The organism is Neobacillus novalis NBRC 102450 (genome assembly GCF_001591805.1).
GTDB classification, from domain to species: Bacteria; Bacillota; Bacilli; order Bacillales; family Cytobacillaceae; genus Neobacillus; species Neobacillus novalis.
Genome location: NZ_BCVP01000007.1, coordinates 115,343 through 173,013 on the forward strand (window position 1 = coordinate 115,343; position 57,671 = coordinate 173,013).

55 protein-coding genes, 1 other RNA gene and 1 other annotated feature (2 of these 57 running past the window's edge) are annotated in these 57,671 nt (G+C 40.5%); of the genes, 15 read left to right on the top strand and 41 right to left on the bottom strand.

The window, feature by feature from the left end:
- Nucleotides 1-65: the 3' end of a sporulation integral membrane protein YtvI gene (ytvI, locus tag BANVL01_RS05135; RefSeq protein ID WP_066090752.1), read on the top strand. 1,051 nt of this gene lie to the left of the window's left edge; the window shows 65 of its 1,116 coding nt (coding positions 1,052-1,116); the start codon falls outside the window, past its left edge; its stop codon occupies nt 63-65.
- Nucleotides 66-110: 45 nt separating this feature from the next.
- Here ytvI and pyk read toward each other — a convergent pair whose 3' ends face one another.
- The 7 genes from pyk to dnaE form a co-directional block, all read right to left on the bottom strand.
- Entirely contained in the window at nt 111-1,874 is a 1,764-nt protein-coding gene (gene pyk / locus BANVL01_RS05140; protein ID WP_066090757.1) for a pyruvate kinase, read from the bottom strand.
- Between the two features lie 32 nt (nt 1,875-1,906).
- Entirely contained in the window at nt 1,907-2,866 is a 960-nt protein-coding gene (gene pfkA, locus BANVL01_RS05145) for a 6-phosphofructokinase (protein ID WP_066090760.1), read from the bottom strand.
- A gap of 304 nt (nt 2,867-3,170) precedes the next feature.
- Nucleotides 3,171-4,148 carry an acetyl-CoA carboxylase carboxyl transferase subunit alpha gene (gene accA / locus BANVL01_RS05150; protein WP_066090763.1) on the bottom strand — a complete coding sequence of 326 codons (978 nt, stop codon included), beginning with the start codon at nt 4,146-4,148 and terminating at the stop codon, nt 3,171-3,173.
- On the bottom strand, nt 4,142-5,020 hold the full coding sequence (accD, locus tag BANVL01_RS05155; RefSeq protein WP_066090766.1) for an acetyl-CoA carboxylase, carboxyltransferase subunit beta: 879 nt from the start codon (nt 5,018-5,020) through the stop codon (nt 4,142-4,144). Before accD ends, accA begins: the two co-directional genes overlap by 7 nt.
- 186 nt (nt 5,021-5,206) lie before the next feature.
- The gene (locus tag BANVL01_RS05160) at nt 5,207-5,833 is read right to left on the bottom strand and encodes a FadR/GntR family transcriptional regulator (RefSeq protein ID WP_425311838.1); all 627 of its coding nucleotides are present in this window, start codon (nt 5,831-5,833) and stop codon (nt 5,207-5,209) included.
- A gap of 8 nt (nt 5,834-5,841) precedes the next feature.
- Entirely contained in the window at nt 5,842-7,080 is a 1,239-nt protein-coding gene (ystJ, locus tag BANVL01_RS05165) for an NADP-dependent malic enzyme (RefSeq protein ID WP_066090769.1), read from the bottom strand.
- Between the two features lie 126 nt (nt 7,081-7,206).
- Nucleotides 7,207-10,572 (bottom strand): DNA polymerase III subunit alpha, encoded by a 3,366-nt coding sequence (gene dnaE, locus BANVL01_RS05170; RefSeq protein ID WP_066090772.1) that lies wholly within the window; start codon nt 10,570-10,572, stop codon nt 7,207-7,209.
- A gap of 156 nt (nt 10,573-10,728) precedes the next feature.
- On the opposite strand from dnaE, the gene ytrH reads away from it, so the two are divergent.
- Both ytrH and ytrI read left to right on the top strand, forming a co-directional pair.
- Nucleotides 10,729-11,067, top strand: coding sequence for a sporulation membrane protein YtrH (gene ytrH / locus BANVL01_RS05175; protein ID WP_024028593.1), 339 nt, complete (start codon nt 10,729-10,731; stop codon nt 11,065-11,067).
- Complete coding sequence (ytrI, locus tag BANVL01_RS05180; protein ID WP_066090774.1) at nt 11,064-11,564, top strand: sporulation membrane protein YtrI; 501 nt, start codon at nt 11,064-11,066, stop codon at nt 11,562-11,564. The genes ytrH and ytrI overlap by 4 nt, the downstream gene beginning before the upstream one ends.
- Nucleotides 11,565-11,591: 27 nt before the next feature.
- Here ytrI and BANVL01_RS05185 read toward each other — a convergent pair whose 3' ends face one another.
- The gene (locus tag BANVL01_RS05185; protein ID WP_066090778.1) at nt 11,592-12,536 is read right to left on the bottom strand and encodes a DHH family phosphoesterase; all 945 of its coding nucleotides are present in this window, start codon (nt 12,534-12,536) and stop codon (nt 11,592-11,594) included.
- Between the two features lie 88 nt (nt 12,537-12,624).
- On the opposite strand from BANVL01_RS05185, the gene BANVL01_RS05190 reads away from it, so the two are divergent.
- Complete coding sequence (locus BANVL01_RS05190; protein WP_066090781.1) at nt 12,625-12,936, top strand: YtpI family protein; 312 nt, start codon at nt 12,625-12,627, stop codon at nt 12,934-12,936.
- A gap of 42 nt (nt 12,937-12,978) precedes the next feature.
- Here BANVL01_RS05190 and BANVL01_RS05195 read toward each other — a convergent pair whose 3' ends face one another.
- From BANVL01_RS05195 to BANVL01_RS05205, 3 genes are all read right to left on the bottom strand, one after another.
- Nucleotides 12,979-14,298 (bottom strand): CBS domain-containing protein, encoded by a 1,320-nt coding sequence (locus BANVL01_RS05195; RefSeq protein ID WP_066090784.1) that lies wholly within the window; start codon nt 14,296-14,298, stop codon nt 12,979-12,981.
- Nucleotides 14,299-14,425: 127 nt separating this feature from the next.
- Nucleotides 14,426-14,659: a hypothetical protein gene (locus tag BANVL01_RS05200; protein WP_066090787.1), complete on the bottom strand. Its 234-nt coding sequence runs from the start codon at nt 14,657-14,659 to the stop codon at nt 14,426-14,428.
- Nucleotides 14,660-14,746: 87 nt separating this feature from the next.
- Nucleotides 14,747-15,427: a metal-dependent hydrolase gene (locus BANVL01_RS05205; RefSeq protein ID WP_066090790.1), complete on the bottom strand. Its 681-nt coding sequence runs from the start codon at nt 15,425-15,427 to the stop codon at nt 14,747-14,749.
- Between the two features lie 179 nt (nt 15,428-15,606).
- Here BANVL01_RS05205 and BANVL01_RS05210 point away from each other — a divergent pair, with 179 nt between their 5' ends.
- The gene (locus BANVL01_RS05210) at nt 15,607-16,704 is read left to right on the top strand and encodes a M24 family metallopeptidase (RefSeq protein WP_066090793.1); all 1,098 of its coding nucleotides are present in this window, start codon (nt 15,607-15,609) and stop codon (nt 16,702-16,704) included.
- A 56-nt stretch (nt 16,705-16,760) separates the two neighbouring features.
- A non-coding RNA gene (ssrS, locus tag BANVL01_RS05215) (6S RNA) lies at nt 16,761-16,956 on the top strand.
- Between the two features lie 47 nt (nt 16,957-17,003).
- Here ssrS and ald read toward each other — a convergent pair.
- Nucleotides 17,004-18,122, bottom strand: a complete 1,119-nt coding sequence (gene ald, locus BANVL01_RS05220; RefSeq protein ID WP_066090796.1) for an alanine dehydrogenase — start codon at nt 18,120-18,122, stop codon at nt 17,004-17,006.
- A gap of 270 nt (nt 18,123-18,392) precedes the next feature.
- Nucleotides 18,393-18,551: a hypothetical protein gene (locus BANVL01_RS27660; protein WP_169803133.1), complete on the bottom strand. Its 159-nt coding sequence runs from the start codon at nt 18,549-18,551 to the stop codon at nt 18,393-18,395.
- Nucleotides 18,552-18,654: 103 nt separating this feature from the next.
- Between BANVL01_RS27660 and BANVL01_RS05225 the strand changes: the two genes are divergently transcribed.
- Complete coding sequence (locus tag BANVL01_RS05225) at nt 18,655-19,104, top strand: universal stress protein (protein WP_066090799.1); 450 nt, start codon at nt 18,655-18,657, stop codon at nt 19,102-19,104.
- A 121-nt stretch (nt 19,105-19,225) separates the two neighbouring features.
- Nucleotides 19,226-19,540, top strand: coding sequence for a hypothetical protein (locus BANVL01_RS05230; protein WP_066090802.1), 315 nt, complete (start codon nt 19,226-19,228; stop codon nt 19,538-19,540).
- Nucleotides 19,541-19,570: 30 nt separating this feature from the next.
- On the opposite strand, the gene BANVL01_RS05235 is transcribed toward BANVL01_RS05230, so the two are convergent.
- The 9 genes from BANVL01_RS05235 to sppA all read right to left on the bottom strand — a co-directional run bounded on the left by BANVL01_RS05235 (nt 19,571) and on the right by sppA (nt 27,247).
- The gene (locus tag BANVL01_RS05235) at nt 19,571-20,083 is read right to left on the bottom strand and encodes a MogA/MoaB family molybdenum cofactor biosynthesis protein (protein ID WP_066090804.1); all 513 of its coding nucleotides are present in this window, start codon (nt 20,081-20,083) and stop codon (nt 19,571-19,573) included.
- A gap of 2 nt (nt 20,084-20,085) precedes the next feature.
- On the bottom strand, nt 20,086-20,922 hold the full coding sequence (locus BANVL01_RS05240) for an EcsC family protein (protein WP_066090808.1): 837 nt from the start codon (nt 20,920-20,922) through the stop codon (nt 20,086-20,088).
- A gap of 102 nt (nt 20,923-21,024) precedes the next feature.
- Entirely contained in the window at nt 21,025-22,218 is a 1,194-nt protein-coding gene (locus BANVL01_RS05245; protein WP_066090811.1) for an acetate kinase, read from the bottom strand.
- Between the two features lie 229 nt (nt 22,219-22,447).
- Nucleotides 22,448-23,431 (bottom strand): class I SAM-dependent methyltransferase, encoded by a 984-nt coding sequence (locus BANVL01_RS05250; RefSeq protein WP_066090814.1) that lies wholly within the window; start codon nt 23,429-23,431, stop codon nt 22,448-22,450.
- A gap of 89 nt (nt 23,432-23,520) precedes the next feature.
- A complete protein-coding gene (tpx, locus tag BANVL01_RS05255; protein ID WP_066090817.1) occupies nt 23,521-24,021 on the bottom strand; it encodes a thiol peroxidase in 501 nt (166 codons plus the stop codon).
- Between the two features lie 160 nt (nt 24,022-24,181).
- Entirely contained in the window at nt 24,182-24,688 is a 507-nt protein-coding gene (gene ytfJ / locus BANVL01_RS05260; protein ID WP_066090820.1) for a GerW family sporulation protein, read from the bottom strand.
- Between the two features lie 17 nt (nt 24,689-24,705).
- A complete protein-coding gene (locus BANVL01_RS05265) occupies nt 24,706-25,410 on the bottom strand; it encodes a DUF2953 domain-containing protein (protein WP_342342325.1) in 705 nt (234 codons plus the stop codon).
- A gap of 263 nt (nt 25,411-25,673) precedes the next feature.
- Entirely contained in the window at nt 25,674-26,222 is a 549-nt protein-coding gene (locus BANVL01_RS05270) for an RDD family protein (protein WP_066090823.1), read from the bottom strand.
- Between the two features lie 14 nt (nt 26,223-26,236).
- Entirely contained in the window at nt 26,237-27,247 is a 1,011-nt protein-coding gene (gene sppA / locus BANVL01_RS05275; RefSeq protein WP_066090827.1) for a signal peptide peptidase SppA, read from the bottom strand.
- Nucleotides 27,248-27,409: 162 nt separating this feature from the next.
- Here sppA and BANVL01_RS05280 point away from each other — a divergent pair, with 162 nt between their 5' ends.
- Nucleotides 27,410-28,213, top strand: a complete 804-nt coding sequence (locus BANVL01_RS05280) for an NAD kinase (protein ID WP_066090829.1) — start codon at nt 27,410-27,412, stop codon at nt 28,211-28,213.
- Between the two features lie 42 nt (nt 28,214-28,255).
- On the opposite strand, the gene rarD is transcribed toward BANVL01_RS05280, so the two are convergent.
- The 8 genes from rarD to refZ all read right to left on the bottom strand — a co-directional run bounded on the left by rarD (nt 28,256) and on the right by refZ (nt 38,022).
- Entirely contained in the window at nt 28,256-29,188 is a 933-nt protein-coding gene (gene rarD, locus BANVL01_RS05285) for an EamA family transporter RarD (protein ID WP_066090832.1), read from the bottom strand.
- A gap of 89 nt (nt 29,189-29,277) precedes the next feature.
- Nucleotides 29,278-30,876 (bottom strand): amidohydrolase, encoded by a 1,599-nt coding sequence (locus BANVL01_RS05290; protein WP_066090835.1) that lies wholly within the window; start codon nt 30,874-30,876, stop codon nt 29,278-29,280.
- A 67-nt stretch (nt 30,877-30,943) separates the two neighbouring features.
- On the bottom strand, nt 30,944-32,530 hold the full coding sequence (gene mbcS, locus BANVL01_RS05295) for an acyl-CoA synthetase MbcS (RefSeq protein ID WP_066090838.1): 1,587 nt from the start codon (nt 32,528-32,530) through the stop codon (nt 30,944-30,946).
- 188 nt (nt 32,531-32,718) lie between these two features.
- Entirely contained in the window at nt 32,719-32,919 is a 201-nt protein-coding gene (locus BANVL01_RS05300) for an alpha/beta-type small acid-soluble spore protein (protein ID WP_066090841.1), read from the bottom strand.
- Between the two features lie 100 nt (nt 32,920-33,019).
- Nucleotides 33,020-34,225 (bottom strand): tRNA uracil 4-sulfurtransferase ThiI, encoded by a 1,206-nt coding sequence (gene thiI, locus BANVL01_RS05305; protein ID WP_066090843.1) that lies wholly within the window; start codon nt 34,223-34,225, stop codon nt 33,020-33,022.
- A complete protein-coding gene (locus tag BANVL01_RS05310) occupies nt 34,226-35,368 on the bottom strand; it encodes a cysteine desulfurase family protein (RefSeq protein WP_066090846.1) in 1,143 nt (380 codons plus the stop codon).
- 112 nt (nt 35,369-35,480) lie between these two features.
- Nucleotides 35,481-37,169, bottom strand: coding sequence for a septation ring formation regulator EzrA (gene ezrA / locus BANVL01_RS05315; RefSeq protein ID WP_342342326.1), 1,689 nt, complete (start codon nt 37,167-37,169; stop codon nt 35,481-35,483).
- A 220-nt stretch (nt 37,170-37,389) separates the two neighbouring features.
- On the bottom strand, nt 37,390-38,022 hold the full coding sequence (gene refZ, locus BANVL01_RS05320; RefSeq protein ID WP_066090853.1) for a forespore capture DNA-binding protein RefZ: 633 nt from the start codon (nt 38,020-38,022) through the stop codon (nt 37,390-37,392).
- A 155-nt stretch (nt 38,023-38,177) separates the two neighbouring features.
- Here refZ and msrC point away from each other — a divergent pair, with 155 nt between their 5' ends.
- Nucleotides 38,178-38,660: a free L-methionine (R)-S-oxide reductase MsrC gene (gene msrC, locus BANVL01_RS05325; RefSeq protein ID WP_066090856.1), complete on the top strand. Its 483-nt coding sequence runs from the start codon at nt 38,178-38,180 to the stop codon at nt 38,658-38,660.
- A gap of 29 nt (nt 38,661-38,689) precedes the next feature.
- Here msrC and megL read toward each other — a convergent pair whose 3' ends face one another.
- Nucleotides 38,690-39,874, bottom strand: coding sequence for a methionine gamma-lyase (gene megL / locus BANVL01_RS05330; protein WP_066090858.1), 1,185 nt, complete (start codon nt 39,872-39,874; stop codon nt 38,690-38,692).
- Nucleotides 39,875-39,966: 92 nt separating this feature from the next.
- Nucleotides 39,967-41,361 (bottom strand): sensor domain-containing diguanylate cyclase, encoded by a 1,395-nt coding sequence (locus BANVL01_RS05335; protein WP_235845487.1) that lies wholly within the window; start codon nt 41,359-41,361, stop codon nt 39,967-39,969.
- Nucleotides 41,362-41,763: 402 nt separating this feature from the next.
- Between BANVL01_RS05335 and rpsD the strand changes: the two genes are divergently transcribed.
- Nucleotides 41,764-42,366 (top strand): 30S ribosomal protein S4, encoded by a 603-nt coding sequence (rpsD, locus tag BANVL01_RS05340; protein ID WP_066090865.1) that lies wholly within the window; start codon nt 41,764-41,766, stop codon nt 42,364-42,366.
- Nucleotides 42,367-42,464: 98 nt separating this feature from the next.
- Here rpsD and tyrS read toward each other — a convergent pair whose 3' ends face one another.
- The gene (gene tyrS / locus BANVL01_RS05345) at nt 42,465-43,718 is read right to left on the bottom strand and encodes a tyrosine--tRNA ligase (RefSeq protein WP_066090868.1); all 1,254 of its coding nucleotides are present in this window, start codon (nt 43,716-43,718) and stop codon (nt 42,465-42,467) included.
- Between the two features lie 43 nt (nt 43,719-43,761).
- Nucleotides 43,762-43,982, bottom strand: a binding site (T-box leader).
- Between the two features lie 137 nt (nt 43,983-44,119).
- Here tyrS and BANVL01_RS05350 point away from each other — a divergent pair.
- Nucleotides 44,120-46,912: a transglycosylase domain-containing protein gene (locus tag BANVL01_RS05350; protein ID WP_066090871.1), complete on the top strand. Its 2,793-nt coding sequence runs from the start codon at nt 44,120-44,122 to the stop codon at nt 46,910-46,912.
- A 61-nt stretch (nt 46,913-46,973) separates the two neighbouring features.
- Here the strand turns inward: BANVL01_RS05350 and acsA are convergent, their stop codons facing one another.
- The gene (gene acsA, locus BANVL01_RS05355) at nt 46,974-48,692 is read right to left on the bottom strand and encodes an acetate--CoA ligase (RefSeq protein WP_066090872.1); all 1,719 of its coding nucleotides are present in this window, start codon (nt 48,690-48,692) and stop codon (nt 46,974-46,976) included.
- A gap of 184 nt (nt 48,693-48,876) precedes the next feature.
- Here acsA and BANVL01_RS05360 point away from each other — a divergent pair, with 184 nt between their 5' ends.
- The 3 genes from BANVL01_RS05360 to BANVL01_RS05370 all read left to right on the top strand — a co-directional run bounded on the left by BANVL01_RS05360 (nt 48,877) and on the right by BANVL01_RS05370 (nt 51,508).
- A complete protein-coding gene (locus BANVL01_RS05360) occupies nt 48,877-49,509 on the top strand; it encodes a GNAT family N-acetyltransferase (RefSeq protein ID WP_066090877.1) in 633 nt (210 codons plus the stop codon).
- A gap of 182 nt (nt 49,510-49,691) precedes the next feature.
- Nucleotides 49,692-50,339 (top strand): acetoin utilization AcuB family protein, encoded by a 648-nt coding sequence (locus BANVL01_RS05365; protein WP_066090882.1) that lies wholly within the window; start codon nt 49,692-49,694, stop codon nt 50,337-50,339.
- Entirely contained in the window at nt 50,336-51,508 is a 1,173-nt protein-coding gene (locus BANVL01_RS05370) for an acetoin utilization protein AcuC (RefSeq protein ID WP_066090885.1), read from the top strand. Before BANVL01_RS05365 ends, BANVL01_RS05370 begins: the two co-directional genes overlap by 4 nt.
- Before the next feature lie 75 nt (nt 51,509-51,583).
- Here the strand turns inward: BANVL01_RS05370 and ccpA are convergent, their stop codons facing one another.
- The 7 genes from ccpA to BANVL01_RS05405 all read right to left on the bottom strand — a co-directional run.
- Nucleotides 51,584-52,582: a catabolite control protein A gene (ccpA, locus tag BANVL01_RS05375; RefSeq protein ID WP_066090889.1), complete on the bottom strand. Its 999-nt coding sequence runs from the start codon at nt 52,580-52,582 to the stop codon at nt 51,584-51,586.
- 229 nt (nt 52,583-52,811) lie between these two features.
- Nucleotides 52,812-53,888: a bifunctional 3-deoxy-7-phosphoheptulonate synthase/chorismate mutase gene (locus BANVL01_RS05380; RefSeq protein ID WP_066090892.1), complete on the bottom strand. Its 1,077-nt coding sequence runs from the start codon at nt 53,886-53,888 to the stop codon at nt 52,812-52,814.
- Nucleotides 53,889-54,176: 288 nt separating this feature from the next.
- Entirely contained in the window at nt 54,177-54,509 is a 333-nt protein-coding gene (gene ytxJ / locus BANVL01_RS05385; protein ID WP_066090895.1) for a bacillithiol system redox-active protein YtxJ, read from the bottom strand.
- Nucleotides 54,510-54,596: 87 nt separating this feature from the next.
- Nucleotides 54,597-55,091 carry a YtxH domain-containing protein gene (locus BANVL01_RS05390; RefSeq protein WP_066090898.1) on the bottom strand — a complete coding sequence of 165 codons (495 nt, stop codon included), beginning with the start codon at nt 55,089-55,091 and terminating at the stop codon, nt 54,597-54,599.
- Nucleotides 55,092-55,114: 23 nt separating this feature from the next.
- Entirely contained in the window at nt 55,115-55,576 is a 462-nt protein-coding gene (locus BANVL01_RS05395) for a DUF948 domain-containing protein (RefSeq protein ID WP_066096822.1), read from the bottom strand.
- A 190-nt stretch (nt 55,577-55,766) separates the two neighbouring features.
- Nucleotides 55,767-57,065, bottom strand: coding sequence for a UDP-N-acetylmuramate--L-alanine ligase (gene murC / locus BANVL01_RS05400; RefSeq protein ID WP_066090901.1), 1,299 nt, complete (start codon nt 57,063-57,065; stop codon nt 55,767-55,769).
- A gap of 246 nt (nt 57,066-57,311) precedes the next feature.
- Nucleotides 57,312-57,671, bottom strand: the end of a protein-coding gene (locus BANVL01_RS05405; protein ID WP_082804871.1) for a DNA translocase FtsK. The gene runs 2,064 nt beyond the window's last position; the window shows 360 of its 2,424 coding nt (coding positions 2,065-2,424); its start codon lies beyond the right edge, outside the window; the stop codon is at nt 57,312-57,314.

The following is a 57,671-nucleotide window of genomic DNA, read 5'->3' on the forward strand; positions in this document are numbered from 1 at the left end:
GTACCCTGTATCGCGCCAATGTTTTTCATGATATTTGGGGATTTATTAAGGGGAAAGAGTCATAAATAAAACGTCAGCTTCCAGGTCGGGAGCTGACGTTTTTTTAATGCTTATAAAACACTAGCGTGGCCGTTATAAATAACACCTCTAGCAGAATCAACGGTAATTTCTTGGCCATCTTTGAACAAATCCAATGCGTGATCTACGCCGACAATCACAGGGATGCCAAGATTCAACCCAACAACAGCGGCATGGCTGGTGAGCCCGCCTTCTTGGGTAATGAGGGCAGCACATTTTTCAATCGCTGGAACCATGTCACGGTCTGAACCGATTGTCACAAGAATCGAACCCGGCTTTACCTTTTCTAAGGCCTCTTCTGCATTATGAGCAAGGACCACCTTACCAAAAGCGGATTTGCGGCCAATTCCCTGCGCCTTGGCGATTGTTTCTCCGACTACATGGATCTTCATCAGATTTGTTGTTCCAGCTTCACCAACTGGAACCCCTGCAGTGATAACAACTAAATCGCCACGCTTTACGATGCCGCTATTTAAGCTCTCCTCGACGGCAATATCAAGCATTTCATCTGTAGTCGTGCAGATTCTGCCAAGCTGTGGATAGACTCCCCAGACAAGCTGTAAACGGCGGCAAACGGGTTCATTTGCTGTTACAGCAACAATCGCCGACTTCGGACGGTACCTCGAAATCATCCTGGCAGTATGACCGCTTTCCGTTGGGGTAATGATTGACTTTACATCTAAGTTTAAAGCGGTATGGGCAACAGACTGGCCAATCGCATCTGTTAGGTTGTGTTCGGCGTCTTTGCTCCGGCTTGATAAAATTTCCTTGTGTTCTAATGCCTGCTCGGCTCTCGAAGCAATATTGTTCATTGTTTGAACTGCTTCTACTGGGTAAAGGCCCGCAGCCGTTTCACCAGAAAGCATGATTGCATCTGTCCCATCAAAAATGGCATTGGCTACATCGCTCGCTTCCGCACGTGTTGGTCTTGGGTTGCGCTGCATCGAATCAAGCATTTGGGTAGCAGTTATGACCGGTTTTCCAAGGGCATTACATTTCTTAATCAGCATTTTTTGAACAAGCGGAACCTCTTCAGCTGGGATTTCAACTCCAAGATCGCCACGGGCAACCATCAGGCCATCAGAGACTTCTAAAATTTCATCAATGTTATCTACGCCTTCTTGGTTTTCAATCTTAGGAATAATATGGATATATACTGCCTTGTTTTCTTCCAGCAGTTGACGGATTTCTAAAACGTCTTTTGCCCGGCGGACGAATGATGCCGCAATAAAATCAACGCCTTGTTCAATTCCAAAGAGAATATCCTGTGTATCCTTTTCTGTAATCCCCGGCAGATTAACGGACACACCCGGAACATTTACACCCTTTTTATTTTTCAAGGTACCGCTGTTTAGAATTTTCGTATAAATTTCATTTGCTGCTTTATTTATTTCTATTACTTCAAGACCGATTAATCCATCGTCTAAAAGAATTTTAGTGCCTACATGTACATCTTCAATTAATCCAGGGTATGTAACGGAAAACTTTTCGACTGTTCCTTCGACTTCTGTCATTGAAACAATCACATTTCCGCCCGCCTTTAGCTCAATTGCACCGTTTTGCATATTGTTTGTCCGAATTTCCGGACCTTTTGTATCCAGTAGGATGGCAACCGTTTTTCCCGTAATTCTTGACGCTTCGCGGATATTTTCGATTCGAGCACCATGCTCTTTAAAATCACCATGTGAAAAATTTAAGCGGGCAACGTTCATACCTGCATTAATCAATTGAGTTAATTTTTCTACACTTTCACTAGCAGGACCAATTGTACAAACGATTTTCGTTTTTCGTAACATTTAAAAGCCTCCTATTTGGTTAAAACAAATAATTAAATAGATAATTCTTTTGATAGTTTGAAGAGGTCAAGATCCAAGGTATGTTTTTTGTTTAGAGCGTCACTAATGTCGTAATCAGCAAGCTGATTCTTTTCTATTCCTACTGCACGGCCGCCCTTTCCTTCAATTAAAAGCTCGACTGCTCTTGCACCTAATCTGCTGGCAAGCACTCTGTCTGCCGCAGTCGGGGAACCGCCCCGCTGGATATGGCCTAATACCGATACTCTTGTTTCAAAGCTGGTTGCTTCTTCAAGCTGACGGGCAAATTCATACCCGCTGCATACACCTTCAGCAACAATAATGATACTATGCTTTTTCCCGCGTTCCTGACCGCTGCGCAGCCTTTCCGCCACTTCATTGATATCATAGTTCTCTTCAGGAATTAAAATTGTTTCTGCCCCGCCGGCTAGTCCAGCCCATAGAGCAATGTCACCAGCGTTCCGACCCATTACTTCGATGACAAAGGTTCTTTCATGGGAGGTAGCTGTATCACGAATTTTATCGATAGCATCGATGACCGTATTTAAGGCAGTGTCAAATCCAATTGTCCGTTCTGTGCCTGGAATATCATTATCAATTGTCCCCGGTACACCTACGCACGGGAATCCTTGCTCTGATAATGCTTTAGCTCCTCGGTAGGAACCATCCCCGCCGATAACAACAAGTCCCTCGATTCCATGGGCCCTTAGCTGCTCAATACCTTTTTGCTGCCCATCTTTTGTTTTAAATTCTATGCACCGCGCCGATTGAAGCATCGTTCCTCCCCTGTGAATGATATCACCAACAGAACCAAGTTCAAGCTTCTTAATATTTCCGGAAATTAATCCTGAATACCCTCCATAAATGCCATACACATCCACATTATGAAATATTGCTTTCCGGACAACTGCCCGAATCGCCGGATTCATTCCCGGGGCATCGCCGCCGCTTGTAAGTACCCCTATTTTTTTCATGTGTATCACCTCAATCATGAATTAAGAAAACATATATATATATAATATCATTAAATTAGAAAAGATACTGTTTTCACACCTACTTCTATTATTCACATAAAAGCTTCTAATATTTATAAAATAACATGAAGAATTGCCCTTAACAACCGATTCATATTAGTAATTACTAAAGACGGAATAGTTAGTGAACTGAAAACGTTTTATCCCCTTTTGAAAGCGTCGTCATCATCTATTCAATGAAATTTATGTGAACATTCATGAACTGCACATATTTAAAAATCGTGCCCATGTGAGCACGATTTTTTTAATTAACGCTAATATAATCATTCATTAAGCTATATTCGCCAATTGTCCTAAATCGATTATACCGATCGGCAATTAATTCCTCTTCAGAAAGGGTAAGCAGCTGTTGTAGTGAGGTTTTCAGTAACTTTTCGATTTCTTCAGCCTGCTGCTTCACATCTTTATGGGCTCCACCCTTGATTTCGGGAATAATCTCATCGATAACACCTAATTCTTTTAGGTCAGGTGCCGTAATCTTCATCGTTTCAGCCGCGTTTTTGGCGAGGGCCGCATCTTTCCACAAAATAGCCGCTGCTCCTTCAGGAGAAATTACTGAATAGGTTGAGTTTTCAAGCATGTAGATCCGATTGCCAACACCAAGGGCCAGCGCACCACCGCTGCCGCCTTCGCCAATAACAATACAAATAACCGGCACCCTGAGGCCTGCCATTTCAAATAGGTTGCGGGCAATCGCTTCACTCTGACCGCGTTCTTCCGCGGCCTTACCTGGATAGGCTCCTTTTGTATCGATAAAACAAATGATTGGGCGCTTAAATTTATCCGCCTGTTTCATTAAACGGAGTGCTTTTCGGTAGCCCTCGGGATGCGGCATTCCAAAATTTCTACGAATATTTTCTTTCGTATCTTTTCCTCTTTGATGGCCAATAACGGTAACAGGAAGCCCCTTAAACCTGGCTATTCCGCCAACAATGGCTGCATCATCTGCGAAAGTTCGGTCGCCATGGCATTCAAAGAATCCATCAAATAAATAGGAAATATAGTCCAATGTTGTCGGCCGGCCTGGATGCCTAGCTATTTGCACTCGATCCCACGGTTTAATATTGGAGTATATATCCGCCTCTAGCTTTTCAAGCCGCGCCTCTAATTTGGCAATTTCAGAACTTAAATCGACATCTGTTGTTTCAGTGAACTCTTTTATTTCGTTGATTTTCTTTCTTAACTCTACAATTGGGCGTTCGAATTCCAATTCTCCTACCATTCGAGTTCACCTCCTGGTTGATGAATTTCTAAAATGTTTGTGATTTTTTCAACTAATTCAAGTCGTGAAATGATTGCGTCTAACTGACCATGCTTTAATAGAAACTCAGCCGTTTGAAAGTCTGCAGGCAATTCTTCACGAATGGATTGTTCAATTACTCTGCGGCCGGCAAAGCCGATTAATGCTTCTGGCTCAGCAAAGTTGAAATCGCCCAACGACGCGAAGCTGGCAGAAACACCGCCTGTTGTCGGGTAGGTCATCATAGAAATTATCAAGCCGCCATTTTCACTGAACCTCTTTAAGGCAACACTTGTCTTTGCCATTTGCATTAAACTCAAGGCACCTTCCTGCATCCTTGCACCGCCGGAGGCAGTAAAGATCATAAACGGTATAGAAAGCTCATCGGCTTTTTCTATCGCTAGCGTTATTTTTTCACCGACTACAGAACCCATGCTTCCCATTCGGAACGAAGCATCCATGATCGCCAGGACAATTTTATTACCATTGACGGTTCCAATGCCTGTAACCACTGCTTCATTTAATTTGCTTTTTTGGCGATCCTTTTCAAGCTTTTCAAGGTAATCTGGGAAATTTAATGGATTTTTAGATATCATATTTTCATTGATCTCTTCAAAGCTGTTTTCATCAAGAAAACTGTCAATCCGCTCTCTTGAATTCATTTGAAAATGATGTCCGCAATGTAAACAAACCTTAAAGTTTTTCGCCAATTCCTTCGTATACATGATTTTTTTACATGAAGGGCATTTAGTCATAATTCCTTCAGGCACGTCATTTTTAGCAGTTTCTGTAGGAATTGTTGCATATTTTTTCTTTTTTTGATTTGGTTTCACAAAAAGATCTTTTAGTGCCAAAATGTATCCTCCTTTGTAACACTCCTGCCTAACAAGCAGGTTTTTCCTGATAATTCTATTCAGAAGTCTTTCTATCCTTTATTAACTCTATACTCCATTAGTGGTCAGACCACTAGATAATTAAAAATACCCTTACCCAAGGGCTTGTTTAACTTCCACTATAAAATAAAATAAATTCAAAATCTGTTAGTATTTGTCGATAAAAAAAGACAAATTTCGGAGAGCACAATAAGCAGAAAGTGTTTTTTCCTCATCCTTTTCTGCTAATGCATCTATTAATAATTGATAGTTCTCGCGGTTGTACTCAATGGGAATAGTGTCCAGTGAATAGTAATAATCCTTCAAAATCAGCCAAATTCTAGCGAATAGGTGATTATCTGCCATCTCGATAATCCGAATAAAAAACTCATCATCATTAAAGCTGTCTACTGTCCTTACCCATTCTTGCAAATTTGCTATGCTTCTACTGTCCATTCGTTGTAGACTTAAGCGCAGGCAATCCATCTCAATAATATTTTTTGTTTCAAATACATCCTGCTTTGCTTTTTCATCCTGCAAAATAAAGCTGCTGAGGAGCTGCACCAGCTGATTGCCGCGAAAGTCTCTGATAAACGTTCCTTCGCCGCGCCGTGTTTCAATTAAACCGAGCAATTCCAATGCCCTTAATGCTTCGCGAACGGAAGAGCGCCCGAAATTCAGGCGCTCAGACAATTCCCGTTCTGATGGAATTTTATCTCCGGACTTTAGATCATCTATGGTTATCATTTCTCGTAATTGCTTTACAATCTCTAAGTATACTTTTGTATTCGTCACTTACTTTATCACTCACTTTTACCAATAATAGCGAGCCTTTGCGTTTTTTCTTTAATATCTTCCGGATCCACTTTGATGCGGGCTACCCCTGTTTCCATCGCAGCCTTTGCTACTGCTGCAGCCACATTTGGGGCTACTCTAGGGTCAAAAGGTGCTGGAATGACATAGTCAGCATTTAACTCATCTTCACTGATTAAGCCGGCAATAGCTTCCACTGCTGCTACCTTCATTTTTTCATTTATATGTGTTGCGCGAACATCAAGCGCTCCACGGAAAATCCCAGGAAACGCCAGGACATTGTTTACTTGATTTGGAAAATCAGACCGGCCAGTTCCAACTACTTTGGCTCCGGCTGCTTTTGCTTCATCCGGCATAATCTCAGGGTCTGGATTAGCCATCGCAAAAATAATCGAATCCGGGTTCATCGATGCTACCATTTCTTTCGTTAGAGCGCCAGCTACTGAAACCCCGATAAATACATCCGCGCCTTTAATAACATCCGCGAGACTTCCTGTCAGGTTATCCCGATTAGTAAATTTGGCTACTTCTGCTTTTACCGCATTCATCCCTTGTGGGCGTCCTTCGTAAATGGCACCTTTCGTATCACACATAATGATGTCTCTGACACCATAGCTATATAACAACTTAATAATCGCGATCCCGGCTGCACCAGCACCGCTTGCTATCACTTTAATTTCGGTCATTTTTTTGTCTATAATTTTAAGGGCATTGACAAGGCCTGCCACGGTAACAATGGCTGTACCATGCTGGTCATCATGAAAGATCGGAATATTCGCTTCCTTCTTCAATCGTTCCTCAATCACGAAACAATTAGGAGCAGCGATATCTTCCAGATTCACACCGCCAAATGTAGGCTCAAGCAACTTTACGGTTTCAACAATTTTATCCACATCTGTCGTGTTTAAGCAAATGGGAAATGCATCAACGCCGGCAAAGCTTTTAAATAGAACAGCTTTTCCTTCCATAACAGGAAGTGCTGCTTCGGGTCCAATATTCCCAAGTCCGAGAACGGCCGTCCCATCGGATACCACCGCAACCATGTTTCCTTTCATGGTATAGTCATAAACCGTTTCTGGCTTTTCATAAATATCTTTACATGGCTCTGCCACACCTGGTGAATAGGCCAAACTTAAATCATGAGCGTTCCGGACAGGAACTTTTGATTTCGACTCTAACTTTCCTTTATTAACTCGATGCATATGTAATGCTTCTTCACGTAAAGTCAAGATATGTCACCCCTTTGATTTATACAAAAAGAATCGGGACATCCCGCTAAATAACAAGCCAACATTGGTGGTCAGACCACACTTGTCTCTTTATCACTATAACATATCTTCGAAAGTTGTAAAGAATTAATCTTTCAGGACAACATTTTTTGAACCGAGTATTTTTTTTAATTGCTGCAGTAATTCGGAGGTTGGATTTACGTTATTCTCCTTACCTAGCCTTACTGTTTTTCGGGTTGATTCGTAATGCAAAATAACGCCTGCTTCACCCTTATTTCCTTTAAGAAGCTGATTTATTTTTTGTAATGATTGCTCATCCTGTATATTCTCGACAATTTTCAAATATAATACTGACTGCTTTACTAATTTTGTTTGAATCCATTGTTCTAACCCAGAAACATGCTGAATGATAAATTGCGGTTCCCCTTCGCGTTCTTCAATTTTTCCTTCCAGCAGCACAAAATTCCCCTGTCTTAAAAGCTGTTGATGCCTTTTATAGACCGTCGGGAACGCGACTGCTTCCATTTCACCAGTGGCATCACTTACAGTTAAAAAGGCCATTGAATCACCCTTTTTGGTGCGAATAGCTTTCAAGGATGAAAGATAGACACCTGCAGAAGCCCTTTTTACCCCATTTTTCAAATCGAATAAAACGTCTGCACCGCAAACTTTAAGCTCTTTTGCAAAAATAGAAATGGGATGATCAGATAGATAGAAGCCAAGTGCCTCTTTTTCAAATGTCAGCTTATGCTCCTGACTTATGGGATCGACTTGAACATACTTCGGCTTGGGAACAAATTCATCATCGAATAAATCAATTTGACTGGCATCGTCAGGCTTAAAAATTTGAGCGTGCTCAATCGCTACATCTAAACTGGCTAGCAAGACGGCTCGGTCTTCACCGAACTCATCAAAACATCCAGAATGGACAAGGAACTCCAGTGTTTTCCGGTTAATCGCTTTAGAAGAAACCCTAATACAGAAATCAAAAAGGTTCGCAAATTTTTTCTTTTTCCTTGCTTGAAAGATTTCCTTCAATGCTTGGGCACCAACACTTTTGATGGCAGCAAGACTGTAGCGGATGGCTCCTGTTTGATCTACATGAAATGAAAAACCGCTATAGTTGATAGATGGAGGCAGGACGGTAATTTCCTTTTGCTTTGTTTCCATGATATACTGAGCAATTTTTGTTTCATTTCCAATTGCTGCGGTAAGCAGACCTGCCATAAAAAAAGTTGGATAATTAGCTTTTAAAAAGGCAAGCTGGTAGGCAATCATGCTGTAAGCCACTGCGTGACTGCGATTAAAGCCATAATTTGCAAAGCGGACAATTAAATCATAAATCTCATTGGCAAGAGATTGGTTATAACCCTTTTTTAGTGCTCCTTGAACAAAATGATGTCGCTCTTTATCAAGTACCTCTTTTTGCTTCTTCCCGACTGCCCTTCTCAAAAGATCGGCTTCACCAAGTGAGAATCCTGCCATTACCGAAGCAATCTGCATGATTTGTTCTTGGTAGACAATAACACCGTAGGTATTCTCTAAGATTGGTTGCAAATCTGGGTGTGGGTATTCGACTGCTTGACGGCCATGCTTTCGATCAATAAAGAGCGGGATACTTTCCATTGGCCCGGGCCGGTACAACGCATTGACGGCTACAATATCCTCAAAGCGTGAAGGTTTTAATCTGGTTAACACCTTCCGTATCCCTTCCGATTCCAGCTGAAATATCCCTGTCGTTTCGCCCCTTGCTAATAGTTCAAACGTCTTGGTATCTTCTAATGGGATTTGCCCGATGTCTATATTTCTCCTTGTATGACGATGTATGGACGATAGGATTGTTTCAATTAGAGAAAGATTTCGTAAGCCAAGGAAGTCCATTTTGAGGAGACCAATTTCTTCAAGATGCTCCATTGAATATTGAGTTAAATAAACTTGGTTAGACCCGCGTTGAATCGGAATTAACTCAATGAGCTGTTTGTCGCTAATGACAACACCTGCAGCATGTGTAGATGTGTGGCGCGGCAGACCCTCGAGCTTTAAGGCTGTTTCAAATAGCCGTTTGTATTGCTCGGTTTCATTAATCAGCCTGCGAAGCCCTTCAGATTCTTCAAATGCCTGTTGCAGGTTTATTCCTAAACGTGATGGAATAAGCCTTGACAATTGCTCCAGTTCCTTTGAATTCAGGCCGAATACCCGGCCGACATCACGTAATGCCGCTTTGGCCGCCAGCGTTCCAAACGTGACTATTTGCGCAACGTGGAGCTCGCCGTATTTCTTAGCTACATATTCAATCACTTCATCTCTACGATGGTCCGGAAAGTCAATATCGATATCAGGCATCGAAATCCGCTCAGGATTCAAAAACCGTTCGAATAACAAGGTATGCTTGATTGGGTCAACATCAGTGATGTACAAAACATAAGCAACAAGCGACCCCGCTGCCGAACCCCTGCCAGGTCCGGTCAATATTCCATTTTCACGGGCATATCGCATAAAATCCCAGACAATTAAAAAGTAATTGCTAAACTTCATTCGTTTGATTACTGCTAGTTCATAGGATAATCGTTCAAAATATTCTTGGCTTGGCGAGGAAAAGCGCTCGCTCAATCCTTTTCGGCATAATCTCTCCAAATATTCCTCAGCATCCAGGCCATTTTCTGTCGGGAAAGCAGGCAAATAGGTTTTATTGAGTTCTATATTGACATTGCATCTTTTAGCGATATGGATTGTGTTTTCCAATGCTTCAGGAAACTCGGAAAGGCAGTCGATCATTTCACTGGCTGTTTTCAGATAGTATTGATCGCTTTGCAATCTTTCTCTATGGTCATCCTGTAATTTCTCACCATTTTTAATAGCTGACAAACACTCCTGAGCAAACATGTCTTCTTTTTCTAAATAATAGACCTGATTGGCGGCCGCTAACGGGACATTCATGTCTTTTGAAAGCAATTGGAGCTGTTTCCTTAGTTCCGTCTCCTGTTCCAGTTGGTGATTTTGGATTGCAAGAAAAAAATTCCCGGCGCCGAAAACGGCTTCAAGCTTTTTTATTAACTCTCTGGCAAATTCCTCTTTCCCATTCAACAAGGACTGTTCAATTTCTCCCTCCATTCCAGGAGTAAGCGCAATCAGCCCCTTAGCATAATGCTTTAGCCATTTTAGCGGAATCCCATTATCGGCTTTCGTTTGTACCGTACTGGAGATTTTCAATAGGTTCTTATAACCTGTATTATTTTCAGCAAGTAAGACCAGTGGATAGGACTCATTCTCTTTACTATCACTTTCCATATCCACGGTTAACCCAATGATTGGTTTAATGTTATTTTTTTTACACAATTTATAAAACTCAATTGTCCCGTACATGACATTTCGGTCAGTTAATGCAAGCTCCATAAAGCCTTTCTTCTTGGCATTTTCAATTAGATGAGGGACTGAGGCCGTACTTGTAAGCAGACTATACGCACTATAAACATGCAGGTGAATAAAAGACATCCTCTTCACACCCTTAATTACTTGATCTTACTCTTTATTATAGAACTTTTATGCGAAAAAAGAAAATATGTTCTCATTTATTCATCATATTCTTAACGGTTTGTCCATATATTTGATAGAAAGGTCATGTGATTATCTGTAAGGGCGGTTGAAGGGATGAAAGAAATTGGTTTTTTTCCTGCTTTTATCGAAAGCTATTTTATTGCCTTAGGGGTTCTGCTGGGCGGGTCATTAATTGGCGGAATTGCCGCTTTCTTAACTGGTCAACCTCCGCTTACAACCGTTTATCGCCTGTCTTCTTCACTTAGAATTTGGGCAATAATAGCGGCAATCGGCGGGACATTTGATACAGTATATTCGTTTGAAAAAGGCTTTTTGGATGCGGGCACAAAGGATCTGTTTAAACAATTATTATTAATTCTTTCTGCCTTAGGCGGCGCCCAGACAGGTGCACTCATTATTAATTGGCTTACCCAGGAGTATATATCATCATGAGAATTCCGCCATTATATCGCAGACCAGCATGGCAGCGCTTTTTTGCCGGGATGGCTATTGGTGGTGCCATAAGCTGGTGCATCTTTTTATATATTTACGGTGTCTGGCAGGAAGAGAATACGGAATTGCTTCGTAAACAACAGCAGGAAATCGTGGATTTAAACAATGAGAAAAAGATTTGGCAGGAAGAATATAAGGAGATGAACAAACGGAATATTGAGCAGCTTACGGTTCAGAAAATCAATATAAAGATACTCAATGCAGAAAAATATAAGCTGGATTCCTTAAGTGTTTTAGAGACAGAGGACTCGGTTAGAGATGATATCGACATGATGCTGGCAAAGGATTTGGAAACGGTCTACAAATCGAAGGATCTACTGAAAAAAATCATTGAAAACAAACCTATCAAAATTAATGATAAACGATATAAACTTAAAGTGAATGAATTGGTTATTTTTACAAACCTAACGATACAGCTTGAAATACAATTTGAATAAACGGCCCAATTTCTGGGCCGTTCTTTATTATTGTAAATAGTTTTCACATACCTCGTCTAGTTCTTTTAAGACGTCCTCCACTTCGTTCCACGAATAGATTGATGCACCCGAGGCAAGTGGATGTCCGCCCCCCTTGAACTTTCTCGCTACCCCATTGATCACCGGTCCCTTTGAACGGAGCCGCACCCGTATTTGGTCGCCTTCCTCAATGAAAAAGACCCAGGCTTTAATCCCTTTTACATTTCCTAATGTTCCGACAAGCAGGGAGGCCTCTGCCGGCTTTGCCCCGTATTCCGCTAATAACTCTTTTGTCAGTCTAACAGAAGCAACACCGTTTTTCTGGAGCTCAAATGTTTGGAGAATATACCCGTTTAACTTAATGATATGGGCATCCAATTCATACATCCTGTCAAATAGTTCAGTCCGCGAGAAATGATAGTGGATTAATTCCCCCGCATAGGCAAAGGTTTTTTCTGTCGTACTTGGAAAAAGGAATCTGCCTGTATCACCGACAATCCCTGCGTATAACAGTCTTGCCGCCTCATCATTCATTTTCAGCCTTGATTCTCTTCCGGCTAAATAAAATTCATAAATCATCTCACTGCATGAGCTGGCATTTGTGTCGACCCATAATAAATCACCATAAGGATCTTCGTTTGGATGATGATCAATTTTGATCAGCTTATCTCCCAATGAATAGCGGTCATCACAAATCCTTTCGGCATTTGCCGTATCACACACAATTACCAAGGCACCTTTATAGACTTCATCCTCAATAACATCAAGCCTCCGCAGAAAATCTAGCGTTGGTTCTTCCTGGCCAACAGCGTAAACCTTTTTCTCCGGATAAGATGTTTGTAAAATTGCCGCCAATCCGCCTTGTGAACCATAGGCATCAGGGTCAGGTCGGACGTGGCGATGGATAATAATCGTTTCATATTGTTCAATTGCTGCTATTATTTTCTCAATCATAGGGTCTCCTTCTTAGAACCAAATGTGGCATTTTTTTAATAGAACAGGTACAATTATAGAAGATTTTCGAAACTTGGAGGAACAGATCATGTTTGTATTCGTTGTCTTAATTGTACTATTATTTGCTTTCTATTTATTTTATAAAACAAAATACTTCAGAAGCAACCGTCATGTCGAAAAGAAATGGCTTTCAGCAAAAGCAAATATTGCCCTTGGGCTATTTGTATTATTATTTGGTATCAATCATCTGCTATTCATCTCCGAATCGACGGTGACTTATCTTGTTGCCGCCATATTTATTATTTATGGCGCCATATTCAGCTGGATTGGCTTCAAAAAATATAAACATTACCTTCCATTTGCCATCGAGGAAGCAAAGACCCTCGATGCCCAAAAATAAAAGTTGAGCCGCTTCTCAGGCTGGGAAGCGGCTTTCACATTGTTAACTTCTGTCAATTAACTGACACATCATCATCGCTTTTCCAACCAAGACCCCTTCATTGAACACTTCTACATCTACCTTGCCAAATTTCCGTCCTACTTCAAGTATTTTTGGATAAACTTCTAACCTACTCTCCATTTGAACCGGTTTAATAAAGTAAATGGTCATGTTTTCGACAACGAGGTCACCTTTTTTATAGCTTCTTAGTACCCGGTTGGCAGCGTCTGAGACAATGGTCGTAAAGACACCATACGAAATAGTTCCGAGGTGGTTGGTCATTTGCGGCGTCACTTCGCAGGAGTAGACTTCATCCCCTTTTGCCCTTCCCTGCATTAATACCATTTGATTGGTTACGATGTCATCAATCGTTTCCCCAACCTGCGGCTGCCGTTGGTTCATTTGCAGTGCCTTTAAGACATCCTGCCTGCTGATAATCCCTTCTAAACGGTTGGAGTCATCGGCAACGGGAAGCACTTCAATCCCTTCCCAGACCATCGTATGGGCGGTCGAAGCGACACTTGTCTTGCCATTAACCGTCATCGGATGTTTTGTCATAATCTTGTCGATGGAGGCTTCTAAATCCTGACCTAAAATATCCTTACTTGTCACCATTCCTTGAATCTTCATGTTTTGGTCGACAACAGGATAACGGCTGTGTGTTGTTTCTTGGTTAAATTCATGCCATTTTGCCACCTTATCAGACGTTTTTAAATAATACGTGTCTGCAAGTGGTGTTAAAATATCTTCTACTAAAATAATTTCCTTTTTGATTAATTGGTCATAAATGGCCCGGTTAATCATCGTAGCGACCGTAAAGGTATCATAGCTTGTAGAAATAACCGGCAATTCCATTTTATCTGCCAGTTTTTTCACGTGTTCCTCAGAATCAAAGCCTCCGGTTATTAACACCGCAGCCCCTGCTTTTAACGCCAGCTCATGTGCCTGCGTCCTGTTTCCGACAATTAACAGGTTCCCAGCTTCAGTGTAACGCATCATTGCCTCAAGTTTCATTGCCCCGATGACAAATTTATTTAGGGTTTTATGCAAGCCAGTTCTGCCGCCTAATACTTGACCGTCCACGATGTTTACTATTTCGGCAAAAGTAAGCTTTTCAATATTTTCTTTCTTCTTCCGTTCAATTCGAATCGTGCCAACTCTTTCAATCGTGCTGACATACCCCTTATTTTCCGCTTCCTTAATCGCCCGGTAAGCTGTCCCTTCACTTACGGACATCGCCTTGGCAATTTGCCTGACTGATATCTTTTCTCCAATCGGGAGTCCATCAATGTATTGTAATATTTGTTCATGCTTAGTAGCCAAGCCTTCACCCTCTATTTTCAAATTCCAATTTATCCAGTCAGTCCTTAACCAGATTTGTCTAAATTTAATTATAGAGTTTAAAAGGCCTTGATTCAATGCGGTTTCTTACAAAGTCACCTTATTCCCATTAATATGCGCGGGATTTCTTTTTTTTCAGCTGTGATTGCTGTCTTTGTCCTTGTCTTTTCGGGCTATAAAGCAGACCAGTAAGATTTCCAGCGATCACCATCAATGCAAACGCAAGCCAAGCGATCGAAAATATTCCCTCCGCACCATTTGCATGAACCGATAATCTCGGAACGGCAAAATAGAGCATGAAGGCCACTAGCAGCAGACAAAGTACATATCTATTCTTCTTCAACTTTTCTTCCTCCCTTAAAAAAATACGGCTTGTTCCATCTTTATGCACAAAGGAGGAAAAAAAGTATATGAACGCCTAGAATCGGGCTTAAAAATCGATTGCTTCGCCTGGGACTAACACTTTACCATTTTGATCTTCAAGCAGTTCAATAAATTGATATGGATCCTGTTTAATAGGCGGGAATGTATTGTAGTGCATCGGTACAACCGTCTTGGCATTTAACAGTTTAGCTGCATAGGCTGCATCTTCAGGTCCCATGGTAAAATTGTCACCAATCGGCAAGAAGGCTAAATCAATCGGATGACGTTCTCCAATCAGTTTCATATCCGAAAATAGTCCCGTATCACCGGCATGATAAATGGTTTTACCTTCGCTCATAACTAGAATTCCGGCTGGCATACCGCAATAGATGAGTTCATTATTTTCGGTTTCGTAGCTCGAGCCGTGGAAGGCTTGAGTCAGCTTTACTTTACCGAAATCAAACTGATAGGCACCGCCAATATGCAGGCCGTGGGTATTGATCCCCTGCCAGCCTAGGAAGGTAGCAATTTCGTGGTTGGCAATCACAAGGGCATTATGCCTTGTTGCTAACTCAACAGTGTCCCCGACATGGTCATTGTGACCGTGCGATAAGATAATCACATCTGGTTTAACCTCTTCAACAGTTAAGTCCGTTAATCGGTTGCCCTTAATAAAAGGGTCAATTAAAATGGTTTTCCCATTTGTGTTAATTTGAACAACTGAATGTCCGTGATATGAAACTCTCATCATCCCAACTCCTTTAAATTGTTATAGTATGTACTTCTCGAAAAGTTTCGGAAATCCTTCCTCATTTATTCCCATAAGCTGCAGGTATTAGCACATGCTAAGATGTGTTAGTTTACAATTGAAATAAATATTGATACTCTCAAATTGGAATTGATTTTTTAAAATGGGGGCCACTAAACATGAATCAGCGATTAGTAAAGCTTCAAACATGGATGAAGGAAAATGAGATCGAAGTTAGTTTTCTTACTTCAACCGAAAATGTATTTTATTTAAGTGGTTATTACACCGACCCGCATGAACGATTGCTGGCGCTTGTTGTTTTTCAAGAGGAGGAACCGTTCCTCGTATGTCCTGCAATGGAAGTGCATGACGCCAAACGTTCCGGCTGGGAGCATGAAATCATCGGCTATAGCGACATCGAAAATCCGTGGGAAATGATTCTGCATTCTATCAATAAAAGAAGCAATGGTGTTTCGAAAGCGGCAATTGAAAAAGAACATATGAATGTCGAACGCTTTGAGCATCTTACACAATTGTTCCCAAGTGCATCATTTGTTTCTGCAGAAGAGAAATTACGACAACTGCGTATGATAAAAGATGCAAAAGAGCTTAAAAGTATTGAAGAGGCTTGTGCCCTTGCCGACTATGCTGTGGAATTCGGTGCAAGTGAAATTAAAGAAGGCAAAACAGAGCTGGATATCCTTAATGCCTTAGAGTATGCTTTAAAGCAAAAGGGTGTTAAAGAAATGTCGTTTTCGACTATGGTGTTGACCGGAGCAAATGCCGCTTCACCTCACGGGAACCCTGGGGAAACAAAAATTCGTAAAGGTGACCTCGTTTTATTCGATTTGGGTGTCGTCGTCGACAGATATTGTTCTGATATCACGAGAACCGTTGCGTATGGGGACATTAACGACAAACAAAAAGAAATTTATGATACAGTTTTAAAGGCGGAGCTCGCAGCCATTGAAGCAAGTAAGCCTGGCGTAACGGCAGCAGAAGTTGACCTTACTGCGCGTCGAATTATTGCCGATGCAGGGTATGGAGAATATTTCCCACACCGTTTAGGACACGGGCTAGGAATAGGCGTTCATGAGTATCCTTCCATGACTGAAACCAATCAGTTATTGATCGAAGAAGGAATGGTATATACGATTGAACCGGGAATTTACGTACCTAATGTAGCTGGTGTTCGAATTGAGGATGATATTTATATTACTGCTGATGGTGCAAAAGTTTTAACTAAATTCCCAAAAGAATTACAAATTATCAAATAGGCTCATTTGGATTTTTTTAACATTGAACTATCATGTGTATTGGTGTAATATACAAATACAAGCTGCATTGTACGTAATCATAATAAAGTTTTAACCTTTAAGCTGTAATAGGGAGTTTAACCATTGAAGCTGGAATGACAAGCCTCTGTCTATAAGACTTGGAGGACAGGCAGAAAAGTTTCTGAGAACACCCACTTTGAGGAGTGGTGGTTTAAAACTTTCTTATATTCCTACGGCAATTGCGGCTTACATAGTTTAAAAAAAAACCAGCTTCTTTTGGAAGCTGGTTTTCTTTTTTCTTATTTTTCTAGCAATGGTTTTGTATCTTTGAATTCAAGTCCATGTGCTTCGGCAACCGCTTGGTAGGTTACATACCCATCAAGGGTATTAATCCCTTTTAACAAAGCCTCATTATCCAAACATGCCTTTTTATAGCCTTTATTAGCAATGTCGACGGCATACGGAACAGTCACATTTGTTAGCGCAAACGTTGAAGTTCTTGGGACTGCACCAGGCATATTCGCTACTGCGTAATGAACAACGCCATGCTTCACATATGTTGGATTATCGTGTGTCGTGATCCGGTCAGTCGTTTCAAAAATCCCCCCCTGATCGATGGCGATATCAACGACCACGCTGCCTGGTTTCATCGATTGAATCATTTCTTCACTAACAAGCTTCGGCGCCTTCGCTCCCGGAATCAGCACAGCACCAATAACCAAATCCGATTCCTTTACAGCTTCGGCAATATTATAAGGGTTGGACATTAATGTCGTCACATCAGAGCCGAAAATATCATCCAATTGACGAAGACGGTCAGGATTTAAATCAATAATCGTCACTTTAGCCCCTAAGCCAATCGCCATTTTGGCTGCATTGGTACCGGCCACACCGCCGCCAATGATTGCTACTTTTCCTCTTTGTACCCCAGGAACACCGGAAAGAAGAATTCCCATACCACCATGGACTTTTTCAAGAAATTGCGCGCCGATTTGAGCAGCCATTCTTCCTGCTACTTCACTCATTGGTGTCAATAATGGCAGGCTTCTGTTAGGTAATTGAACTGTTTCATAAGCAATCCCGACAACTTTATTATCGATTAAGGCTTTGGTTAATTCCGGTTCAGGTGCTAAATGTAAATATGTAAATAAAATCAACCCTTCACGGAAATATGGATATTCGTTAGGAAGTGGTTCTTTTACCTTCATAACCATATCCATGGACCAGGCCTCTTCTGCGGTTGCTGCCAGTTTCGCTCCAGCAGAACGATAATCCTCATCTGTAAAGCCAGAGCCAAGTCCTGCCCCTGTTTCAATAAAAACCTCGTGGCCAAATTTCACAAGGGTTACTACTCCCGCAGGTGTCATTGCTACTCGGTTTTCATTATTTTTAATTTCTTTAGGTACTCCAATCTGCATGCCCTTACCTCCAAATAAATTCATATGAAAAAACCAAGTCAATATTAATATATCCTTCAGACTAAGGAAAAATGTAACAAGCGATCATCTATATGGTAACACTTTTAAGAGCTTTACCACAAAGGGCAAAGCTCATAGCAGCAATCTTAATTAATAAATTCAATTATTCTTTAATTTTTTTAATGAAGTACGTACCACCAAAACCAAATGGCACATAAAAGGCTGTCCATATGTATAGGACAGCCAGTTACTTTACTATTTTAATTGTCCCTACCCTTCAGTTGCAGCGTTATCGTCACTGTCAGCCAAAGCGGTTCCTTTACCAATGAAACCACTATTATACGAATCCATAATTTGCTGGCTCACTTCGTTAGTCCCCTGTTCATCAAAATCAAATGTAAATTTATTATTAGGTTCTCGTTTCACCATCGATAAATCTCCTTTCCACACTAAGCTACCTCATTATTGTTCGAAAAATTGCAACAATTATACGTTGTTAAATATTGTATAATTAAGGTAAGGAGATGATTTCATGGGACTCAAATATCGGAATATTTTAGTCGCAATTGATGGATCGAAGGAAGCAGATTGGGCTTTTAAAAAAGGGATTGAAATTGCAAAAAGAAATAATGCGAAATTGCTGTTAGTCCACGTGATTGATGTAAGGTCATTTGCCCTAATTGATGCTTATGACACAGTCATTGGTGACAGGGCAGAAAAGCTGGCAAAAGATATGCTCGAGAATTATCAATTGAAAGCGATAGAAGCAGGCCTTCAGGAAGTTCAATATGAAATTGATTTTGGTTCACCTAAAGTAAGAATCCCTAGAGAGTTGGCTAAAAAGCACAAGGTTGATTTAATTATCTGCGGTGCGACCGGAATGAATATGGTGGAAAGAATCTTTATTGGCAGTGTATCAGAACATATCACACGCTATGCACCATGTGACGTACTTGTCGTCCGGACCGAAAAAGATTCATAATCGAAAGCACGGAGCCAATCGGCTCCGTGCTTCTTATTTTACCTAAAATTATCGTTTTATCGTGAATGGACCTTCAATGTATAGTACAATAATAAATAACTTTTACTTCTTGGAGGAAATTATGAAAGAACATTTTTCTTTCGATCAGCGTCTTGGCATTTTTCTGCCTGATATGACCGAAGAATGGGACGATTACAGTAAAGATACTCAACAGGAGATTCTGTTTCACTGGGAACAAATCCGCGGGTCCATACCCGACCGAATTTTTGAGCTTGAAAATGAGATTAATCATAAACAAGCCCAGCTATCAGATGAAAATAATTTTGCCCGTTCCTGTCAATTGAACTCAGAAATAGCAGAACTGGCCTCCATTATCAATGACCTCTGGCTTTGGTACCGTGCCAACCAGACACTTTCGGAAAAAATGCATCAATAGAAAACTCCCTTCGATAAGGGAGTTTTCACTTTATAAATCTTTTTTAATTTCTCTTACTACATGACCAATTTCCGGTAGAATTAATTTATTCATTGCCAGTTTCACCGCACCGGATGAACCAGGTGTAGAGAATACGGCTTTATTTTTAACCACTCCGGCAATGGCCCGCGAGAGAATGGCGGCCGACCCAATGTCCTCTTGATAGCTCAGCATCCTGAATAATTCTCCAAAGCCAACGATTTCTTTCTCAAGCAGGCTTTGAACAGATTCAATTGTTACATCACGCTTGGCAATCCCCGTGCCGCCATTTGTGAGGATGACATCAATATCCTCTCGGCCGCATCCCTTTAATATTTCACTTTGAATCGGCTCAGCTTCATCCCTTACAATGACGTAATCCACAACACTATGCCCTGCTTGTTCGAGCAGTTCCATCATTAGCCTGCCGCTTTTGTCTGTTTCCTGATTTCTCGTATCGCTGACTGTAATGACTTTACAATTAACCGTCTTAGGTGCAACACTTTTATGCTCTTGCGTACTCATTGTTAAAACTCCTCTTTTTCTTTAAGGTAGCGAAGCTGATAATATTTATGGGCGAGATCCGTTACTTTTCTTGTTAATTGATAGTTCGTTCCAGCGCCAATCGCCATGCTGACTAGCGGAATTCCTTGAATGACCTTTTTCCGGAACAAAGTTATAACCATCGCTTTTAATAGCTGCTGGATAGGCTGCTCCAGCCAAGTGATATCAAAAATTTCCTCATTTCCTTCGTAAAAATAATATTCATCGTTCGCTTCCAGCTCAGCCATTAAAGACGCCCAACCTGCCTTTTGAATCCGCGCCGGCAATGTCGCGGTATGAAACACTTTTAAAGATGTCATCATTTCAAATGGGGTATTCACCTCAAAACCGTAGGTCATCGCAATTAATTGCACAACCCTTAAATTTATCACCGCCATTGCTGGAATATCGCTCCCTAAAAGCAGCGATCCGCCTGTACCCGAAAGGCCGCCTTGAGCAAAGGAATAAAGTCGATGCCTTGCAATTTGCTGCTCTGCTATGTATTGTAACTGGTTGATATCCAGCCGCTTTAAGTCTGTTATTTTTTCTATATCCTCTTGAAAAATTCTCCCCGAGGCTAGAATTCTTTCCTTTGCATCCATTTGAAGCTGCGAGCCTTGGATTAAACTATGTAGATGAAACAGCCAGCTATCCATGACAGAAATGAACTGCCGCTGAACCTTTTCAGGTAATAACGAAAAAGAACGTTCCAAATATTTTTCATATGTTAATTGAAAGTCATTCGCCTCATAATTGAGTAGGTCCCTTTCCCAATCCCGTATTCCATTCAAAACTTTCGTTTCCCTGTCTGTCAATGGCATCTCGGTCTCCTCCTTCAACGCTTCTATTTCCAGTATATCACAGGAAATAGAACGTTAAAAAGGCAAAAGCCATTATCAGCTTTTGCCTTTTTTCGGTATTGATTAATGAGTATCCGCCAAGCGGACTACATCACGCGCAATCATAACTTCCTCATTTGTAGGGATGATTATTACTTTAACCGGTGAGTGAGGATAGTTGATAAACGCTTCCTCACCTCTTACCTTATTAAGAGCTGGATCCCAATAAACGCCCATAAATTCAAGGCCCTTTAAGACATTTTCTCTAATCACGTCACTATTTTCACCAATTCCGGCAGTGAAAATAATCGCATCGACACCATACATCCTGGAAGCATATGAACCAATATATTTATGAATCCGGTTTGCAAACACATCTAACGCCAGCTGTGCCCGCTCATTTCCCTTTTTCGCTTCAATTTCAATATCACGTAAGTCGCTTGAAAAACCAGAAACAGCTAACATCCCGCTTTTTTTATTTAGAACATCAAGAACTTCATCTGCTGTCTTACCTGTTTTCTCCATGATGTATGGAATTAGCGCAGGATCAATATTTCCTGAACGAGTACCCATTGTTACTCCGGCGAGAGGTGTGAAGCCCATCGAGGTATCAATTGACTTTCCACCTTCGATGGCAGCAATACTTGCTCCATTCCCAAGGTGACAGGAGATTAAACGCAGCTGTCCAACCGGGCGTCCCAATAATTCCGCTGCCCGCTGAGAAACATATTTATGGCTTGTTCCATGGAAGCCATACTTTCGAATCCCATATTCCTTATAGTATTGATACGGAAGGCTATATAGAAAAGAACTTTCCGGCATCGTCTGGTGGAAAGCAGTGTCGAATACTGCAATTGCCGGTACATTCGGAAGCACATCCATGAATGCCTTAATACCAGTAAGATTTGCCGGGTTATGCAACGGTGCAAGTTCAGATAATTCGTCAATTTTATTTAAAACTGCTTCAGTAATTAGAACAGAGTCGGTAAATGTTTCTCCGCCGTGAACAACACGATGACCAATTCCTTCAATCTCGTCCAAGGATTTGATAATACCTAAGGTAGTTAGTTTATCTAAAAGCATTTTTACAGCGACACCATGGTCAGGAATATCAATGATTTCTTGGACTTTTTCACCACCGACAGTAATCGTAAACACAGAGTCCTTCAGACCAATTCTTTCGATTAGTCCCTTTGTAATAACTTCTTCGCTCGGCATTTCAAATAATTGAAACTTCAATGAAGAACTACCCGCATTAATTGCAATAATTTTTGCCATTTTTGCTTCCGCTCCTTTTATATAACAACATCGATTCGAACCGATTATGTTTAGTACAACTTATTTTGTGCAAACCGACCTTGTTTATTTCCCTCAATTCCTCATTTAATCATTGTCCTTGTGACATTTCAAGGAATAACCTACTTGGGAGCGGTTTCAGATGAAATGAAAATATATTCGAAATTATTATAAAAATAAAAAAAGATAAAACTAGGAATTTTAGCTAGTTTTATCCTTTATTCCCCTGGAACCATGTATCCATTTGGGCGAGAATTTTATCCATCTCAACCGCATTTGATAATTTGGGCAATTTTACGAGTAAAGCTTGCTTTGGAGGCTGAATCCCTTCGCCTTTTTTTTGCAAAATAAAAATACTCTTTGCTGAGCTTTTATTCTTAAACATGCTTTCTGGTAATTGCAAAAGTCCCTGTACGAATGTCTTATCTCTGATGAATTCATGAAGCTCGGCTGCTTGTTCACTTTCAAATAAACCGCTCGGGATAATAAAGAACAAGTAACCTCCAGGCACAGCAGCCCTGACACTTTGCTCAATAAATAAATGGTGTGAATAGGAATGGCCCACACTCGCCTTTAATTGATAATCTGAAGCCCTGACATCGTTCGGATAAAAGCCAACTGGCAAATCCGCGATAACGGCATCAACTGGCTCGATAAATAATGGCTCCAAGCTATCCTGATTAAATAGCTGTACAGGATGTTCCTGTAAATTCGCATTAACATAGGCTAGTTTTATCAAAATGTCATCAATCTCAACACCGATGGATGATACCTCTTTATGTATGTGATTTAAAACGGTTGTTAATAAATTCCCCGTCCCCACTGCAGGATCTAGCAAGCGGAAGGATGGCTGGTTCATAAATCTCTCTACTAAATAGCCTACAAGCATCCCAACTGAATCAGGTGTCATTTGATGATTAGGCTGCACATTTTCTTTCATACCTTTTAAAATCACTAGCTGGTAGGCCTTGCGGATCTCTTCATTCGAATACTTTTCTAAATGAATCTCTTCATATTGTTTTTTCAGTCTTTTTGCCGTTAATTCACTTAGTTCCTCTTGAAGGATTGAACCTTGAAATAGATTCTCGCCCGTTTCGGCAAGGGCCTCAAGATAGCTGCAGGACAATTCCTCTTGTAAAATAAGGGCCGATTCATTAAATAGCGTAAATAGCTGTTCCACTGGAGAAATCATCATATATTTCCTCCCCATCGTTAAATTTCTCTATCCATTTAAACAACAACTAAGAAGGCCCCGCCTGTGACGAGGCCTTCTTGATTATAAGATTATTTTGCTGCTTTAGCCGCTTCTAGTGCTGCTTCATAGTTCGGGTGGTTTGTTGCTTCACTGACATACTCCGCATATGTGACAGTATCGTTTGAATCCACAACAAAAACAGCGCGTGCCAATAGTCTTAACTCCTGAATAGCTACCCCAAAAGCTTCTCCAAAAGAAAGGTCACGATGATCCGATAATGTTTGCACGTTTTCAATGCCGCTTGCTGCACACCAGCGTTTTTGTGCAAATGGCAGGTCACAGCTGACAGTTAAGATTTTCACACTTCCAAGCGCATTAGCTTCCTCATTAAAACGGCGGATTTCCGCATCACATACACCAGTATCTAATGATGGCACGGAAGTAATTAACCGTACCTGCCCCTTAGTAGAGTCTAAAGTAACTTCCGATAAATCATTTGCCAGGACAGTGAAATTGGGAGCTTTGTCTCCTACCTTCACTTCATTGCCTAGTAACGTAATCGCTTTTTCCTTAAATGTAACATTTGCCATTCTAACATCCTCCTTTGTCGTGGTTAAAGCCATTAAGTTCTCGCTCTAGTGACTTTAATATGTACAGTGTAAATATATCTTTTCAGAGCCATTATTGCAATTATTTGAGCCTTTCATTAAAAAAGTTAATCCTCCAAATGGCGGAAGATTAACTTATTATCTAAATATCAAGATCAATTTTCGATTGATGCTGTTGAGTTTGCTGTTGGCTGCCTTGGTCTTTCTTCGAGAACATTTGCTGGATTTTATCTACCGCTTGTGGGGCGAGTTCTAAAATTTTCTCATACAAATGAGTACTCTCATCTAAATGAAGCATTTTGACACCTTGAGAGTTAACAATTAAAAAGGCGATTGGGGTGATTGAAACACCGCCCCCGCTTCCGCCGCCAAATGGAAGCATCGACTGCCCCTGGCTTTGACCTTGACCTTGACCTTGGCTTTGACTTTGACCTTGACCTTGACCTTGACCTTGACCTTGAGACTGAGAACCATTGGCCTTGAACTCACTGCCGCCAGCTGCAAATCCAAAGCCAACCTTAGACACTGTCAAAATGACACTTCCGTCTGGGGTTTCAACCGGATCCCCAATGATGGTATTTACATCAATCATTTCTTTCAAGCTTTCCATTGCAGTTGTCATCAAACCCTGAATTGGATGGTTAGACATGCGCTATTCCTCCTCTTTCAAATTGATTTCGTTTTTTCATTTGAAAAATCTGTTTTACTTTTAAAGTGCGGTTTCCCGCCCTTCCAGAATTTAATCAGTTTTAAACCTGCGAGTATAGCATGCCCGATTCGAAACTGAAAAATACATGTTAACCGGGTCTGAATAACGGCCGCTTGAAAATGGGGAGTAATTGAAATTTTCGGTGTTGCTTTAAGTGTTAAATAGTGGCTTAGAAGTCCTGTGATACCGCCTTTTATCGCCCATAATGCTCCGGTTGCCATTCCAGTATAAGCGGCATCCCCCACCCCAATCAGGGATTGCCATTCTATTTTTTTTATCGTAACTTTTTGAAAGAATTTCCGGACAATGACATGTAAATTAAAAACGCGGTGCAGCAATTCTTGCGCATTTTTTAAATTAGTCAGCACATCTTTCTTGGTGACTTGGGTTACTTTATGTTCAGGATTTGCATCCTTGGCAGGACCTCCACCCATATTAGTATGACTTTTCACTACGATACTCGGGGAATCGTCATCGATTTTGATTAATGGAACATTTATTTTGTATTTTATGAGGCCGAACCATACTCTAAACTCGACCTTTAAGTCATCATTGTCGTTATGATGATAATAATTTACAAGAATCGTTAGTTTAGTAAAAATAATCAACAAGAATAAGAACACTAGAATCGACAAGGAAAGCAGCAGCCAAAACAATTTCATTCACAACCTTTCCGCCTTCTAGTATTCCTTTTTAAGGAAAAAAATAAACCTATCAACTCGTAGTTGATAGGTCAATTTTTGTGGAAAAGGGGCGGAGCGTCGCATAAACAAATCAGTTTAACCAGTTAAAGTGAAAATATACATTTCGTACTTTGAATAGGTGAAGCCGAGCTATGCTCACACCGCCTTTATTATGTTTGTTTCCTACTCATACAAAATAAATTTCCACGCATGGGTAGGGAGTTGAAATTCATGTTAGTTTTTTAGCGTTCTACATGAATGACGGTTGTATCAGTGAAGAGGTCATGCAGGCCTTGCTTTTTCGGTAAGAAGGCAACAATGATATACCCGAGGATGACCGTTGCCGAAATAAACCGGCCAATCCATTCACGAAAAAGACAAGTTCCCCATGTCAATTTGTTATTATGCAAATCGACTACTTTTAAACCAAAGACCATTTTTCCAAGAGTTTGATTAAAGTATTTCGTCATCAGGACAAAATATAAGTAAAAGATCACCGCAGACGCGATGGAAATAGGGGCAAACATGTTAAATTCCGTTAATGAAATATCAAGCACGCGAAAGAGCGGCTTAATCAATATCCGTTCAATGCTGCCAACAACAAGTAGATCGAGAAGATAGGCCCAAAAGCGCATCCAAAAACCGGCGTATCGAATCGGCCAATTCTGTTCAACAGGTGCCCTTTCTGGGGTAAGGACAACAGCATCAAACGCCTCAGATTGATTGTCCGTCAGATTTAGAGGTGATTCCTTTGATCCATTCCGTTCGTTATGATGTTCATTCGTTTCCATATGGCATGCCCCCCTTATTCCGCATATAAATACATGAGACGGGGTGAATTAGGCTTGGAAAGGATTTTCATTAGTCCCGCCATTTCAGCATTCTCACCGAGCCATTTATTTGTCTGCATTTTAAATAATGAGCCAAACCCAAAATCCTCCGAATAACGGACCACCTTCGCGCCTTTCAGCTTCTCGTCTTTTTTCATGCGCGCAATAACATCATCTAAGTAGCCATAATCATCGATGAGTTTTAAATCCTTCGCCTGACGGCCATCATAAACACGGCCATCCGCAATTTTTTTGACGTTATCTACCGTTAGATGGCGGCCTTCTGCAATTACTTTGACAAATCCTTCATACGAGTTATCAATCATTTTTTGTAAAATTTGTCGTTCTTCATCTGTCATTTTTCTCGTCGGGCTCATGATGTCTTTATAAGGTCCGCTTTTAATCGTAACAAAATCGACGCCGTATTTATCTGCCAAGCCTTTGTAATTATATCCTTCCATAATGACCCCAAGAGATCCTGTTAATGTTTCAGGGCTGGCAAAGATTTTCTTCGCTGCAGTTGAAATATAGTAACCCCCTGAGGCAGCCATCGAACCCATGGAAATATAAACAGGCTTTTTCGTATCCTTTTGAATTTCCTTTAATTTATCATGAATTTCTGCACTTTCCACAACTCCGCCACCGGGAGAATTGACTCGGATAACGACACCTTTAACAGTATCATCGTCTTTAATATAGTTCAGCTTTTTCATAAAATCCTGATGATTGTAACCGGAGCTTTGCAAAAATGAGCCTGCATCACCTGTGTCCTGGATGACTCCATCAACATCGAGAACGACGATTTTCTTTAATTCACTGCCCTTTTTGACCACTTCTTCTGTAAAGGGCTGATCTGTTGTCTTCATGAAATCGGTGAAATCCGTTTCAATCCCCTTAAAGGCAACCGCAGACAAAACATTAATCAAAATCGAAACAAAAAATAATGCTGCCGCTATCCCAAGAGCGGCCCAGCGTTTTCCATTCATATGTATTCCCCCTTTTTCTCCGTCTAAAATTAACATCATTCATTTCATATTGTTTCAAAAAAGTGCTAAACTAATTTCAGACTATCACTATTTTAGCAAAGTTATTTCTGGTATGGTTAAAAAAGTGGGATTTACTCTATCATTTTACAGGGGGTACATAATATGGATATGCGTCGAAATATTTATTTTTATCATAAGCGTGATGCGGATTTGCTGGAAAAGGCTGCTCCTCTTTTCGAAATTGCAGAACGCTATGACTTTACTATTGTTTCTGATTATCGTAAGGCCAATATCATTGCTAGTATTGGTGATGACGGAACATTCCTCCAAGCTGTTAGAATGACTGGTTTCCGCGATGATTGCCTTTACGTGGGGATTGCAACAGGAAATAGTTTAAGCATGTATTGCGATTTTCTCCTCAGCGATACCTCGAAGATGATTGAAACGGTTACATCAAGCGAACGTACGGAGGTCCGCCGCTATCCGACAATTGAAGTTTCTGTTGACGGTCAGGGTACGTTTTCGTGTTTAAACGATTTCAGTATCCGCTCGTCCGTAATTAAAACACTTGTCATTGATGTATTTGTCGACCAGCTCCATTTAGAAACATTCCGTGGTGACGGCCTCGTCATTGCTACGCCGACTGGGAGTACCGCATATAATAAATCAGTAAACGGCTCCATTGTCGACCCGCTCCTCTCCTGTATGCAGGTTAGCGAGGTTGCATCGGTCAACAACAACGTTTACCGGACACTTGGCACGTCCTTTATAGTCGGAAGAGAACGGACACTCACACTTAAGGTGATATCAGATGATAACGACCAACCTACAATGGGTATGGATAATGAAGCACTAAGCATCCGCAGTGTTGATAAAATCAACATAAAAATTAGTGATAAAAAAATAAAAACGTTAAAACTAAAGGATAATTCTTTTTGGGATAAAGTTAAGAGAACGTTCCTGTAAAAGGAAAAACCTTATCCGGCTTCTTAGGATAAGGTTTTTTATTTACATACTGGCACGTTTTTCTTTTTGCCATTTTAATTCTTTTTTAGTCAATAGTTTTGTTTTTGAAAGAGAATAGATTGCCAATGCCGTCCAAATGAACGTAAACGATAACAGCTGTATTTTTGAAAAATGTTCATGATAAACAAGTACACCTAAAAGTAATGTTAAGGTTGGGGCAATATATTGCAGGAATCCCAGTAATGATAAGGGAATTTTCTGCGCTCCTTTTGCAAAATAGAGAAGCGGCACGGCTGTCGCTGCACCGGCACCAATTAATAGCCAATCCGTTCCTGCACCAGCCGTTAAAAAAGAACTTGAACCGTTAACGAAAAGGAAAAGCATATATATTGCTGCGAACGGCGTCACGACAAGTGTTTCTAATGTTAAGCCAACTGAGGAATCCACATTGATTAACTTCTTTGCCAACCCGTATAAACCAAAGGAAAGAGCGAGAATAATCGCAATCCAAGGAAACTCACCATGGGAAAAGGTAATAATCAATACTCCGACAGCTGCTAAAATGAACGATAAGTACTGGTAAAAGCTTGATTTCTCCTTTAGAACAATCATTCCTAATAAGATACTGACAAGTGGATTCATATAATAGCCAAGACTTGCCTCAATCATATGACCATTATTTACCGCCCAAATATAGGTAAACCAATTCGCGCTAATAAGAAGGGAGGCAAGTGTCAGGGCATAAAGCTGTTTTTTGTTTTGCGCAAAGCCTTTAATCGTTCGTAAACATAATTCCCCTTTTTTCGTTAAAAATAAAATGACCACCATAAACACGAACGACCAAAAAATGCGGTTTGCGAGGATTTCTTTTGCCTCAACATTGTTTAATAACTTCCAATAGATTGGCAATAATCCCCATAGTAAATAGGAAAAGCCGGCATGAATAGCCCCAACCTGTGTTTCATTTTTTTTCATCTGTCCCCGAGCCCCTATTCTTTCTAGTTTCGAAATAATTTCTATTATAACGCGAAACAGTTTAATTAGGGGATTTATTTGTTTCCAGGTTACTCTTTTTTATAAACAATATCTCCGCCAATGACCGTCAATACAGCATTAACGGTAGGGAAACTGGATGGAGGAAGTTTAAAAATATCTTGTTCCAGCACGGTAAAGTCCGCCAAAAATCCTTCCTTAATCATTCCACGGTCCTCCTCATGACAGGCTGCATACGCACTGCCTTTCGTGAATAAACTGACCGCTTCATACACACTTAAAGCCTGTTCTTCACCATAGACCATTCCTTCAGGGTCATTCCTATTTGTCCTTGTTACCGCAGCATGGATACCAAACATCGGATTAGGCAGCTCAATTGGGGAATCAGATCCCCCTGCACAGTGAAGACCTTCTTTCAATAATGTCTTCCATGCGTAGCAATACTTTATTCTCTCTTCTCCGACCCTCTCGATGACCCACGGAAAGTCCGATGCCATGAATACGGGTTGGATATCAAGGACAACTGGGAGTTTTTTCGCCCTTTCAATAAGGTCTTGCCGTAAAATTTGGGCATGTATCTGCCTGTCCCGGCCGGGTCCAATTAGTGGATGTGCTTCAATCGCGTTAAGGACATATTCAAATCCTAAATCACCAATGGCGTGAATTGCTACTGGGAGGCTATTTTCACGTGCCTTGGCGACTAGGGCATTTAATTCTTCCTGACTAAAAATGGCCACCCCATTTGTCTCTGGTGCATCATTGTAGGGGCGGCTTAAAAGTGCTGTTCTTCCGCCAATCGAGCCATCAGCAAATATTTTCATCGCACCGAATTCAATCCATTCGTTACCCGATAAAAAGCCTGATCCTATGGAAGCCACATCATCAATGACCTCATGATGAACAAGTAAGTGAGCTCTGAACCTCAGCCCCTCCTCTTCGATTACCTTTTTAAACGTTTTGTATGTACGATGGAACCCGCCATAATAGTTTAAATCCTCCGTGTGGACACCGGTAATGCCTAGGCGATATAAATCTTTAATGGCAGATCTCATTGATTTTTGCAAATATTCTTCTGAAACAATCGGGATCGCCGCTTGAATAAATTCTTGGGCTTTATCCTTCAGCAGACCTGTTAATCTCCCTTCGATATCTTTTTCAATCACCCCGCCTGCAGGACACACAGTTTCTTCTGAAATCCCAGCGGTTGCAAGCGCTTTTGAATTAACAACCATTGCATGGCGGCAGACCCGCTTCAGCATGACTGGATTATCTTGAGCAATTTCATCCAATTCCTGTCGATGAATCAGTTCTTTTCGCGCCCAGCGGTTTTCATTCCAGCCTTCGCCAATAATCCATTCACCCGGTTTCACATCCGCGGCAAATTCTCGAACTGCAGCAAGGACCTCTTCTTTCGAATTCAATCCTGAAAGATCAAGCCGGATTAGCTTTTCTCCATGGCCAATTAAATGAATATGGCTATCAACAAATCCTGGAAACATCGTCGCGCCTTTCAGGTCGACCCGTTCCGAAATCGTTCCGTTAAAAATTTCTTCTAATTTTGCTTTTTCCCCCGTTTTAATAATTCGGTCTCCTTCTGTATAAACAGCCTCAACCATTTCCGTTTCCGTTTCAAGTGTATAAATCGTTCCGCCATACCACAATTTCCCCATTTTTCATTCTCCTTCGGAATATAAAGTTAAGAAGCAGACGGTAAAACCGCCTGCCTTCATTTTAAAATTATACTTGTTTCGCAGATTGCATTTCTTTTTGCCGCAGTTCAATCCGGCGAATTTTCCCTGAGGTTGTTTTTGGAAGCTCGGTCAAATACTCGATTTTTCTTGGGTACTTATATGGTGCTGTAAGGGCTTTGACATGCTCCTGCAGGTTTTTCGTTAAGTCAGGATCATTGGAGTCGACTTCCTCCTTTAGGACCACAAAAGCTTTAACAATAAAGCCGCGGACTTCATCAGGGCTTGCCACCACCGCACATTCTTTTACAAATGGATGTTTAACTAATGCATCCTCTACTTCAAACGGTCCAATCGTGTAGCCGGAGCTGATAATAATATCATCACCGCGGCCTTCGAACCAGAAATAGCCATCCTCATCCATCTTGGCTTTATCGCCAGTCACATAATAATCACCGCGGAACTGCATGGCCGTTCTTTCCGGGTCCTTATAATAGTTTTTGAATAAAGCTGGTGTTTCCACATGGACGGCAATATCGCCCACTTCACCGACGGCACAAACCTGACCTTCTTCGTTAATTATTTCTACTCTGTTCCCAGGTGTCGGTTTGCCCATTGAACCCGATTTCAATTCCATCCCTTTTGTTACACCGACAAGTAAGGTATTTTCTGTCTGCCCATAGCCGTCACGGACATCGATATGAAAATACTTCCTAAATATATCAATCACTTCACGATTAAGCGGTTCACCTGCGGATACCGCGCTATGCAGGTTTGGTAATTGATATTCATCCAAGTTGTCGACTTTTGCCATTAACCGGTATTCCGTAGGCGTACAGCAGAGGACGTTGACATCGTATTTTTGGAGCAGGCTTAAATACTTTTTCGGGTCAAATTTTCCGTTGTAGACTAAGCCCGTACCTCCCGAGCCAAGTACGGACAAGAATGGACTCCAAATCCATTTTTGCCACCCGGGACCGGCTGTTGCCCAAACCGTATCTCCGTCTTCAATACAAAGCCATTTAGGTGCCGCTGTTTTTAAATGCGCAAAGGCCCAGCCATGTGTGTGGACAACACCTTTAGGATTTCCCGTTGTTCCTGATGTATAGGATAAAAAGGCCATATCATCCCTAAGCGTATCAGCGATCGTGAATTTGGTACTAGCTTTTTCCATTTCAGCATCAAGATGGATCCAGCCTTTTTCTTCTGCCCCAATCGTAAATTTAACCAGAGGTTGTATTTCGGTAATATGTGCAAATTGATCAACGTATGGATAATAACTTATTACTGCTTTAACATCACCATGAGTTATCCGGTACTGTAAATCTTTTTCTCTTAACATTTCTGAGCTTGGAATCACTATCATTCCTGCTTTTAAGGCTGCCAAATAAACGACATATGCTTCAATAAGACGCGGAACAATAATAAGAACGACATCGCCCTTTTTTAAACCATTTTGGGAGAAAACATTTCCCGCTTGGTTTACCTGCTTCATTAGATACTCATATGTAACTTGTTTTGTTTCACCTGCTTCATTTTCCCATTTCAATGCAACCCTTTTCGGATCCTTAGCAAAACGCTCCATTTCTGAAACAAGATTATACTTTTCAGGTGCAATTAATTCTCCGCGTTTCATGGTTCTCCTCCTCAAATATTTCCTTTAGTTTAATTATACAGAATTAAATAAAAATTTTAAAATATGATTTAATTTTTATTTACTCCTAGTACCTGATGCTAATTATATACCTCTTTTTAAAAAACGAAAACAAAAAAGAGTGGGAGGAAACCCTCCACACTCTCTGTAGCCATTGTATTTATTTTTTATTATCGAGAAAATCCGCCGCCTAATTGAGACTCAGCCATTTGAACTAAACGCTTTGTGATTTCACCACCAACTGAACCGTTAGCGCGTGAAGTAGTGTCTGCTCCAAGATTTACACCAAATTCGTTTGCAATTTCATATTTCATTTGGTCAAGAGCTTGTTCAACACCTGCAACTAATAATTGATTTGAATTGTTTGCCATGTGATATCACCTCCTTGTGAGTATAGAATGTGTAGAATTGCCGAGCTTCATTCCATCTCACAACTGGTAATTGTTCACAAAAAGTTCAAAATTTACTTTTTTAAAATAATGCGTTAAATTCTGATTGCTTTTCGATATCCGGTTTAATCACAAGTGTTTCAATTTCCTGGACAGCTTCTTGAATCATTGGTTCAAAATCAAAAAAGCTTTCATAGTGATTAACTTTTTCCCTTTTAGGTTTTGTTTTTGGAGAGGCTGGAACAAAGATGGTACAGCAATCCTCAAATGGCCTGTTTGATATTTCCAGCGTATCAATGTCTTGCGCAACCTTAATGATATCGGTCTTGTCCATTGTAATCAACGGACGCAAAACAGGCGTATTGGTCACTTCATTTATCGCATACATACTTTCAATTGTTTGACTGGCCACCTGCCCGAGACTTTCACCAGTAATAATTGCAAGGCCTTCACGGTTCTTCCTAATTTCATCCGTGATTCTCAGCATCATTCTTCTTGTTGTTGTCATCGAATAATTTTCTGGGATTTGTTCGCGAATGGCTTGTTGAATAGCGGTAAAGGGTACAATGTGCAAAGTGATTGAACCATAAATCTCCGCCAGCTTCTTCGTTAAATCAATGACCTTTTCCTTTGATCTTTCGCTGGTAAATGGTGGGCTGAAAAAATGAACGGCTTCAATCTCAACTCCCCGCTTCATTGCCATATAACCTGCAACCGGACTATCAATACCGCCGGAAAGCATGAGCATTGCTTTGCCGCTTGATCCTATCGGAAGGCCGCCGGCACCCTGAATGGTTTCGCACGATAAATAAATGGCTTCCTTTCTGATCTCAACCCGCAAATTAATATTGGGATTTTTTACATCTACTTTTATACCGGATACATTCTTTAACAAATGTGCCCCGATCGTTTGATTGACACCATCCGTATCCAGTTCATATGTTTTATCAGACCTTTTAGTGGTTACTTTAAATGTTTGCCCTTCCTTATAGAGGTTTTGAATTAATTGAAGTGCGGCCTGTTTTAATGATTCCACATCTCTAGCTACCTTTATTGCCGGACTGAAGGACTGAATCCCAAATATAGTCTGTAATTTTTCAATGATTTCTATCCCATTTTCTCCATTTAATAACACATACATCCGGTCACGGCTTGCCTCTACTTTTATTTTCGGAAAGGGGGCAAGAGCGATTTTTACACTTTTTCTTAACTTTTCCACAAATTTATTGCGGTTTCTGCCTTTTGTTGATATTTCTCCATAGCGGATTAGTATACGGTCATAGTTCATTTAATTCATAACCTTTCGTAGTTGGTTTACCGTTTTTTCAATCGCCTCGATAACGGTCCCCGCCTCAGCTTCAGTATTATCAAAGGAAAGACTTATCCTGACGGCACTTTCAGCGGAACTTTCCGGGACACCCATTTCGAGAAGTGTCTTACTTGGTGTTTTCTTCTTTGAAGAACAGGCACTAGTCGTCGAGACAAAGATCTCCCGCTGCTCAAGTGCATGGATAAATACCTCCGATTTCATTCCTTTAAGTGAAAAATTTAAAATATGCGGTGCTGCATTTTCAATTGGGGTATTTATCTTGATTCCTTCGATACCATTCAACCCTGTTCTTAGCATGCTCTGGATTTTCATCATTTTCGCGGTACCTGAATTACTTTTCGACATCGTTATTCTAAGCGCTTTTGCCAGCGCAACCGCTCCTGCCACATTTTCGGTGCCGCTCCGCATTTTCCGTTCTTGACTGCCTCCGGAAAATAATGGAGCAAGTCTTGCACCTTCACGAATAAACAAGGCACCTGTACCTTTTAATCCATGAAATTTATGCCCAGAAATAGAACAAAAATCTACTCTATTTTCAGTTAAAGACAAAGGAACTTTTCCAATGCCTTGAATTGCATCGACATGAAATAAAATCGCTGGGTATTCTTTTAGTATGTTTCCAACCTCTTCAATCGGCTGAACGGTTCCAACTTCATTGTTCACCTGCATAATCGAGATTAAGATGGTCTCTTTTCTGATTGCCTTTTCAACGTCAGCGGCTGAAATTCTTCCAGTCTTGTCAACAGGCAAATACGTTATTTCGAAGCCCTCCTGCTCAAGCTGCTCCATTGCCGCCCTAACCGATGGGTGCTCCACACTTGATGTAATCAAATGCCGGCCTCGATTCCTATTAACCGACGCAGCACCTTTTATCGCTAAATTATTCCCTTCAGTCCCGCCGGAGGTAAAATAAATCTCGGACGGTTTCACTTCCAGCAGCTTGGCTACTTGTTCCCTCGCCTGTGAAAGGAGCTTCTCGGCCTGTCCCCCTAAACCATGGAGTGAGGAGGGATTTCCAAAATATTCACTAGAAACCGTCATAAATGAATCTAATACCTCTTTATATGGTTTAGTCGTTGCACTATTATCGAAATAAATCATTTCTTCTCTCCTCCAACAAAAACGCACTTTCAAAAATAAATCTTATCATAAACTTGTAAGATTGAAAAAGTAAAGAAAACTCGCCGGCGAACAGCGAGTTTCCTTTTTGTTATTATACTTCAATACTTGCTTTTATTTTTTTTAAGGCATCCGGGTCGATTCCCTCTAATGAGGCGGCGACTTGTTCTAAAGCTTCTTGATAATCGTATTGTCTAAATGCTATTTCTGCTTCTGATAATCCTTTTGCAACGGATGGATAACGTCTTCGATACCGATTACCATATTGAATGGCTTTCTCAGCAAGCGTGACATTCTCAAGCATTTCATAGGTAGTATGAACAAGTTTTTCAACCGTTAACTCGGCAATTTCTAAATACTGATTGAGGGCAGAAATATTCAATGGCTTTTCTTCCAGCTGGAATCTAACATTTTGAATACTTTCATTTGTATCCTCTAATAAATATTTATAATCGGCCGGCAATCCAGGCACATTACTTTTAGAAACAAAACGAACCGTTTCACCCACCTGTTTTGTAAGCTCCTTAATCTTTTCCCTTGCTTCTAGTTCATCTTTTCTAAGCGCTTGAAGTTTTAGCGCAAAATCCTGCTGCCCTTCGCGGATGACATCAAGCTGATCTTTAAGGGCACTTAATTCCTCGCCAATCACGCTTTGAGCGGTTGCATTCATTTTCAACTTTTCAACCAGAATATCATAGTGTTTATAAACAGTACCAAATTCCTTTTCAAGATTCCTTTGTGTTTCAAAGTCACTTTCAGATAACTGATAACTTTCCTGTACATGGATCACTTCATCTGAAAGATATTTATTTTCCTCTTGGGCAACAGCTAGAAGTTCATAGGCAGCCTTTTCATTCTTTACTACAAAATGCTTAGCGTGAACTTCTTTTTCTAAGAGGTCAAAAAGGATATCAATTCTTTGCTTTACTTCTTTGATTCCTTCTTCCGCTTTTTCAATTTCTGTTGCTTCAATCAAACGTAAATTCTCGGCAAGCTTTTCTTCCAATCGCTTAATTTCCATTGCCACATTAATATGATCTAAGTAATATTCCTGTTCTGTCATTTCACGGTGTCCGTCTAAACATTCGGACATCAGATTCGGAAGAAGGGATTGGCATTCAATTAAAAGCTGCGGAATCAAATCCATATGGCTTTTAATGGTTCCAAGCTGGTTATGCATCAGTAAAACCACTTCACGGGCTTCAAGGTAATTACCAAGTTCGGTTTTTTCATCAAATTCTTGGAATTTTTGGGCCGCATCACTCAGCTGCTCTTCTAAGTGTTTTTCGGCATTGCCAAAGCTGTGACGGTGGGCCAGGAGCATCTTTTTCGATTCTCGATAGAGATCTTTTAGTTCCTCAATTTCAACCCTGTTTTTTTCTTCACTGCCTACGAGCTCATGCAACTCTTCCAATATCTTCTTTATTTGATCCTCAGTTTCCTGTAGCTTAGCCTGAATTTCTTGTTGAACACCTTTTGCTTTTTTAAATCGATACCGATCTATGTACTCTTCTGCATCAAAAAGCATCTCTTCTAAATCAGGAAGCTGTACGGTAACAACATCGTCCCATTGATTGCGCCAACTTTCGAAAAGTTCTTCCGTTTGGCCAGTCATATTTAACTGCTTCACCTTTGACATTTCATCAAGTACAGGCCGGTTCATTAAATCGATTTTCCACGCTTCCAACCGGTCCATTTCTTTAAAGTATTTCTTCTTTATTAAATATCCTAATACAAATAAGGCAAGTACGAGGATGAAAAATCCAATGAAATAATAAATCACTAGTAAGCCCCCTATATCCAAAAACATTGATTCTGTTATATGATTTCATCTATTTATATTAATAAGTTAATTTTCGATTCAATGCTTTTATGATACCATGTAAACGACAATTTTTGACTATAATTTTCAATTTTTTTGTAAAATAAAATAAACGGATGTTTCAAGTCCTAATTTACTCTAAAATTAGGCACATTTCGGCAAAAAAAAATAGCGAATACCGCTATTTTATAACCGCTCCCTTTTTTATTGGCACATCCGAGCAGAGGGTTTTATCAATCCATAAGTGAATTTCTTTTAAATATTTTTGCTGAAAGAACGGCTCATTTGGAAAAACGTACAAGACCTCTCTCATATAGCGTGTATTCATAAATGGCATCATTAACAGACCTTTTAGCTGGATAATTAAATAGGGAATGGAATGTGGGCGGAATTCATTCCATTCAAAGCCCCTTTCAAATATTTTCTGAAAATAGTACTTTTCCTTCAACGAATATGTCGACATGATTTCTCTGACAACTTGTGATTCAATCGACATCTCCCGATACACAAAACTGGTTAACTGAATATGTTCACTTTGATAAAAGAGCAAATCTGCCGCAATCCGCTTTAAACATTCTTTTGCACCTCTATCAATGAAAGCGTAAGCATCTTCAATTTTGCTGATATACTGTTCAAAAAAATGCATAAAGCAATATTCTAAGAGTCCCGTTTTATTCTTGAAATGGTAGGCAATGGCTGCTGGATTTACATTTGCTAAACTGGCAATATCCCTAATCGACGTACCCGAATACCCATTTGAATTAAACAACGAAATAGCGGCCTTAACTATTGCTTCTTTTGCATTCTTGTTCATTGATTATCCCCCTTCAGGTCTTCCCCATTATCCCCTTACATAATGATTCTTTGTGTCCTCGCTGATTCCTTTATGAAAATATCGACAAAGTCTGCTCATTTTCTTCTATTTCTGATAAAATAAATAATAAAGTATAAGAAAAAAGGAGAAATTTCATGTTTAACGTCGAAATGTATACTGGAAGCCGTGAAGAAAATTATGAACTTGTTATAAAGCAATTGCGTGCTCTTCTTCATGACGAGAAAAACCAAATTGCTAACCTCAGTAATGCTTCTGCCCTGTTGAATCAATTTCTTGATCGTGTTAACTGGGTCGGATTCTATCTAATAGATACAAATGGAGAACTTGTGCTGGGGCCATTTCAAGGTCTTCCTGCCTGTATCCGCATTCCTGTTGGCAAGGGTGTGTGCGGTACCGCTGCCTTGAAGCAGGAAACCATTCGTGTTGAAGATGTAAATCAGTTTCCAGGCCATATTGCTTGTGACTCTGCCTCTCAATCCGAAATAGTCATTCCGCTTGTAAAAGACGGCCAATTAATTGGTGTATTAGATATCGATTCACCAGAAACAAACCGCTTCGATGAACTAGACCAACAAAAGCTCGAAGAATTCGCAGCTGTCATTGTTGAACACTTATAAAGAAAACTCGCCTTCTGGCGAGTTTTTCGTTAAATTTTATCAAATGCCTGCTCTAGGTCTTCTTTGATATCTTCCCATGCTTCAAGGCCTACTGAGAGACGGAGCAGGGTATTCTCAATCCCCATTTTTCTCCGTTCTTCTTCCGGTACAACTGCATGGGTCATGGTAGCTGGGTGCTGAATCAATGTCTCAGCATCGCCAAGACTAACAGCAATTTTTATCAATTGTAAATGATTCATAAACTTTTGCGCAGTTTCCTTTGTTCCTTTTATGGTAAAAGAAATGAGTCCGCCTGATTGTTTCATTTGTTTTTTCATAATATCATAATCCACGTGTTCGGAATCCCCAGGAAAATAGATGGAGTCGACCTGTGCGTGATGTTTCAGAAATTCAAACAGACGAGCTGCATTTGCTGAATGGCGGTCCATCCGGACTGGAAGTGTTTTTATTCCTCTTAGCAATAGCCAGGCATCAAACGGTGAGATAATGCCGCCAATGTCCTTTTGTGTCGTTCGAGACACAATTCCAATAAATTCCTTGTTTCCGACCACCAGCCCGGCAATGACATCGCCATGGCCGCATATATACTTTGTCGCACTATGAATAACGATGTCGCAGCCTAATGCGAGAGGCGTTTGTAAATAGGGAGAACAGAAGGTATTATCGACAACAACCGGTATCCCCTTTTCATTCGCTATTCTTGCAACCATCTCCAAGTCAACAAGCTTCATAGTTGGATTTATTGGTGTTTCGATATAAATACATGCCGTATTAGGCAGAATATCATTTTCTAACGATTCCTTTGAATCCATTAATGAAAAGTCGTGTCCAATTCCATATTTCTCCTTTAACAGCTCCATCAGCCCAAATGTACAACCATAAACTCCTTGGGAACAAAGAATATGATCACCCGTTTTCGTTAATGCCACCAATACTGCACTTACAGCAGCCATCCCAGACGAAAAAGCTAAGGCTGCTTCTCCTTTTTCAAGAACAGCTATCTTGTCTTCAAGTATTTTCACCGTTGGATTTCCCAAGCGGGAATAAATAAACCCTTCTTCCTTGCCGGCAAACCTTCGTTCACCCTGTTCAGCATTTGCAAAGGTAAACGTGGATGTTTGATACAAGGGGGGAACTAAACTCCCCTGATGTTCATCGTTAGAATAGCCTGCATGAATAACTTCTGTTTCAAACCGCGATTTCTTCTTCTCCAATTTGGACCCTCCTATTTGTAAGCGTTACCAAAATTAATTATACAATATGGTGATTGGGCGCGTATCGTTAGGGCACTCAAGAAAATGAGTGCCTAGCTTACCGTTATATTGTCTCCTTGGATAATTACCTTGTTCTTTCCTGTTTCTTTGGCGATATACAAAGCTTCATCCGCTCTTTTAAATAAATATTGATAAGAATCAAGCCGCTCTTTATTCCAATAGGAAACACCACATGATACGGTAATAGGCGGATTCGTGCTTTCTGAAACCTTTTCAACTAAACTCTTTGCTAGTGCGATTCCAGTGTTCAAAGGAACCATGGGAAGGTAGATGGCCAGTTCTTCCCCGCCCCACCTTGCACCTATATCCCTTCCGTGAATGATCCTTTTAATTAAATTGGCTAACTGAATAAGCACTTCATCTCCAATTTGATGTCCATAGGTATCATTGATTTCTTTGAAATTATCGATATCGATGAGAATAAAAGTACCTTCTTCATCCTTTTTCATCGAGCGTTGGATTTTTTCATCCAAAAACTTCCGGGAATGGAGCTTTGTAAGATGGTCCGTGATGACCAATTTTTCCAATTCCTCACGAAGCAGAGAATTGGTAAGTGCTAATGATGAATGATGTAATAGTGATTGAAGCAGCTTAAATGTCTCGAATGAGAAGAAATAGGGTATTTGATGCATAATAATCGAAAACCCTTTTAATTTCTGTCTTTGAATCATTGGTACGGCCATTATGGAATGAAAGCTCGTTATATTAGCAAGGTTTAAATCTCCAATAAACAGCGGACCACTTCCTTTTTGAATCTTTTCCTTTATGTAGTCGATATAGCTTCTAGCCTGTTTTGTGAAAAAAAAGGGAGTGGAGCCTGAGAGTACTTTCACCTTTACTTGATCATGAGAAAATAGAAAAAAACCAACTTCTTCCGCATCAAATGAAGTCTTGATTTGTTCCGACATAAATGTCATGGTCTCGGTCAGCCGCAGGTTAGAATTTAAGCGGTGCGAGGTTTCGTTAATTAATTGCAAATCAGCTATGGCTCTCCTTGACTGTTGATATAGCTGGGCATTTTCTAATGCGCTTCCCGCACACCTGGCTAATAAAGTAATAAATTCAATTTCATGATCGGGAAAATGGGGAGTGTTTGGCGCTATTATCTGCAATACTCCATATACCCCCTGCCCTCCTTTTAATGGGGCATAAAGAATGGCATGATTGTCAACAATGGAATTTTCAAATTGGATATTTCCCGATACATAAGCATGTATGGCTGTCATATTTTCACTATCATAGTCAAGGTCTATTATCGGTAGGTCATTGTGGCTGTGAGTATCCTGTGAAAGAAGTAAGTAATACGAAAAGTCAGGATATACTTCTTGAAGAATAACGAATAATTCACCTAACAGAGTATTCACATCCAGGGACGAATGAAGTTTTTCGGTTATTTGAAATAATTTTTTATATTTGTTTTCTTCCAAAATTAAATCTCCTTTAAAAGCATCCATTCAATCTTCCGAGCGTCGCTTCCAGATATATACATCACAATCCAATTATAGTTAATATTGGCATACTTTTGGAAGGTTTTTTTGAATAATTTATTAATTTTTTCTACTTATTTTTTAAGCAATAGGACATTCGTGATGAAAGCAAAATTATTCTTGACTTAATGGGAATAAAAATTATATAATATTATTTGTGTAAAATATTGCAGCCTATAAGAATAAACTTAATTGTTTCATTTTGTTCCTCACACTTTTGTGATGGTGCATCGAGTAACCCTCCGCTGCTAGGGCGATGGTGCATGAAAACAAAATGACTGTTATTGTGTTTCTTAACGGTTTTTATTTTACCAAAATAAAAACACGAAGGAGGAGTCATTCATGGCTCGTTATACTGGCTCAAGCTGGAAAATTTCCCGTCGTCTTGGAATCTCTCTAAGCGGCACAGGTAAAGAATTAGAAAAGCGTCCTTACGCTCCTGGACAACATGGTCCAAACCAACGCAAAAAGCTTTCTGAATACGGATTACAATTGCAAGAAAAGCAAAAACTTCGTCACATGTACGGAGTTACTGAGCGTCAATTCCGCAATCTTTTTGTTAAAGCTGGCAAAATGAGCGGCGTTCACGGTGAAAACTTCATGATTCTTCTTGAAGCACGCCTTGACAATCTTGTTTACCGTTTAGGTCTTGCTCGCACTCGTCGTGCAGCTCGTCAATTAGTTAACCACGGTCACATTTTAGTTGATGGTTCTCGCGTAGATATCCCATCATACCGTGTAGCTCCTGGTCAAACAATCAGCGTTCGTGAAAAATCACGTAACCTTGATGTGATCAAAGAAGCAATCGAAGTAACGAACTACATTCCTGATTATGTAACGTTCGATGCTGACAAATTAGAAGGTACGTTCACTCGCTTACCAGAGCGTTCTGAGCTTGCTGCTGAAATTAACGAAACATTCATCGTTGAGTTCTACTCACGTTAATCTTTCAAAAAAACCCCCGTTCCAATTTGGCACGGGGGTTTTTGTATTAAAGAAGTTTTATTAAAAGAAGAGCTTTGGAAATCCAAAGCTCTGATTATTTAATACTTTATTAACGTATATTTCTTCTTGCCTCTTCTAATGATGGTAAACTGTCCCTCGATTTTATCGGATTCCACCAAGATGTAGCTGGTGTCCGTTACTTTCTCTCCATTTACAGTAACCGCTCCATTGGTAATGTCTTCACGCGCCTGGCGCTTGGATGGAGAAATTTTTGCGGCAACTAAAAGGTCGACCAAGTTTTCCTCAGCAGCTGACTCATAGGCTGGCACATCTTTAAAGCCTTGTTCAATCTCAGCAGCAGAAAGACTGCTAACATCACCACTAAATAATGCTTGCGAGATCTTAATCGCCTGCTCTAATGAATCCTCGCCATGGATAAGACGAGTCATCTCTTCCGCTAATGCCTTTTGCGCTTTACGGAGATGCGGTTCTTCCGCAACAGCTGTTTCCAAATTCTCGATTTCCTCATGAGAAAGAAAAGTGAAAAACTTTAAATATTTGATAACATCGGCATCGGCTGTATTAATCCAGAACTGATAGAACTCATAAGGTGTAGTTTTTTCAGGGTCAAGCCAAACAGCGCCGCCTTCTGTCTTTCCAAATTTCGTACCATCTGCTTTTGTCACCAGCGGAATTGTTAAAGCATATGCCTTTGCCCCTTCAGGCTGCATTTTCCGAATTAATTCTAACCCAGAGGTAATGTTACCCCATTGGTCACTGCCGCCAATTTGCAGTTTACAATTATGGTGCTGATACAAATGATTGAAATCCATTGCCTGTAAAATGGTATATGTGAATTCGGTAAATGAGATACCTGTCTCAAGCCGTGAGGCAATCGTGTCTTTTGCGAGCATGTAATTAACACCGATATGCTTGCCGATGTCACGTAGAAAAGTAACAATATCCATCGACCCGGCCCAATCGTAGTTATTCACCATCGTCGCGCCATTTTCACCCTCAAATTCAAAAATAGCTGCTAACTGTTTTTGGATACCGGCGACATTTTCCTGAACCTTCTCTAAGGTTTGAAGGTTGCGCTCTTCGCTCTTTCCACTAGGATCGCCAATTAACCCTGTTGCACCGCCGACTAATACGATGGGACGGTGTCCATGTTGTTGAAATCTTCTCAGTGTTAAAAACGGAACCAGGTGTCCGATGTGTAAACTGTCCGCCGTCGGATCGGCTCCGCAATATAGTGAGATTTTCTCTGTATCAAGAAGCTCTTTTAACCCTTCAGCGTCCGATTGCTGGTAAATAATTCCTCTCCATGCTAAATCCTGTAATAAATCCATTCTAAATCCCTCCAACTTCAAAATAAAAACGCCCCTGCAACAATGCAGGGACGTAATTTTACGCGGTACCACCCAGCTTGAGGGTATTATCCTCCAACTCGAAAAAAATAACGGTTATCACCGTTCTCCGTTACTAATAATATAATTCACAGAGAAAGCTCAAGGAGGTAATTCACTCTTCTATATGTGCCGGCTCCCACCACCGCCAGGCTCTCTATAAACAGGGATAGAAGAACTACAATTGGTTCCCTTCATAGCTTTAATATAAAATTAACTTATAGTTTTTTTATCATATTTCTCGATGACTGTCAAACACAAACTGGAAATTTCAGAAAAATGTTGAAGTTTGTCAGTTTTTAAACCTGCTATATGCTATAATGTATGTGATTTTAGAAGAGGTGATGCTTTTGAAAAATGAAAAATTACAAGCATGGTTGGAAAAAGCTAAATCCGCACTTAACTTGTTTACTCATAAAAAAACGGTGAAAAGTGCACGAATCACATATCAAGTCGTTTGGAACTTATTTCTCCTTATTTTGACCGTTGTCATTATTGGAGGCTCATTCGGTGCAGGGGTTGGGGCCGGCTATTTCGCCTCGCTTGTAAAGGATGAACCCGTGCGCTCATACGAAAGTATGAAAAAGGATATTTATAATTACACAGAAACATCGGAATTATATTTTTCTAATAATGTCTATCTTGGTAAGCTTAGAACCGATCTTGAACGCGAAGAAGTGACGGTTGATCAAGTATCGAAGGATTTGATTAACGCGGTTGTCGCTACAGAAGATGAATACTTTTACAAGCATAATGGCGTCGTCCCAAAAGCTGTTTTTCGCGCCGTTTTCCAGGAAGTATCCAACTCTTCTGTCCAAACAGGCGGCAGTACCTTAACACAGCAATTAATAAAAAACCAAATCCTAACCAATGAGGTTTCCTTTCAAAGGAAGGCCAATGAAATATTACTTGCCCTCAGGTTAGAGAAGTTCTTTGACAAAAAAGAAATTCTTGAAGCTTACTTGAATGTTTCAACCTTTGGAAGAAACTCATCCGGGCGAAACATTGCCGGTGTACAAACGGCTGCTAAAGGGATTTTCGGTAAGAAAGCAAGTGAATTAAACTTGGCACAATCAGCTTTCATCGCTGGGCTGCCGCAAAGTCCATTTGGCTATACCCCTTTTACAAGAGAGGGAACAATTAAGAACAATCTTGAACCAGGACTTAGCCGGATGAAAACAGTATTAAAGCGAATGTTTGACGGCGGGTATATAAACCAGAAGCAGTACGCCGATGCATCTGCCTATGATATCACGAAGGACTTTATCGCGCCGGTTGCAAATCCGCTTGAAAGATACCCGTGGCTGACGGTTGAAATTGAAAAGCGTGCCATCGAGACTATGACTACTGTGCTAGCACAAAAGGACGGCTATACAGAAAAAGATTTAAAAAATGATGATAATCTTTATTACAAGTACAAGACATTGGCTAACCATAATTTGCATCAAAATGGCTACGAAATTCATACGACAATTGATAAAGATATTTACGATGTGATGCAGCAGGTAAAGGACAATTATAAATACTATGGAGCAGATAAACCTCAGGAAGTGGAAGACCCGGAAACTGGAGAAAAGAAAACGATTATGGAGCCTGTCGAAGTTGGAGCAGAACTAATCGAAAATAAGACCGGGAAGATTATTAGCTTTGTTGCCGGAAGGGATTACAACAAACAGCAGCTTAATCATGCAACTAGTGCTTACAGGCCAAATGCGTCCACGATGAAACCGCTTCTTGTCTATGGCCCTGCAATCGAATTAGGTAAAGCGGCACCGGGAACACCGTTGCCAAATGTAGAATTATATTTGGATCCCAGTAGAAATAAACCATGGCCGCGAAATTACAGTGGAGGTTATAGCGGCTTAGTATCTGCCCGCTATGCGCTTGCAAAATCCTATAACGTTCCAGCCGTAAAACTATACAAAGATATTGTTGATCAACAACCAGCAAAGTACTTAGAAAAAATGGGATTTACTTCTCTTATAAAGCCTGATTATACAAACCTTTCAGCCGCCATCGGATCGCTGGAGAAAGGCGTGACGATTGAGGAGAATACGAATGCATTTAGTACGTTTGCAAACAATGGGAAATTTATTGATGCCTATTTGATTGATAAAATTGTTGATAAAAACGGCAAGATTATCTATCAGCATGAAGTGAAGCCGGTCGATGTTTTCAAACCGCAAACAGCTTATATAACCCTTGACATGATGCGGGATGTAGTTAAAATGGGGACAGCCTCTGGAATAAACAGTAAATTAAATTTCAAATCCGATTGGGCTGGGAAGACAGGAACAGGTAATGAATATACAGATTCCTGGTTTGTTGCGACAAATCCAAACGTAACCTTTGGCATTTGGACTGGTTACGATACGCCAAAATCGCTGCAGTCTAAAGGAGTGCTGTCTTACAGCCAGCGGACAAATAACCTTTGGGCTGAATTAATGAATGCAGCTTATAAAATCAGGCCGGATTTGGTAGCGCCAAAAGAATCCTTTACCATGCCAGAAGGAATTGTGAAACGATCCTATTGTGCTGTTTCAGGGATGCTGCCGTCCAGTGCGTGTTCAAAGGCCGGTTTAATCGAAAGTGATTACTTTAACGTCAAAGATGTTCCGACGAAAATTGATGATAGCTTGATTGAAGGAAAGTTTGTCACGATTGGAGGCAAAAGATATTTAGCGTTAGATTCTACCCCAAATGAGTTTGCCCAGTTTGGTCTTATCTTAAACCCGGACTTTATTACTCGAATGGTCGGAAAGAATTTCAAAAATACCAGACAGCTTATTCCTGAGAGAGATCGTTGGGGAAAAATTCTGGTTCCAGACGCCAAAATGGTCGATAACGGGAAGAAGCCTGATAGTGTTCGTTTAACAGCGTCAGGTAATAGATTAACTTGGTCAGCAGCATCGGATAATGATATTGTGGGCTACAGAGTCTACCAAGGGAATGTATTTTCAACAAAAGTCGCGAGTGTTATCAACGGTTCGAGCCTTTCATATAATGCCGGAAATGGTGTTTATTATGTAACAGCAGTCGATATCGCTGGTAACGAATCCGCTCCATCCAATCTTGTTGAGGTCGGAGCTGCAATACCCGCACCTGAAAAAACTGAAACACCTGTAACAACACCATAATACTAAAAAACCGCACCGATCATTTGACCGGTGCGGTTTTAATTTGCGCTTTTCTTATTGATTAATCCTCCAATGTGGAAAGGTCGCCTGCTGGTAAATTAAGCTCCCAAGCCTTCAAGACGCGGCGCATAATTTTACCGCTTCTCGTCTTCGGCAGTTTGTCGCGGAAATCAATTTCCCTCGGCGCTGCATGGGCAGCAAGACCCTTTTTCACAAATTGCCTGATTTCCTCTTTAAGTTCATCTGACTGTTCATATCCGTCCCTCAGGGCGATAAAGGCTTTGATGATTTCCCCTCGAACCGGGTCCGGCTTTCCGATAACACCAGCCTCTGCAACAGCGGGATGCTCAACAAGCTTGCTTTCTACTTCAAATGGTCCAACACGCTCACCGGACGTCATGATGACATCATCAACCCGGCCTTGGAACCAGAAGTACCCGTCCTCATCCATATAGGCCGAATCTCCGGAGACGTACCAGTCATTTGGCATAAAGTAGGATTCATATTTCTCTGGGTTATTCCAAATCGCATTCATCATCGATGGCCAGCCTTTTTTAATCGCGAGGTTCCCCATTCGATATGGCGGGAGCTCATTCCCTTGATTATCGACAATAGCAGCCTCCACTCCTGGAATTGGTTTACCCATCGAACCTGGCTTAATTTCCAAGCAAGGATAGTTACTAATCAGTTGTGCACCTGTTTCAGTCATCCACCAGTTATCATGAATCCGTTTATTAAATACCTTTGCCCCCCATTTCACTACTTCCGGATTCAACGGTTCACCAACACTCAGCACGTGCCTGAGGCTGCTTAAATCGAATTTCTTAACAACCTCATCCCCTGCACCCATTAACATCCTGAAAGCGGTCGGAGCACTATACCAAACCGTGATCCCAAAATCTTCAATCATTTGATACCAGGCTTCAGGACTAAAGCGTCCGCCAATAATCACATTGGATGTTCCTGTTAACCAGGGGCCGAATATTCCATAGGAAGTCCCGGTAACCCAGCCAGGATCGGCCGTACACCAGTAAACATCTTCCTCTTTTAAATCCAGGACCCACTTTGCTGTTTGGTAATGCTGAATCATTGCATTATGTACATGCAATACTCCTTTTGGTTTCCCTGTAGAACCAGATGTATAATGCAGAATTAGACCATCTGTCCGGTCCACCCATTCAATTCGTAATTCCTTACTTGCCTCTCTAAATCTGTCCAAGAAATTAATATAAGGGCCTTCTTCTTCTACATTTTTTCCGACTAGGAAAATATGCTTTAATGCCGGTAGTTCATTTACTGGAACACGTTCAAGCAATTCTGGGGTCGTAACTAATACTTTAGCTTCACTGTCTTGCAAACGATCTCTGACAGCCCCTTCCATAAAGGCCTCAAATAATGGGCCGACAATGGCGCCAAGTTTAATCGCTCCCAAAACTGTAAAGTAAAGCTCGGGAGAACGCGGCATGAAAATAAATACACGGTCACCCTTTTCTACATCACCATAATTTTTTAACACATTCCCAGCTTTGTTTGAAAGATCTTTCATTTCCTTAAAGGTGTACTTTTCATTTCTTGATGCATCCCGATAGTATAAAGCAACCTTATTTTTTCGGAAGGTTTTGGCGTGGCGGTCAATCGCCTCATAGGCCAAATTAACAAGCCCCGTTTCGCTCCAAGAGAATGCCTTCTCGGTTTCTTTCCAGTCGAATTGCTTGTACGTTTCATCATAATTACGTAAATTATGTTCCCCCTGCACAACTGGCAACGCTTCCACTTTCATTCCAATCTCCCCCTCTTGAAGAATATGAGATTATTATAGTACAAATAGTAACTATTCACAATTTTAAAAATACACTTGTTATTATTTTAATATTTTTTACAAAACTGAAAATTTCGTAAAATCCTTTTTGTTTTTATGTATAATAGAATTGAAACACAAACGATCTTACCGGGTAGGTGACCGTATGGAACACAAAAAGACTTATAATGCTAAACAATTGAAAACTCCTCATGGGAACTTAATTATTGAAGGCCCTATTTCTTCAGATAAACTAGCAGGCTATGAATTTCATGAAGATCTTGTCGCATTTCGCCCCCCTGCCCAGCAGCATCAGGCCTTAATTGGGATTGCGAAACTAGAAGAAGGCAGGATTATTATCGCCAGAAACCGGCATACCATTGTTGGTTATGTAACCTACCTTTACCCAGACCCGCTAGAGCGCTGGTCTGAAGGAAAGATGGATAATTTAATCGAACTTGGGGCCATTGAGGTGATTCCAGAATTCAGAGGCTGCTCCGTGGGTAAAAACCTGTTAATCGTATCGATGATGGATGACGCGATGGAGGATTATCTGATTATCACAACAGAGTATTATTGGCATTGGGATTTAAAAAACACCAAATTAAATGTGTGGGAATATCGCAAAATCATGGAAAAAATGATGAATGCTGGCGGATTAGTATGGTATGCGACAGATGATCCCGAAATATGCTCACATCCGGCTAACTGCCTTATGGCTCGTATTGGTAAACGCATTGATCTCGAAACCGTGCAAAAATTTGACCGGCTCCGCTTTATGAATCGGTTCATGTATTAATAGAAAAGCGGAAGCGCCCTGGTCAGCGGCGTATGGCCTGGAGCGCTCCAACTGAGATAAAGGAAACACGGTGAACGGAGTGAACCGATGTTGACTTATCGTAGGGCGGAGTGCGAAGGACACTAGCCGCTAGGGCGCTGGAGCTAGACATGGGAAAATTTTTTAATTAGGGGGATTTCCTAATGATTGTAGAAGAAATTATGAAAACAAATGTGGTAACTTTACAACCGACAGACTCCATTGCTGATGCCATCCAAGCAATGGAGATAAATAATATCCGCCATATTCCTATCGTAAATCATGAAGGTAATTTAGTCGGTCTTGTCACCATTTCCCGATTGAAAGAAGCAACACCTTCGACTTTTCGGACGAATGAGAATCCAGACGATTTGAAAAAACCACTTGAAGTGATTATGGAGCGCAATGTCATCACCGGACATCCGCTTGATTTTGTTGAGGAAGTTGCAGCCGTTTTTTACGAACATAAAATCAGCGCCATTCCAATCATAAAGGACAAGAAATTAATCGGTATTATTACTGAAACAGATTTACTGCGAACCATGGTCGAGTTAACAGGCGCCCATCAGCCGGGGTCGCAAATTGAACTAAGGGTTCCGAATATCTCCGGTGTTCTCAGTAATATTGCTGATATCATTCGCAAGCGAAAAGCAAATATTCTTAGTGTACTTGTTTACCCGGATAAACAGGATGAGCAATATAAAATCCTTGTCATTAGGGTTCAATTAATGAATCCATCAGGATTAATTCATGAACTTAAAATGGCTGGTCATCATGTCTTATGGCCAAATCTGCCAGGAATTTCTTTATGAAAGATCGCGCAGCCTTTATTTATTCAGAAGAACTGCTGAGTTATAAATTCAGCAGTCATCATCCTTTCAATCAATTCCGGCTCAAACTAACAGTAGACTTATTAAATAGAATTCATGGATTAGATTCAGAACATATTATTGCGCCAAGAATGGCAACAGAAGAAGAGCTTGCTCTTATTCATGATCCAAGCTACATAGATGCAGTAAAAAAAGCAGGCCATGGGCAGCTTCCAAACGAAATTGCCGAGAACTATGGCTTGGGTACTGAAGATACTCCTGTATTTGCTAATATGCATGAGGCGAGCTCTTTGTTAGTTGGCGGTACACTGACAGCAGTCGATCAGGTGATGACTGGCAAGGCGCTGCACGCCCTCAGTCTTGGCGGCGGTTTGCATCACGGTTTTCGCGGAAAAGCCTCAGGATTTTGCATTTACAATGATAGTTCAGTAGCGATTAAATATCTTCAAGAAAAATATGATGCCCGTGTTTTATATGTCGATACAGACGCACATCACGGTGATGGTGTCCAATGGTCCTTTTATGATGATCCTAACGTATGTACCCTGTCGATTCATGAGACTGGAAGATATTTATTTCCTGGAACCGGAAACATCAATGAGAGAGGCCAGGGATTGGGCTACGGCTATTCTTTTAATATTCCGGTAGATGCCTTTACTGAAGATGAATCGTGGCTGTATGCCTACACACAAGCCCTTAAGGAAGTAGCTGAGTTTTTTAAGCCGGATGTGATTTTGACACAAAATGGGGCCGATTCCCATTATTATGATCCTTTAACACATTTATCAGCTACGATGAAGATTTACCGGGAAATTCCAAAGCTCGCCCATGAAATTGCCCATCAATATTGTGGTGGAAAATGGATTGCGGTAGGAGGCGGCGGTTATGATATTTGGAGGGTTGTGCCGAGAGCCTGGGCTCACATTTGGTTGGAAATGACGGAAAACTCCAATTGTTATGGCCGTTTACCTGCTGATTGGGTAGATTACTGGCAAAAGGAATCACCTGTAACATTGCCAAAGGAATGGGAAGACCCTGAGAACTTATACACCCCAATCCCTAGGAAAGCGGAGATAACAGAGAAGAATTTAATCACGCTAGAAAAAGCACTTTATCCGATTCGTAATCAGAATAAAAGTCAATCAAGTTAAAGGGCCGCCATTACGTTTGGCAGCCCTTTTTTATTATCTAACTTCGAGTTCAATGAGTCTCGATTGCATTGCTAATTACTTCGTCGATTGACGGTGTTCAATTCGGTGCGGAAGGACAACAATGTGTTCACTTGTTTTCTCTTTATTCATTAATTTTGTTAACAGCCTCATGGCAACGGCACCAATATCATATAACGGCTGAACGACAGTTGTCAGTTGCGGGCGTACCATCAACGACAGCCTTGTATTATCAGAAGTGATAACCTCAAAGTCGTCAGGAATTTTATAGCCTTTATCTTCTGCCCCATGGACAACTCCCAGTGCCATTTCATCAGCGCCGACTAAAATAGCCGTTGGTCTCTCTGGTGCATCAAGTAATTTCTCCACTGCTTCAATGCCGGAGTCATACGTATAGTCACCTTCAACAACCAAGTCTTCATTATAAGGGAGCCCAGCTTCTTGCAGTGCTCTTTGGTACCCTTTGAGTTTTTTCAAGGCATTTTTCGGCTCATGAAGAGGCCCAACAACAAAGGCAATATCCTTATGTCCCTTTTCAATGAATTCTTTAACAGAATCAAAAACAGCCTGTTCATAATCAATATTTACAGAAGGAATCTGATTCGACTCTTCAATAGAGCCAGCAAGAACGATTGGTACAGGCGATTTTTCAAACTCCTCCACATGGTCCGCGGAAATATTTCCTCCCATGAAGACAATCCCATCCACTTGTTTGCCCAGCATCGTATTAAGCAAATGAAATTCCTTCTCCTTATTTTGATCAGAATTACTCAAAATAATATTGTACTTATACATCGTGGCAATGTCTTCAATTCCGCGGGCTAATTCAGCAAAAAAGATATTTGAGATATCTGGAATGATGACACCTACAGTTGTTGTTTTTTTACTCGCTAATCCCCTGGCAACAGCATTCGGACGGTAGCCCAATCTTTCGATGACTTCTAAAACCTTTTTGCGGGTCACTGGTTTTACATTTGGATTACCGTTGACTACACGGGAAACGGTTGCCATGGAAACATTGGCTTCTCTTGCAACGTCATAAATAGTTATATTCACTAATAACACTCTCCTAAAACGTACATTGTTTTCTTTATTTTACAACATCTAATATAAATCTACTCATTGTGAGGAAATATACAATCTGATATATGTATTTAATCATACGATAAGAAGATTAAAGCCGCAATTGCATTTGTCAACATTTTTCGTAATTTCTCGATATTTTATTTAAAAAACCTTCTGCTTGAAGACTGCAGAAGGTTTTTAATAGGATTTCCATGTGTTTTTAAATCCGAACAAAGTGTGATGCGAGCAATTCATTATAGAAATTGTCAAATTGGTTCAGGTCCATTTGCTGCTGGGCATCGGAAAGGGCAACCGCAGGGTCCGGATGGACTTCAGCCATTACTCCGTCTGCTCCAATAGCAATAGCGGCCTTCGCTGCCGGCAGCAGTAAATCTCTTCTTCCAGTAGAATGGGTTACGTCAACCATGACTGGCAAGTGTGTTTCTTGTTTTAAAATTGGGACTGCTGAAATATCTAGAGTATTTCTTGTTGCTCGTTCGTAGGTTCTAATCCCGCGCTCACACAGAATGATTTGTCCATTCCCCTGTGCCATAATGTACTCAGCAGCATTGATGAATTCTTCGATTGTTGCTGCAATACCTCTTTTTAACAAAACAGGTTTCTTAACGGCACCGGCTGCTTTCAGTAATTCAAAGTTTTGCATATTCCGTGCCCCAATTTGAATGACGTCGATATAGTCAATCGCCATTTCAATATCTGCAGGATTTACGATTTCACTGATAACAGCCATATCGAATTCATCTGCTACCCGTTTTAGAATTTTTAATCCTTCTACCCCAAGACCTTGGAAATCATACGGAGATGTTCTAGGTTTATAGGCACCGCCGCGAAGCAGCTTTAGGCCTTTTTCTTTCATTGCTTTCGCAACGGTTGCCACTTGCTCATACGACTCTACCGCGCAAGGGCCGAAAACGAAATGCGGCTTTCCATCGCCAATATTGTCACCTTTTAAGGTGACAATTGTATTTTCAGGCTTCTTCTTTCTCGAAACAAGTAACGCTTTCTCATGGTCATCCTTTTGCAAATCTAGGCCAGCTTTAAAAATTTCTTTAAAGATATGATCGATGGTTGAATTTTCAAACGGACCATCATTATGCTCCTTAATGACCTCTAGCATTTTTCTTTCACGGACTGGATCGTAACGGTAAACCCCTTGATTTCCTTTTACTTGTCCAATTTCTTGGACGAGACCTGCTCTTTCATTAATCAGCCTCAGCAGCTCCAAGTTAAGTTCGTCGACACGCGCCCTTAGTTGATCTAAATCATTTTTGCCCATCCATCGTCCCCGTCCTTTCATTTGCAAATCAGTCTAATACCAGAGTTTGTTCCATTCAATCAATCATGAGATATTAGCTTACAAGCAAATATTTTTAAATTTTATAATTTTTTTAATTAGGATTTATTATAGCGGAAATATATTTCTTTGTCACCTCTTTTTTCTTTAACAATTAAACGCTTTTAAGTATTAAAGAGTGGTTTTTTTCTATTTTATTAAATTATGTTCAAAACAACTAGTTTGTGCTGCATTTACGGCAATTTTTTTCTTTTGCCGGCAGGTACTGCCCTATTGGTTTTCCGTCCTCGCATTTACTAAAGCACGATTCGTTATTTTCCAGTGGGAAGCATTCCAGGATGCTGCTCCGCTCGAAAAAAGAATCGCTTGCGGGGATTCGTGCTTGATTTGGAATTTCTCCGCTATTTCGTTAGACAACGGCCGTGATTCCTGAACAGCTAAGTAATACGTTGGAATATCTTGATGTTCATCAGCATATTTTTCATATTCTTTATACGCTGCATGACTAATTGGACAAGTTAAACTATGTTTTAAAAGAAAAAACTTGCTTTCTTTTTCTACCAGTTGATTAAATTCTTCAACGGAATCAAGTTTCTTAAGCACGGCGCTCCGCCCCTTTTCTATAAATAAAATAAATAAACGGTGAAGCCATTTTATCACTCCACCGTTTGTATCACAAATAAATTCCCTTTAAAGCTTTACCTTACTCTCTTCCGTGTCAAAAGCTTTTTGGGCTTCCTCCAGCTTTTTTCTTATTTCCGAGCTGTCTAATGTTCCAATCGGAATGGTTTTTTTGATGGTTTTCTTTTCTTTTGGTTCATGAATTGGAATAAAGGTTAAATCTGCTTCATCCCCGGCTTTATCTTGGCTGCTAGTTCTTCCTGTTACTTTCTTTATTAGGTCAGAGGATTGCTGGACGAGCCCTTGGGAAAGAGAAGATGTTTTAGTGGCCAATTCATTGCTTTTGTTCTTCACACTTCCCCGCAATTGAATCGTTTTATCCATTAAAGAACCAGCTTGATTTGTTACTGCATTTCGAAGCTCTTTTCCCGTTTTAGGCGCCAAAAACAGCGCTGCAGCAGCCCCCGCAACACCGCCAATTAGGGCTCCAAGTAAAAAGCTGTTCGAAGACCCCTCATTCCGAGCTTGATTCGTTTCACGTGATTCATATTCTCTATTGGCCATCAATTGAAACCTCCTTGAATTTTCTAATGGGATCTTACCCTCTTGCCATCAGCTGGGCTTATTTTATTTTTTGCTTCTTTTCTAGCCTGCCAGTTATCCTTTAGTTCAAGCAGGACATTACTCCATTGAACAATTTGCGAGATTTTCTCTTTATTTTCAACTACCTGCTTATCAACTGAATTCGTAATGTTCTTTAACGTGTCATTAAATTTAGTAACTGTTGTCCCAACGTCCTTTACCGCATCAACCACACTATTTAAACTTTCGGATTTATGCTGAATATCCTCCGCTAGTGCGTTTGTTTTTTGCAGCAGCATCGTCGTTTCACTTGTCACACCATTCAGTTGTTTTTCCAATCCAGTTAACGTTTTCGAGACGCTTGTCAGTGTACCTTGAAGTGATTTAAGCGTTTTTGATAAATAAATAACAAGCACTAAAAACGCAATCGCAATCAAGGCTACACTTAAGTATAAAATAATTTGCATCATGCACCCCCGCCTTAATCATATCATTATGTATTACCCAGCCAAGATGGATATAAACCTCACTAATTATCTTATAATAGTTCCCTATCTTTGTCTTGTTTTCCTGCCTTTTGTTCTGAAAAATTCACTCTGGCGTTTATTTTCTTATAACATAAAAAGATGCCGGTAAAATGCCCGGCATCCTTTTACATTAGGACAGCTGTTTTTCGTAAGATTCCTGGAACTTCTGAATATCTCCAGCGCCCATAAAAATAATGACACTGTTGGTATGTTCATTTAAGACGGAAGTGTTTTCTTCGGTAATAATTTCAGACTCAGCGATTTTATCTTGTAAGTCCTTAATAGACAACTTTCCATGATTTTCCCGTGCCGAGCCAAAGATCTCACATAAATACGTTTTATCAGCCAGGCGTAAACTTTCGGCAAAATCCTCTAAAAAGGCCTGTGTGCGCGTAAATGTATGCGGCTGGAAGACAGCGACAATCTTTTGATCAGGATATTTCTGTTTAGCTGCCTGAATGGTGGCTTTAATTTCTGTTGGATGATGGGCATAATCATCAATTAATATTTGTGTCCCGATTCTTTTTTCAGTGAATCTTCTTTTCACACCTTGGAAAGTTGTTAAAAGTTCCTTAACGACTTCCACATTTATTTCTTCATAATGGCATAAACCAATCACGGCCAGTGCATTTAAAATACTATGGTCGCCAAAGGTCGGAATCGAAAAGGTATCAAAAAATGTATTCCGAATAAAAACATCAAAGCTTGTTCCATTTGTTGTTTTGACAAGATTTTTGGCTTGATAGTCATTTTCTTCACCAAATCCGTAAAACAAAACAGGAACTTTTGCCTGAATTTTTTGCAGCTGCTCATCATCACCATAAGCAAATATCCCTTTTTTCACTTGGATCGCCATTTCTTGGAAGGCCGAAAAAACATCCTCAAGGTTGGCAAAATAATCAGGGTGATCAAAATCAATATTTGTCATGATGGCATAGTCTGGAAAGTACGATAGGAAGTGCCTTCTGTATTCGCATGCTTCAAACACAAAATATTCAGCACCTTCTTGGCCCTTACCTGTTCCGTCGCCAATTAAATAAGAAGTGGGCTTAGCTCCCTCTATTACATGTGCAAGCAGTCCGGTTGTGGACGTTTTTCCATGTGCACCGGTAATCGCCACACTTATGAAGTTTTGCATAAAATCGCCTAAAAAGCGATGGTAACGTACAATAGGAAGTCCAAGCTTCATCGCCTCTTGAATTTCCTCATGGGTATCAGGAAAAGCATTCCCTGCAATTATCGTCAATCCTGGCTTGATATTTTCCTTTTGAAAGGGAAGGATTGTAATCCCTGATTGTTCAAGAGCATCCTGAGTAAAAAAATGCTTTTCATAATCAGAGCCTTGCACTTGAAATTTCATATCGTGTAGAACTTGTGCAAGTGCACTCATTCCAGACCCCTTTATACCTACAAAATGGTAAATAGTCATAGAAGAACCTCCAACGAACGTAATACTGTAAACAGTATATGACATCTGTCTGTATTTGACATTATTTAAAACCTTACTAAAAAATGGAATAAGGTTCATTTACGTTTTTAAAAATCATTTCATTATTATAACATTGTTCCTTAAGAAAAACTATTTGATAACCTTTGCTGTTAAATCCGTTCCGGTCAGTGTACTATTTATTCTTCGTCCCTGTCTACAATGAATGCAAAAGATAAATAAAAAGTACTAGTCTTGAATCGCTTCTAAATCGGCCTCTGTTATTAGGACATCACGCGGCTTGCTGCCATTTGCTCCGGTTATATATCCATTCGTTTCTAGCATATCCATTAACCTCGCCGCCCGGTTATAGCCAATTTTAAAGCGCCGCTGCAGGCTTGAAGTGGAGGCACCGCCTTGCTCAATAATAAATTCACACGCCTCGTAGAAAAGTTCATCTTCCTCTTCCGTTACTTGGGCCTTTTTTAATAACTCTTCTTGCTCAAACAAGTATTCAGGCTCCCGCTGCTCTCTTACATGGGCAACGACAAGATCTATTTCCTCATCTGATACATATGTTCCTTGCAAACGGACAGGCTTTGAAGAACC

Bases quoted from the DNA above. Each gene is read 5' to 3' on its own strand.
- pyk (WP_066090757.1), bottom strand. From the start codon at position 1,874: ATGTTACGAAAAACGAAAATCGTTTGTACAATTGGTCCTGCTAGTGAA.
- pfkA (WP_066090760.1), bottom strand. From the start codon at position 2,866: ATGAAAAAAATAGGGGTACTTACAAGCGGCGGCGATGCCCCGGGAATG.
- accA (WP_066090763.1), bottom strand. From the start codon at position 4,148: ATGGTAGGAGAATTGGAATTCGAACGCCCAATTGTAGAGTTAAGAAAG.
- dnaE (WP_066090772.1), bottom strand. From the start codon at position 10,572: ATGTCTTTTATTCACCTGCATGTTTATAGTGCGTATAGTCTGCTTACA.
- ytrH (WP_024028593.1), top strand. From the start codon at position 10,729: ATGAAAGAAATTGGTTTTTTTCCTGCTTTTATCGAAAGCTATTTTATT.
- ytrI (WP_066090774.1), top strand. From the start codon at position 11,064: ATGAGAATTCCGCCATTATATCGCAGACCAGCATGGCAGCGCTTTTTT.
- BANVL01_RS05185 (WP_066090778.1), bottom strand. From the start codon at position 12,536: ATGATTGAGAAAATAATAGCAGCAATTGAACAATATGAAACGATTATT.
- BANVL01_RS05190 (WP_066090781.1), top strand. From the start codon at position 12,625: ATGTTTGTATTCGTTGTCTTAATTGTACTATTATTTGCTTTCTATTTA.
- BANVL01_RS05205 (WP_066090790.1), bottom strand. From the start codon at position 15,427: ATGAGAGTTTCATATCACGGACATTCAGTTGTTCAAATTAACACAAAT.
- BANVL01_RS05210 (WP_066090793.1), top strand. From the start codon at position 15,607: ATGAATCAGCGATTAGTAAAGCTTCAAACATGGATGAAGGAAAATGAG.
- ald (WP_066090796.1), bottom strand. From the start codon at position 18,122: ATGCAGATTGGAGTACCTAAAGAAATTAAAAATAATGAAAACCGAGTA.
- BANVL01_RS27660 (WP_169803133.1), bottom strand. From the start codon at position 18,551: ATGGTGAAACGAGAACCTAATAATAAATTTACATTTGATTTTGATGAA.
- BANVL01_RS05225 (WP_066090799.1), top strand. From the start codon at position 18,655: ATGGGACTCAAATATCGGAATATTTTAGTCGCAATTGATGGATCGAAG.
- BANVL01_RS05230 (WP_066090802.1), top strand. From the start codon at position 19,226: ATGAAAGAACATTTTTCTTTCGATCAGCGTCTTGGCATTTTTCTGCCT.
- BANVL01_RS05235 (WP_066090804.1), bottom strand. From the start codon at position 20,083: ATGAGTACGCAAGAGCATAAAAGTGTTGCACCTAAGACGGTTAATTGT.
- BANVL01_RS05240 (WP_066090808.1), bottom strand. From the start codon at position 20,922: ATGCCATTGACAGACAGGGAAACGAAAGTTTTGAATGGAATACGGGAT.
- BANVL01_RS05245 (WP_066090811.1), bottom strand. From the start codon at position 22,218: ATGGCAAAAATTATTGCAATTAATGCGGGTAGTTCTTCATTGAAGTTT.
- BANVL01_RS05250 (WP_066090814.1), bottom strand. From the start codon at position 23,431: ATGATGATTTCTCCAGTGGAACAGCTATTTACGCTATTTAATGAATCG.
- tpx (WP_066090817.1), bottom strand. From the start codon at position 24,021: ATGGCAAATGTTACATTTAAGGAAAAAGCGATTACGTTACTAGGCAAT.
- ytfJ (WP_066090820.1), bottom strand. From the start codon at position 24,688: ATGTCTAACCATCCAATTCAGGGTTTGATGACAACTGCAATGGAAAGC.
- BANVL01_RS05265 (WP_342342325.1), bottom strand. From the start codon at position 25,410: ATGAAATTGTTTTGGCTGCTGCTTTCCTTGTCGATTCTAGTGTTCTTA.
- BANVL01_RS05270 (WP_066090823.1), bottom strand. From the start codon at position 26,222: ATGGAAACGAATGAACATCATAACGAACGGAATGGATCAAAGGAATCA.
- sppA (WP_066090827.1), bottom strand. From the start codon at position 27,247: ATGAATGGAAAACGCTGGGCCGCTCTTGGGATAGCGGCAGCATTATTT.
- BANVL01_RS05280 (WP_066090829.1), top strand. From the start codon at position 27,410: ATGGATATGCGTCGAAATATTTATTTTTATCATAAGCGTGATGCGGAT.
- rarD (WP_066090832.1), bottom strand. From the start codon at position 29,188: ATGAAAAAAAATGAAACACAGGTTGGGGCTATTCATGCCGGCTTTTCC.
- BANVL01_RS05290 (WP_066090835.1), bottom strand. From the start codon at position 30,876: ATGGGGAAATTGTGGTATGGCGGAACGATTTATACACTTGAAACGGAA.
- mbcS (WP_066090838.1), bottom strand. From the start codon at position 32,530: ATGAAACGCGGAGAATTAATTGCACCTGAAAAGTATAATCTTGTTTCA.
- BANVL01_RS05300 (WP_066090841.1), bottom strand. From the start codon at position 32,919: ATGGCAAACAATTCAAATCAATTATTAGTTGCAGGTGTTGAACAAGCT.
- thiI (WP_066090843.1), bottom strand. From the start codon at position 34,225: ATGAACTATGACCGTATACTAATCCGCTATGGAGAAATATCAACAAAA.
- BANVL01_RS05310 (WP_066090846.1), bottom strand. From the start codon at position 35,368: ATGATTTATTTCGATAATAGTGCAACGACTAAACCATATAAAGAGGTA.
- refZ (WP_066090853.1), bottom strand. From the start codon at position 38,022: ATGAACAAGAATGCAAAAGAAGCAATAGTTAAGGCCGCTATTTCGTTG.
- msrC (WP_066090856.1), top strand. From the start codon at position 38,178: ATGTTTAACGTCGAAATGTATACTGGAAGCCGTGAAGAAAATTATGAA.
- rpsD (WP_066090865.1), top strand. From the start codon at position 41,764: ATGGCTCGTTATACTGGCTCAAGCTGGAAAATTTCCCGTCGTCTTGGA.
- tyrS (WP_066090868.1), bottom strand. From the start codon at position 43,718: ATGGATTTATTACAGGATTTAGCATGGAGAGGAATTATTTACCAGCAA.
- BANVL01_RS05350 (WP_066090871.1), top strand. From the start codon at position 44,120: ATGCTTTTGAAAAATGAAAAATTACAAGCATGGTTGGAAAAAGCTAAA.
- acsA (WP_066090872.1), bottom strand. From the start codon at position 48,692: ATGAAAGTGGAAGCGTTGCCAGTTGTGCAGGGGGAACATAATTTACGT.
- BANVL01_RS05360 (WP_066090877.1), top strand. From the start codon at position 48,877: ATGGAACACAAAAAGACTTATAATGCTAAACAATTGAAAACTCCTCAT.
- BANVL01_RS05365 (WP_066090882.1), top strand. From the start codon at position 49,692: ATGATTGTAGAAGAAATTATGAAAACAAATGTGGTAACTTTACAACCG.
- BANVL01_RS05370 (WP_066090885.1), top strand. From the start codon at position 50,336: ATGAAAGATCGCGCAGCCTTTATTTATTCAGAAGAACTGCTGAGTTAT.
- BANVL01_RS05380 (WP_066090892.1), bottom strand. From the start codon at position 53,888: ATGGGCAAAAATGATTTAGATCAACTAAGGGCGCGTGTCGACGAACTT.
- BANVL01_RS05390 (WP_066090898.1), bottom strand. From the start codon at position 55,091: ATGGCCAATAGAGAATATGAATCACGTGAAACGAATCAAGCTCGGAAT.
- BANVL01_RS05395 (WP_066096822.1), bottom strand. From the start codon at position 55,576: ATGCAAATTATTTTATACTTAAGTGTAGCCTTGATTGCGATTGCGTTT.
- murC (WP_066090901.1), bottom strand. From the start codon at position 57,065: ATGACTATTTACCATTTTGTAGGTATAAAGGGGTCTGGAATGAGTGCA.